63 protein-coding genes and 1 tRNA gene (2 of these 64 cut by a window edge) are annotated in these 55996 nt (G+C 61.3%); 26 read left to right on the top strand and 38 right to left on the bottom strand.

Translation table 11 applies throughout. The annotated features are described in order from the left end of the window. A protein-coding gene (locus CXQ94_RS02470) for an aminoacyl-tRNA deacylase (RefSeq protein ID WP_104086630.1) crosses the window boundary here: on the top strand, window positions 1-196 show its 3' portion. Its footprint begins 284 nt before the window's first position; 196 of the gene's 480 nt are visible here — the last part of the coding sequence; the start codon falls outside the window, past its left edge; its stop codon occupies window positions 194-196. A 259-nt stretch (window positions 197-455) separates the two neighbouring features. Here the strand turns inward: CXQ94_RS02470 and rplL are convergent, their stop codons facing one another. The 9 genes from rplL to CXQ94_RS02425 form a co-directional block, all read right to left on the bottom strand. Next, the gene (gene rplL, locus CXQ94_RS02465) at window positions 456-830 is read right to left on the bottom strand and encodes a 50S ribosomal protein L7/L12 (RefSeq protein WP_104086629.1); all 375 of its coding nucleotides are present in this window, start codon (window positions 828-830) and stop codon (window positions 456-458) included. Between the two features lie 99 nt (window positions 831-929). Continuing rightward, window positions 930-1517, bottom strand: a complete 588-nt coding sequence (rplJ, locus tag CXQ94_RS02460; RefSeq protein ID WP_104086628.1) for a 50S ribosomal protein L10 — start codon at window positions 1515-1517, stop codon at window positions 930-932. Between the two features lie 308 nt (window positions 1518-1825). Next, complete coding sequence (locus CXQ94_RS02455; protein ID WP_104086627.1) at window positions 1826-2923, bottom strand: GNAT family N-acetyltransferase; 1098 nt, start codon at window positions 2921-2923, stop codon at window positions 1826-1828. Window positions 2924-2948: 25 nt separating this feature from the next. After that, entirely contained in the window at window positions 2949-3491 is a 543-nt protein-coding gene (locus CXQ94_RS02450; RefSeq protein ID WP_104086626.1) for an N-acetyltransferase, read from the bottom strand. Window positions 3492-3595: 104 nt separating this feature from the next. Next, window positions 3596-4303: a 50S ribosomal protein L1 gene (rplA, locus tag CXQ94_RS02445; protein ID WP_104086625.1), complete on the bottom strand. Its 708-nt coding sequence runs from the start codon at window positions 4301-4303 to the stop codon at window positions 3596-3598. Between the two features lie 148 nt (window positions 4304-4451). Then, on the bottom strand, window positions 4452-4883 hold the full coding sequence (rplK, locus tag CXQ94_RS02440) for a 50S ribosomal protein L11 (protein ID WP_062286616.1): 432 nt from the start codon (window positions 4881-4883) through the stop codon (window positions 4452-4454). 131 nt (window positions 4884-5014) lie between these two features. Next, on the bottom strand, window positions 5015-5836 hold the full coding sequence (gene nusG / locus CXQ94_RS02435; protein ID WP_104086624.1) for a transcription termination/antitermination protein NusG: 822 nt from the start codon (window positions 5834-5836) through the stop codon (window positions 5015-5017). Window positions 5837-5922: 86 nt separating this feature from the next. After that, window positions 5923-6216 (bottom strand): preprotein translocase subunit SecE, encoded by a 294-nt coding sequence (gene secE / locus CXQ94_RS02430; RefSeq protein ID WP_104086623.1) that lies wholly within the window; start codon window positions 6214-6216, stop codon window positions 5923-5925. Between the two features lie 124 nt (window positions 6217-6340). After that, a tRNA-Trp gene (locus CXQ94_RS02425) sits at window positions 6341-6413 on the bottom strand. A 249-nt stretch (window positions 6414-6662) separates the two neighbouring features. Here CXQ94_RS02425 and CXQ94_RS02420 point away from each other — a divergent pair. Beyond that, a complete protein-coding gene (locus CXQ94_RS02420; RefSeq protein WP_104086622.1) occupies window positions 6663-7895 on the top strand; it encodes a pyridoxal phosphate-dependent aminotransferase in 1233 nt (410 codons plus the stop codon). A 136-nt stretch (window positions 7896-8031) separates the two neighbouring features. On the opposite strand, the gene CXQ94_RS02415 is transcribed toward CXQ94_RS02420, so the two are convergent. Together CXQ94_RS02415 and CXQ94_RS02410 are read right to left on the bottom strand one after the other, a co-directional pair. Next, on the bottom strand, window positions 8032-8688 hold the full coding sequence (locus CXQ94_RS02415) for a response regulator transcription factor (RefSeq protein ID WP_104086621.1): 657 nt from the start codon (window positions 8686-8688) through the stop codon (window positions 8032-8034). Further along, window positions 8685-9959 (bottom strand): ATP-binding protein, encoded by a 1275-nt coding sequence (locus tag CXQ94_RS02410; RefSeq protein ID WP_104086620.1) that lies wholly within the window; start codon window positions 9957-9959, stop codon window positions 8685-8687. The genes CXQ94_RS02415 and CXQ94_RS02410 overlap by 4 nt, the downstream gene beginning before the upstream one ends. Window positions 9960-10073: 114 nt before the next feature. Between CXQ94_RS02410 and CXQ94_RS02405 the strand changes: the two genes are divergently transcribed. From CXQ94_RS02405 to CXQ94_RS02390, 4 genes are all read left to right on the top strand, one after another. After that, window positions 10074-11366, top strand: a complete 1293-nt coding sequence (locus CXQ94_RS02405) for a PspC domain-containing protein (protein WP_104086619.1) — start codon at window positions 10074-10076, stop codon at window positions 11364-11366. A 53-nt stretch (window positions 11367-11419) separates the two neighbouring features. Next, window positions 11420-11671, top strand: a complete 252-nt coding sequence (locus CXQ94_RS02400; RefSeq protein WP_258066562.1) for a hypothetical protein — start codon at window positions 11420-11422, stop codon at window positions 11669-11671. Window positions 11672-11812: 141 nt separating this feature from the next. Next, entirely contained in the window at window positions 11813-12838 is a 1026-nt protein-coding gene (locus CXQ94_RS02395) for a 6-phosphofructokinase (RefSeq protein ID WP_104086618.1), read from the top strand. A 74-nt stretch (window positions 12839-12912) separates the two neighbouring features. Beyond that, window positions 12913-13653: a GNAT family N-acetyltransferase gene (locus tag CXQ94_RS02390; protein WP_104086617.1), complete on the top strand. Its 741-nt coding sequence runs from the start codon at window positions 12913-12915 to the stop codon at window positions 13651-13653. Here CXQ94_RS02390 and CXQ94_RS02385 read toward each other — a convergent pair. The 5 genes from CXQ94_RS02385 to CXQ94_RS02365 form a co-directional block, all read right to left on the bottom strand. After that, complete coding sequence (locus CXQ94_RS02385) at window positions 13601-15097, bottom strand: DHA2 family efflux MFS transporter permease subunit (RefSeq protein WP_104086616.1); 1497 nt, start codon at window positions 15095-15097, stop codon at window positions 13601-13603. The two genes, CXQ94_RS02390 and CXQ94_RS02385, sit on opposite strands and share 53 nt — an antisense overlap. A 45-nt stretch (window positions 15098-15142) precedes the next feature. Continuing rightward, window positions 15143-15706 carry a PadR family transcriptional regulator gene (locus tag CXQ94_RS02380; RefSeq protein ID WP_104086615.1) on the bottom strand — a complete coding sequence of 188 codons (564 nt, stop codon included), beginning with the start codon at window positions 15704-15706 and terminating at the stop codon, window positions 15143-15145. A 90-nt stretch (window positions 15707-15796) separates the two neighbouring features. After that, window positions 15797-16894: a folate-binding protein YgfZ gene (locus tag CXQ94_RS02375; protein WP_104086614.1), complete on the bottom strand. Its 1098-nt coding sequence runs from the start codon at window positions 16892-16894 to the stop codon at window positions 15797-15799. 73 nt (window positions 16895-16967) lie between these two features. Then, window positions 16968-17567 (bottom strand): FABP family protein, encoded by a 600-nt coding sequence (locus tag CXQ94_RS02370; protein WP_104086613.1) that lies wholly within the window; start codon window positions 17565-17567, stop codon window positions 16968-16970. 150 nt (window positions 17568-17717) lie between these two features. Next, window positions 17718-18452 (bottom strand): permease, encoded by a 735-nt coding sequence (locus CXQ94_RS02365; RefSeq protein ID WP_104086612.1) that lies wholly within the window; start codon window positions 18450-18452, stop codon window positions 17718-17720. 159 nt (window positions 18453-18611) lie between these two features. On the opposite strand from CXQ94_RS02365, the gene CXQ94_RS02360 reads away from it, so the two are divergent. The 13 genes from CXQ94_RS02360 to asd all read left to right on the top strand — a co-directional run bounded on the left by CXQ94_RS02360 (window position 18612) and on the right by asd (window position 31235). Beyond that, entirely contained in the window at window positions 18612-19310 is a 699-nt protein-coding gene (locus CXQ94_RS02360; RefSeq protein ID WP_104086611.1) for a response regulator transcription factor, read from the top strand. A gap of 257 nt (window positions 19311-19567) precedes the next feature. Further along, window positions 19568-20542: a mycothiol synthase gene (gene mshD, locus CXQ94_RS02355; protein ID WP_104086610.1), complete on the top strand. Its 975-nt coding sequence runs from the start codon at window positions 19568-19570 to the stop codon at window positions 20540-20542. 89 nt (window positions 20543-20631) lie between these two features. Next, a complete protein-coding gene (locus CXQ94_RS02350) occupies window positions 20632-22875 on the top strand; it encodes an RNA degradosome polyphosphate kinase (protein WP_104086609.1) in 2244 nt (747 codons plus the stop codon). Continuing rightward, window positions 22875-23843 (top strand): NUDIX hydrolase, encoded by a 969-nt coding sequence (locus CXQ94_RS02345; protein WP_104086608.1) that lies wholly within the window; start codon window positions 22875-22877, stop codon window positions 23841-23843. Before CXQ94_RS02350 ends, CXQ94_RS02345 begins: the two co-directional genes overlap by 1 nt. Before the next feature lie 123 nt (window positions 23844-23966). Further along, window positions 23967-24983, top strand: a complete 1017-nt coding sequence (locus CXQ94_RS02340) for an isopenicillin N synthase family oxygenase (protein ID WP_104086607.1) — start codon at window positions 23967-23969, stop codon at window positions 24981-24983. A gap of 154 nt (window positions 24984-25137) precedes the next feature. After that, window positions 25138-25956, top strand: coding sequence for a thymidylate synthase (locus CXQ94_RS02335; RefSeq protein ID WP_104086606.1), 819 nt, complete (start codon window positions 25138-25140; stop codon window positions 25954-25956). Further along, window positions 25953-26540, top strand: coding sequence for a dihydrofolate reductase (locus tag CXQ94_RS02330; RefSeq protein WP_104086605.1), 588 nt, complete (start codon window positions 25953-25955; stop codon window positions 26538-26540). Before CXQ94_RS02335 ends, CXQ94_RS02330 begins: the two co-directional genes overlap by 4 nt. Window positions 26541-26626: 86 nt before the next feature. Beyond that, complete coding sequence (locus tag CXQ94_RS02325) at window positions 26627-27724, top strand: WXG100 family type VII secretion target (protein WP_104086604.1); 1098 nt, start codon at window positions 26627-26629, stop codon at window positions 27722-27724. A 47-nt stretch (window positions 27725-27771) separates the two neighbouring features. After that, window positions 27772-28395 carry a hypothetical protein gene (locus CXQ94_RS02320; RefSeq protein WP_104086603.1) on the top strand — a complete coding sequence of 208 codons (624 nt, stop codon included), beginning with the start codon at window positions 27772-27774 and terminating at the stop codon, window positions 28393-28395. 11 nt (window positions 28396-28406) lie between these two features. Next, window positions 28407-28784 carry a hypothetical protein gene (locus CXQ94_RS02315; protein ID WP_104086602.1) on the top strand — a complete coding sequence of 126 codons (378 nt, stop codon included), beginning with the start codon at window positions 28407-28409 and terminating at the stop codon, window positions 28782-28784. A gap of 225 nt (window positions 28785-29009) precedes the next feature. Continuing rightward, complete coding sequence (locus tag CXQ94_RS02310; protein ID WP_104086601.1) at window positions 29010-29273, top strand: hypothetical protein; 264 nt, start codon at window positions 29010-29012, stop codon at window positions 29271-29273. A 21-nt stretch (window positions 29274-29294) separates the two neighbouring features. Further along, window positions 29295-29672, top strand: coding sequence for a hypothetical protein (locus CXQ94_RS02305; RefSeq protein WP_104086600.1), 378 nt, complete (start codon window positions 29295-29297; stop codon window positions 29670-29672). Between the two features lie 426 nt (window positions 29673-30098). Further along, entirely contained in the window at window positions 30099-31235 is a 1137-nt protein-coding gene (asd, locus tag CXQ94_RS02295; protein WP_104086598.1) for an aspartate-semialdehyde dehydrogenase, read from the top strand. Window positions 31236-31284: 49 nt separating this feature from the next. Here asd and CXQ94_RS02290 read toward each other — a convergent pair whose 3' ends face one another. From CXQ94_RS02290 to CXQ94_RS02260, 7 genes are all read right to left on the bottom strand, one after another. Beyond that, window positions 31285-32418 (bottom strand): winged helix DNA-binding domain-containing protein, encoded by a 1134-nt coding sequence (locus tag CXQ94_RS02290; protein WP_104086597.1) that lies wholly within the window; start codon window positions 32416-32418, stop codon window positions 31285-31287. A 103-nt stretch (window positions 32419-32521) separates the two neighbouring features. After that, the gene (locus CXQ94_RS02285; RefSeq protein ID WP_104086596.1) at window positions 32522-33649 is read right to left on the bottom strand and encodes an acyl-CoA desaturase; all 1128 of its coding nucleotides are present in this window, start codon (window positions 33647-33649) and stop codon (window positions 32522-32524) included. A 150-nt stretch (window positions 33650-33799) separates the two neighbouring features. After that, window positions 33800-34891: a UDP-N-acetylmuramate dehydrogenase gene (locus CXQ94_RS02280; RefSeq protein WP_104086595.1), complete on the bottom strand. Its 1092-nt coding sequence runs from the start codon at window positions 34889-34891 to the stop codon at window positions 33800-33802. Next, entirely contained in the window at window positions 34888-36168 is a 1281-nt protein-coding gene (locus CXQ94_RS02275; RefSeq protein WP_104086594.1) for a sugar MFS transporter, read from the bottom strand. The genes CXQ94_RS02280 and CXQ94_RS02275 overlap by 4 nt, the downstream gene beginning before the upstream one ends. Next, entirely contained in the window at window positions 36165-36590 is a 426-nt protein-coding gene (locus CXQ94_RS02270) for a MaoC family dehydratase (protein WP_104086593.1), read from the bottom strand. Before CXQ94_RS02270 ends, CXQ94_RS02275 begins: the two co-directional genes overlap by 4 nt. Further along, complete coding sequence (locus tag CXQ94_RS02265) at window positions 36590-37039, bottom strand: MaoC family dehydratase N-terminal domain-containing protein (RefSeq protein WP_104086592.1); 450 nt, start codon at window positions 37037-37039, stop codon at window positions 36590-36592. The genes CXQ94_RS02270 and CXQ94_RS02265 overlap by 1 nt, the downstream gene beginning before the upstream one ends. A 38-nt stretch (window positions 37040-37077) precedes the next feature. Next, complete coding sequence (locus CXQ94_RS02260) at window positions 37078-37644, bottom strand: TetR/AcrR family transcriptional regulator (protein ID WP_104086591.1); 567 nt, start codon at window positions 37642-37644, stop codon at window positions 37078-37080. Window positions 37645-37722: 78 nt separating this feature from the next. Here CXQ94_RS02260 and CXQ94_RS02255 point away from each other — a divergent pair, with 78 nt between their 5' ends. Continuing rightward, window positions 37723-39279, top strand: coding sequence for an MFS transporter (locus tag CXQ94_RS02255; protein ID WP_181034043.1), 1557 nt, complete (start codon window positions 37723-37725; stop codon window positions 39277-39279). A 133-nt stretch (window positions 39280-39412) separates the two neighbouring features. Here the strand turns inward: CXQ94_RS02255 and CXQ94_RS02250 are convergent, their stop codons facing one another. The 6 genes from CXQ94_RS02250 to CXQ94_RS02225 form a co-directional block, all read right to left on the bottom strand. Further along, the gene (locus CXQ94_RS02250) at window positions 39413-39655 is read right to left on the bottom strand and encodes a DUF3188 domain-containing protein (RefSeq protein ID WP_104086589.1); all 243 of its coding nucleotides are present in this window, start codon (window positions 39653-39655) and stop codon (window positions 39413-39415) included. Between the two features lie 144 nt (window positions 39656-39799). After that, window positions 39800-40720, bottom strand: coding sequence for a DUF2797 domain-containing protein (locus CXQ94_RS02245; RefSeq protein ID WP_104086588.1), 921 nt, complete (start codon window positions 40718-40720; stop codon window positions 39800-39802). A 4-nt stretch (window positions 40721-40724) separates the two neighbouring features. Next, entirely contained in the window at window positions 40725-41597 is an 873-nt protein-coding gene (locus CXQ94_RS02240; RefSeq protein ID WP_104086587.1) for a CoA ester lyase, read from the bottom strand. A gap of 121 nt (window positions 41598-41718) precedes the next feature. Continuing rightward, window positions 41719-42600: a hypothetical protein gene (locus CXQ94_RS02235; protein WP_104086586.1), complete on the bottom strand. Its 882-nt coding sequence runs from the start codon at window positions 42598-42600 to the stop codon at window positions 41719-41721. 79 nt (window positions 42601-42679) lie between these two features. Then, complete coding sequence (locus CXQ94_RS02230; RefSeq protein WP_104086585.1) at window positions 42680-44254, bottom strand: Na+/H+ antiporter; 1575 nt, start codon at window positions 44252-44254, stop codon at window positions 42680-42682. Between the two features lie 10 nt (window positions 44255-44264). Beyond that, a complete protein-coding gene (locus CXQ94_RS02225; protein ID WP_104086584.1) occupies window positions 44265-44912 on the bottom strand; it encodes an SDR family oxidoreductase in 648 nt (215 codons plus the stop codon). Between the two features lie 302 nt (window positions 44913-45214). On the opposite strand from CXQ94_RS02225, the gene CXQ94_RS02220 reads away from it, so the two are divergent. From CXQ94_RS02220 to CXQ94_RS02195, 6 genes are all read left to right on the top strand, one after another. Continuing rightward, entirely contained in the window at window positions 45215-46411 is a 1197-nt protein-coding gene (locus CXQ94_RS02220; protein WP_104086583.1) for a site-specific integrase, read from the top strand. A 468-nt stretch (window positions 46412-46879) separates the two neighbouring features. Beyond that, window positions 46880-47170 (top strand): hypothetical protein, encoded by a 291-nt coding sequence (locus tag CXQ94_RS02215; RefSeq protein ID WP_104086582.1) that lies wholly within the window; start codon window positions 46880-46882, stop codon window positions 47168-47170. A 322-nt stretch (window positions 47171-47492) separates the two neighbouring features. Then, entirely contained in the window at window positions 47493-47783 is a 291-nt protein-coding gene (locus CXQ94_RS02210) for a hypothetical protein (RefSeq protein WP_104086581.1), read from the top strand. A gap of 64 nt (window positions 47784-47847) precedes the next feature. Then, window positions 47848-48066, top strand: a complete 219-nt coding sequence (locus tag CXQ94_RS22420; RefSeq protein WP_104086580.1) for a hypothetical protein — start codon at window positions 47848-47850, stop codon at window positions 48064-48066. A gap of 119 nt (window positions 48067-48185) precedes the next feature. Then, on the top strand, window positions 48186-48452 hold the full coding sequence (locus CXQ94_RS02200; protein WP_104086579.1) for a hypothetical protein: 267 nt from the start codon (window positions 48186-48188) through the stop codon (window positions 48450-48452). 101 nt (window positions 48453-48553) lie between these two features. After that, the gene (locus CXQ94_RS02195) at window positions 48554-48739 is read left to right on the top strand and encodes a CsbD family protein (protein WP_104086578.1); all 186 of its coding nucleotides are present in this window, start codon (window positions 48554-48556) and stop codon (window positions 48737-48739) included. A 56-nt stretch (window positions 48740-48795) separates the two neighbouring features. Here CXQ94_RS02195 and CXQ94_RS02190 read toward each other — a convergent pair whose 3' ends face one another. The 9 genes in view from CXQ94_RS02190 to CXQ94_RS02150 are tightly spaced (at most 18 nt apart) and all read right to left on the bottom strand, a layout consistent with a single transcriptional unit that may run on beyond the window. Next, entirely contained in the window at window positions 48796-49143 is a 348-nt protein-coding gene (locus CXQ94_RS02190) for a hypothetical protein (RefSeq protein WP_104086577.1), read from the bottom strand. Next, the gene (locus CXQ94_RS02185) at window positions 49140-49913 is read right to left on the bottom strand and encodes a M23 family metallopeptidase (RefSeq protein WP_104086576.1); all 774 of its coding nucleotides are present in this window, start codon (window positions 49911-49913) and stop codon (window positions 49140-49142) included. Before CXQ94_RS02185 ends, CXQ94_RS02190 begins: the two co-directional genes overlap by 4 nt. 18 nt (window positions 49914-49931) lie before the next feature. Beyond that, window positions 49932-50360 carry a hypothetical protein gene (locus tag CXQ94_RS02180; protein ID WP_104086575.1) on the bottom strand — a complete coding sequence of 143 codons (429 nt, stop codon included), beginning with the start codon at window positions 50358-50360 and terminating at the stop codon, window positions 49932-49934. Next, on the bottom strand, window positions 50353-50538 hold the full coding sequence (locus CXQ94_RS02175) for a hypothetical protein (protein WP_104086574.1): 186 nt from the start codon (window positions 50536-50538) through the stop codon (window positions 50353-50355). Before CXQ94_RS02175 ends, CXQ94_RS02180 begins: the two co-directional genes overlap by 8 nt. Before the next feature lie 9 nt (window positions 50539-50547). Continuing rightward, window positions 50548-52101: a hypothetical protein gene (locus CXQ94_RS02170; protein WP_104086573.1), complete on the bottom strand. Its 1554-nt coding sequence runs from the start codon at window positions 52099-52101 to the stop codon at window positions 50548-50550. Next, on the bottom strand, window positions 52094-53209 hold the full coding sequence (locus CXQ94_RS02165) for a hypothetical protein (protein WP_181034042.1): 1116 nt from the start codon (window positions 53207-53209) through the stop codon (window positions 52094-52096). Before CXQ94_RS02165 ends, CXQ94_RS02170 begins: the two co-directional genes overlap by 8 nt. Further along, on the bottom strand, window positions 53209-54138 hold the full coding sequence (locus CXQ94_RS02160; protein ID WP_104086571.1) for a hypothetical protein: 930 nt from the start codon (window positions 54136-54138) through the stop codon (window positions 53209-53211). The genes CXQ94_RS02165 and CXQ94_RS02160 overlap by 1 nt, the downstream gene beginning before the upstream one ends. Before the next feature lie 10 nt (window positions 54139-54148). Next, a complete protein-coding gene (locus CXQ94_RS02155) occupies window positions 54149-55003 on the bottom strand; it encodes a hypothetical protein (protein ID WP_104086570.1) in 855 nt (284 codons plus the stop codon). After that, window positions 55003-55996 carry the 3' portion of a tape measure protein gene (locus CXQ94_RS02150; RefSeq protein WP_104086569.1) on the bottom strand. Its footprint extends 2327 nt past the window's final position, so 994 of the gene's 3321 nt are visible here — the last part of the coding sequence; its start codon lies beyond the right edge, outside the window; it ends in the stop codon at window positions 55003-55005. Before CXQ94_RS02150 ends, CXQ94_RS02155 begins: the two co-directional genes overlap by 1 nt.

Below are 55996 nucleotides of genomic sequence, written 5' to 3'. Positions count from 1 at the left end.
TGCCACGGGATACGAGCGCGGAACCATTACCCCCTTGGGCAGCACCACGGCCTGGCCGGTGTTTATAGACGCAACGATCGTTGGGCGCCGGGTTGCCATGGGTGCCGGCGAACACGGCTACAGCATGTTCGTCGAGGCAGATGCCCTCATTGCTGCCTTCGACGCGACGGTCGCAGACATCTCCGTCCCCGAGTAGCAACGCGGTATCACCTTTGGCGCTCCCTGGTGCAACGCCGTATCACCTTTGGCTCTCCCTGGGGCAACGCCGTATCACCTAGCGATCGTGGGTGATACAGCGTTCAAGTTTTTCCCGCCAAAGGTGATACCGCGTCCGCCAGAACTGCACCAAAGGTGATACCGCGTCCGTCAGAAATGCGCCAAAAGTGATACCGCGTCGGGACGCAAAGAAGCCCCGCACCAAACGGTGCGGGGCTTCTTTGTGAAAGGCGAGGTGATTACTTGAGGGTAACCGTGGCGCCGGCAGCTTCGAGAGCTTCCTTGGCCTTCTCAGCAGCTTCCTTGGTGGCGCCTTCGAGGACAGCCTTGGGAGCGGAGTCAACGACGTCCTTAGCTTCCTTGAGGCCGAGGGACGTGATGGCGCGCACCTCCTTGATGACTGCAATCTTCTTGTCGCCAGCGGACTCGAGGATGACGTCGAATTCGGTCTGCTCTTCGGCTTCTTCAGCAGCGCCGCCAGCAGGACCGGCAACTGCAACAGCAGCAGCGGTAACTTCGAAGGTCTCTTCGAAGAGCTTGACGAACTCAGAGAGCTCGATGATGGTCAGTTCCTTGAAAGCTGCAATGAGCTCGTCGTTGGTGAGCTTAGCCATGGGTGGCGCTCCTTCTGTGTACTTGGCCCGGGGGCCGAATCTAAAACCTAAGTCCTCATGGATTTAGGGAAAACTACAGGGGACAAGCCCCCATGAGGACTAGGCCTCGGTGGTCTCAGCTTCTGCGGCCGGAGCCTCTTCAGCAACCGGTGCTTCGTCAGCTACAGGAGCTTCTTCAGCGGCCGGAGCCTCTTCAGCGGGAGCGCCTTCGGCAAGCTTGAGGCGCAATGCCTCGAGCGTGCGTGCAGCGGCTGCCATCGGAGCCTTGAGGATGCCGGCAACCTTGGCCAGCTGCAGCTCGCGGGATTCCAGGGCGGCCAGTGCGGCAACCTCAGAAGCGTCGAGAGCCTTGCCTTCGAAGATACCGGTCTTGATGATCAGTGCCTTGTTGGCCTTTGCAAAATCCGTCAGGCTCTTTGCTGCTGCAACAGCGTCACCCTTGATGAATGCAATGGCGGTGGGGCCGGAGAGCTGACCTTCGAAAGCGTCAACACCAGCTTCCTTGGCCGCAATGGCAGTCAGAGTGTTCTTTACAACCGAGAACTTGGTGTCCTGGCCGAGAGAAACGCGCAGCTCCTTGAGCTGGGCAACGGTGAGCCCACGGTATTCGGTTAGGACTGCTGCGGTGGAATCGTTGAAATCTTGCTTGATTTCTGCAACCGCAGCCACCTTTGTTGGCGTTGCCATAACCCTCCTTCCGGGAATTAATGCCGGTCTTTCAAGCCCTGGCCAAATCTCCCCGCAAGGGAATGATCCGGACAAACAAAACGCCCCGCACAGATGTACGGGGCGTTAGTGGCAGCGGATCCATGGGTTTATCACCCGGTTCAACACTGCCTAAGCTTTGTGCACCTGCGCTGGCCGTCCATATATGGACTTTCGGATGAAAAATCGCCCGGTTCCAAGGAAAAGGCACATGATGCACCATTCGCAATGGGGTTGATTTCCATCGACCGACGGTCTTTGGTTCCTTAAGATTACAGGACTGGGAGCAGCTACTCCAAATCGAAGTCCTTGCGCCATTGCCCGGTAACCCCCGCAGCGACAAAGCCGAGCCTGGCATTCACTTCCAACATGTAAGTGTCGTCGGCAGCGTTCCAGGTATAGACGGTGCGGGCGGCAGGGAATTCTTTAGCTAACAGGGCAAGGTTCGCGGCCTTGATCTTCAGCCCTAGACCGTTGCCCCTGTGTTCGGGTTCAACCACGGTGTCGTCCTGAAAAACGACGTCGTCCCGCTCCCCCAGGACCGAGATGGACGTGAATCCAACCAGGCTCCCCGTTGCCAGGTACTCGACGGCGCTCACTAATGAATGACGGCCGGATTCCACCGACATGGACTCCGCTTCACGCAGCCGCGCCACATCCCACACGACATCGTCACCATCGGTGGCATCAGCTTTGTTGCGTTGCTGCTCGTGCCCCTGCTCCAACCGGACAATGCCAGCTGCCCACCGCTCTGGGCTCCTGTCAATCCATTGGTGCACAGCGTAGGCGTCCTGGTGCTCCTGGCTGCCCAGCGCGGAGAGGTCCTCCACCACCCCAGGAGCCAAGGGCAAGGCGCAGGAACTGAACTTTTCAGCCTGTTCCAGTGCATATCCAGCATTGAAGGCAAACATGGTCTCCCTGCTGTTCATGGGCAACTCGCCAACACCACTGGCAGCCTTGAGAACCTCGACGCCGGCGGCCCCCAATCCGGTAGCGGCGTGGTTTGTTTCCACCACCACGACTCGTCGGTTTTCGCCTCGGACAAAGGTCTCGGCGGCTTCCAAAAGTTTGCGCCCAATCCCGTAGCCCTGGGCCTTGGGGAGGACATCGAGTGTCACATGGGCCAGATCTGTCGCCTCATCCAGGGGCATGGCGATACCGGCCCGGCCAACTATCTCACCTTCGAGACGGGCCACGAGCATCACATACCACTCATAGGGATCGTGGCAGACGGCCAAAAGTTCGGCGCCGGTGTAGGCGAGGTCGGCATTGCCCCAAGTATTGATCCGCACTTGCCGGGACACCTCAACGGCCAGGAGGAAGTCAGGACCGTCTTGGTCGTCCAGTGACTCGGGCACTCGCAGTTGTTCGATCCGGATCTCAGTCATTTTTTGTTGCTCCTGAAGACTTACTTTAGAGGGGCCGGAGCATGACGTAGTCGTGCTCGACTCGGCTCCCCAGTTGAAAACTTTTCTGTCCTGCCACGGCAAAGCCGTGCTTTTCATAGAACTTCTTGGCACGCAGGTTCTCCGCGTTGACACCCAACCAGACCTGCGGGCTTCCCTGCTCAGCGGCCCAGAGCAGGCTCGCAGCCATCAAGGCCGCACTGATCCCGGTTCCGTGGCAGTCGGGATGGGCATAGCATTTGCTCAATTCCATGGCCGGACCATTCAGTGCCGCTAAAACATCCGCGTCCGACGGCGGCGCGTCAACCAGCATGGTGTAGGCCAGCAAGCGCGGCACAGCCGGGGCCAAGGCATCCTGGGCGACGAATAGTTTCCGTTGCGGGTCCGACAGGTAGGCGGCAAAGGACGCCTCGCTAAGATGGGCGGCAATAAACGCGGCAATGTCTTCGGCTTGGCTGCTGGGCGGGCAGGCCAAGGGAAAAGTTACCGCCGCAAGTTCGGCGAGTGCCGAGGCGTCAGCGCCGGAGGCCTGGCGAATGGTGACGTCCATGGAGCATCTCCCTGCAGTGGTGTGGTTTTGGTATTCAACACTATAAAAAAAGAGGGTCGGTGTAGCGATTCGCTACACCGACCCTCTCATAGTAAAACTAAGCCTTAGACCTCGGTCAAGACCTTTGTGGCCGCAGGATCCACGGAGATGCCGGGGCCGAACGTCGTGGTGACGGTGGCCTTCTGCAGGTAGCGGCCCTTGGAAGCGGACGGCTTCAAACGAAGCACCTCTTCCAGTGCTGCTGCGTAGTTCTCAGCCAGCTTGACGGCGTCGAAGGACACCTTGCCGATGATGAAGTGAAGGTTGGAGTGCTTGTCGACACGGAAGTCGATCTTTCCACCCTTGATGTCGTTAACAGCCTTGGCAACATCGTTCGTTACCGTACCGGTCTTCGGGTTCGGCATGAGGTTACGAGGACCAAGAACCTTACCCAAACGGCCAACCTTACCCATGAGGTCAGGGGTGGCAACGGCTGCGTCGAAGTCGGTCCAGCCGCCCTGGATCTTTTCGATCAGTTCGTCTGTTCCAACCCAGTCGGCACCTGCTGCGATTGCAGCTTCGGCACGCTCACCGGTTGCGAAAACCAGAACGCGGGCAGTCTTACCGGTACCGTGCGGCAGGTTGACGGTGCCACGGATCATCTGATCGGCCTTGCGAGGGTCTACACCCAAGCGGAAGGCAACCTCGACGGTCGCGTCGAACTTGGAGGGGTTGGTCTCCTTGGCGAGCTTGATGGCCTCGAACGGTGCGTAAACCTTCTCCGCATCGATCTTGGCTACGGCTGCCTCATATGCTTTGCTGCGCTTTGCCATGCTGCTGTTTCTCCTTGTGCAGTTGTGGTCGTTAGGACCGCGCGGGCCCTGCCACTACGTACGTCGCCCGCCCACCAAAGGTGAGTGGCCGGCGTCGCTCTTTATGTTTATTGGTGCCCAAATGGGCGTAAAGCGAAAGTCGAAAGACTTAAGCTTCGACGGTGACACCCATGGAACGGGCGGTACCGGCGATGATCTTCTCTGCGCCTTCAATGCTGGTGGCGTTGAGGTCAACCATCTTCTGGGTTGCAATCTCGGTAACCTGAGCCTTGGTCAGCTGAGCAACCTTGACAGTGTGAGGCGTACCTGAACCCTTAGCGATGCCTGCAGCCTTCTTGATGAGCTCTGCAGCCGGCGGGGTCTTGGTGATGAAGGTGAAGGAACGGTCTTCGTAAACCGTGATTTCAACCGGGATAACGTTTCCGCGCTGGGATTCCGTTGCAGCGTTGTACGCCTTGCAGAATTCCATGATGTTGACGCCGTGCTGACCAAGCGCCGGACCGATGGGCGGTGCCGGGTTAGCGGCGCCTGCCTGGATCTGCAGCTTGATAAGGCCGGTGACCTTTTTCTTGGGAGCCAATGTAGGGTCCTTCTCTCAATATCTTTCCTAGGACGACGGAGCGCGTCCAAGGTGTGTGGCCGAATGGCGTCCGGCCGAACGCTGCCCGGCAACAAAGCTTGAGTTGCCGTTCAGCGAAATCAGTGGTTCAACTAGATCTTGGTGACCTGGTTGAAGGCGAGCGTAACCGGGGTTTCACGCTCGAAGATGGAAACCAGCACAACGAGCTGCTGAGTTTCGGGCTTGATCTCGGAGATCGTGGCGGACAAGGTCTCGAACGGACCATCCTTGACGATGACGGCTTCGCCGACTTCAAAGTCAATGTCGGCATCTGCGGGATCGTGACGCAGCGGAATGCCGCTCTCTTCCGCCTGCTGCTCCTGGAAGATCGGGGCAAGCATGGAGAAAACTTCATCCAGACGCAACGGGACCGGGTTGTGGGCGTTGCCCACGAAGCCCGTAACGCCGGGGGTGTGGCGAACGACGCCCCAGGAAGCATCCGTCAGGTCCATGCGGACCAGAACGTAGCCGGGGATGCGAACGCGGTTCACAACCTTGCGCTGGGCATTCTTGATCTCCACGACTTCTTCCATGGGGACCTGAATTTCGAAGATGTAATCTTCCATGTTCAGCGACAGGCTGCGGGATTCCAGGTTGACCTTGACGCGGTTTTCGTAACCGGCGTAGGAGTGGATGACATACCAGTCACCCTCCTGGCGGCGCAGCTTGGCCTTGAACTCCTCGGTCGGATCGACCTCGGGCTCGGCGTCGGCTGCAACGTCAGCTTCAGTTACCTGTGCGTCAGTGTCCTCATCGAGGGAATCTTCCGCGTCGACGTCGTCCGTGGCAGATGTGGCGGAATCGTCACTATCTACGGCCTCGGGTGCATCAAGGTCGGCACTGATGGCAGTATCAGCGACCACAGTGTCCAGGTCCTGCTCACTGTAAGTTGCCTCGGGCTCCTGCTCAGACACGAATTTCCTGCTTTCCTTGTGCGTTTCTTAAATGGCTCAAACCGACCCTTGCCGTATTCACAGCGGGGCCGGCCAAAGTTGAGCGTTTACTGCTCGCCGCCGACGTTGCCGCCGAAGACCCAAAGTACGGCCTTGCCGAACCCGAGATCCAAAACGGTGACAATCGCCATGACGATTACCACGAATACCAGCACAACGGCGGTCATGTTGATCAACTCTTTGCGAGTGGGGGTGACAACCTTTTTCATCTCACCAATGACTTGGCGGAGGAAGATCGCAATGCGTGCGAAGAAACCAGGTCCGCTGGACTTGCTTGTCTTCTTTGCAGAGCGGCGCTTGGAGTTGCTTGCCGAAGTATCGGTCACCAGTGCCTCACTCAATCATTAGTTGGGATGACACCGCACCCGTGTGGAACGAGTACATGTCGCGTGCATTTTATTCGCGAGACGGAGATGGGTTTGGTCCACCTAAAAACCAGTGAACCAAACCCGCTACGCCTATGCGCAGGGCAGACAGGACTCGAACCTGCAACCTGCGGTTTTGGAGACCGCTGCGCTACCAATTGCGCCACTACCCTTTGAAGCAAACACTCCTGGAACCTGATTTTGAAGTTCCGGCGGCGTTCTTTGCCATGAATAACTTACCGTCTTGAATGGCTGTTTTCCAAACCAGCGTCAAGGCGTGCACCATCATGGAAGTTTCGCACCAGTTATCTATTCTACGCACCCTTAACGCGGTACGTCGAACCGGGTACGCAATGCGCCTAAAGTAGGGAGTGACAAAAGTTTGTAATTTTTAAGCTCACCGTTGAAAAGAAAGTACCTAGATGTCTGCCGAACTGACAGCTGAGAACTCCACAGGGCGCCGTATCTCCGCCCGCATCGCCGCCATTGCCGAATCAGCCACGCTGGCCGTTGACGCCAAAGCCAAAGCACTTAAAGCTGCTGGCCGTCCCGTCATCGGGTTCGGTGCCGGCGAGCCCGATTTCCCCACCCCTGACTATATTGTTCAGGCAGCCATCGACGCCGCCCGCCAGCCTAAGTTCCACCGGTACTCCCCCGCTGCCGGCTTGCCAGAGCTGAAAGCTGCCATTGCGGCCAAGACCCTGCGTGACTCCGGCTATTCGGTGGACGCCTCCCAGGTGCTTGTCACCAACGGAGGCAAGCAGGCAGTGTACGAATCCTTCGCGACCTTGCTTGATCCCGAGGACGAGGTACTGGTTCCGAGCCCGTACTGGACCACCTACCCGGAAGCCATCCGCTTGGCAGGCGGCGTTCCCGTCGACGTTTTCGCCGGACCCGAGCAGGGTTACCTTGTCACGGTGGAGCAGCTGGAAGCGGCCCTGACTCCTCGCACCAAGATCTTGCTGTTCGTTTCCCCGTCCAACCCGACCGGCGCCGTCTACTCGCCGGAACAGACCCGTGAGATCGGACTGTGGGCGGCATCCAAGGGCCTGTGGGTTATCACCGATGAAATCTACGAACACCTCACCTACGACGCCGTGCCGTTCACCTCGATCGCCACCGCCGTCCCGGAACTCGGCGACAAGGTGGTCATCCTCAACGGTGTCGCCAAAACCTACGCCATGACCGGTTGGCGCGTGGGCTGGATGATCGCGGCGCCCGATGTCATCAAGGCCGCGACCAACATGCAGTCCCACGCCACCTCCAACGTTGCCAACGTCTCCCAGATGGCTGCCCTGGCCGCCGTCGCCGGCCCGTTGACCGCGGTAGATGAGATGAAGGTGGCCTTCGACCGTCGTCGTAAGGCCATGGTTGCCGGCCTGAACGCGATCGACGGCGTCGAATGCCCCACACCGCACGGCGCGTTCTACGCTTACGCCGATGTCCGCGGACTGTTGGGCAAGGAGATCGCAGGAGTGCGCCCCACGACGTCGGCGCAGCTGGCCGCGCTGATCCTGGACAAGGTGGAAGTTGCCGTCGTTCCGGGTGAGGCCTTTGGTCCAAGCGGCTACATCCGTCTCTCCTACGCACTAGGCGACGAGGACCTGGCCACAGGCATCGCCCGCCTCCAGGAGTTCCTAGGCACAGCCAAGTAACCACACGGGGTGGCCGGACTCGGCATTCCCTCGGCGACTATCCGAACTTCGGCCGCGGGCGGCCTTCGTTCTCCTTTACGTCGCCTACGGAAACACCGGGTCCGGCCACCGGCGGTCGAGCTTGGCCGCCGGTGCTTCAGAGCAGGCGGCGGTCTGCGGCCCAGCGGGTCAGCTCGTGACGGGAGGAAAGCTGGAGTTTGCGCAACACTGCGGAGACGTGTGATTCAACCGTCTTGATGGAGATGAACAGGGCCTTGGCCACTTCCTTGTAGGAGTAGCCCCGGGCGATCAGGCGCATAACCTCCAGTTCGCGGGCCGAGAGCCGGTCCAGCTCGTCCTCGACCGCCACCTCGGCGGTACCGAAAGCGTCAAGGACAAATCCGGCCAGGCGGGGCGAGAACACGGCGTCGCCGCCAGCCACACGCCGGACGGCATCTGAAATTTCAGCCCCGGAAATCGATTTGGTGACATAGCCGCGGGCACCGGCCCGAATAACGGCCACCACGTCCTCGGCGGCATCGGAAACGCTCAGTGCCAGGAATTTGGTCCCTGGCATCGACGCCGCACACCCCGCAATGACTTCCCGGCCGCCCTGCCCCCTGCCACCGGGAAGGTGGACGTCAAGCAGCACCACATCTGGGCTGTTGCGTGTTACCTCGGCAATCGCCTCTTCCACGGTGGCGGCCTCGGCCAGAACAAGAATGTCGGCGTCAAGATCGGCCTTCAGGCCGGATCGGAAGATGGCGTGGTCATCCACCACCACCACACGGATGGGTTGCGGTGCATCTGTCATCGCGCGTCCTCATGGTTGCTTGTTTCGCTGGGCAGGTGCAGGCGCACTTCTGTCCCACTGGCTGAGCTAATGATCTCAGCCGTTCCGCCATTGCGGGACATTCTCCCGAGCAAGGATTCCCTGACCCCTAGCCGGTCCGCCGGGATGGCAGCGACTTCAAAGCCGGCGCCGCGGTCCTTGACGAACACATCGACGCCCTTTGGCCCGGCTTCAACATAGACCGAGACCGCTGTCCCACCGTGCCTGACGCCGTTGAGCACGGCCTCGCGTGTGGCCTGGACAAGGGCCTGGCTGTGGTCGTTCAGCTCGGCATCACCCACAGTTACCACCTCCACGCTCTGCCCGTAAAGGTCTTCAATCTCGGCACAGACGGCCTTCACCCGAGCAACCAATTGGCCGCTGTTCTGGCCGGCATCTTGGTAAATCCATTCCCGCAGTTCGCGTTCCTGTGCCCGGGCAAGGCGCGTCACATCGGAGGCGGAATTGGCACTCTTTTGGATCAGGGCCAGGGTTTGCAGCACTGAATCGTGCAGGTGGGCGGCGATCTCGGCCCGTTCCGTTTCCCGGATGCGCCCTGCCCGCTCGGCCTGAAACTCCCGCCAGAACTTCAGCACCCACGGGGCAAGAACCAGGGCCACGCCGGCAAGAACCGCCAGGGAGGCCACCACTGAGGCCCACACAAGGGTCCACGAACCGGATCCGGTAACTATGACGAGCACCCCGGCGATGACAAGCACGACCCCACCTCCCAGGCGCAGCAGGGCCATGGGAGTGTCCATCTTGGCGGCACTGAGCAATCCCACACGGCGGGTGTTGTCCAGCTGCATCCACGCCAACACGGCACCCACGGCGATGACCACCAGCGGAATCAATGTCCCCAGTTGCAGGTTTAGCCCCAGTTGCTGCCCCAACAAAACGACGGCGGCTATCACCAGGGCGCCACCAATCAGCACTTCCTTGAAGCCGATAGAGAGTTTTTGGCGTCCGTCTGCGGCCCCTGGCTCTGTTGGTTCCCCGGCGGCTGGGCGGAAGAGCTTTATGCGTGGGTTGCCGTCGGCGTCGAGCAGGGTATTTCCTTCACCAGCCTGCTCACCAGCCATGGGCACCAGAAGCCACAACCAGGCGTAGAACACCAGGCCTGCACCGAAGAAGAAGCTGGCGCCGATCATGATGGCGCGCACCAACCCCACCTTGATGCCAAGGTGTTCGGCCAATCCGCCGCAGACCCCAGCAATAACTCGTTTCTGGGAACGGTACATCTTTGCGCTCATGGTTCCATCCAAACACGGCCCAACGCACCCGTACCGCTTCTTCGGGGTAGTTCAGGGTTCTTTCAGGGTCACCCCGGATGTTCACGCGACCCTGCCCAGGGCCACCATTGAACTATGAACATCACCCATGACACCCCAGAGCAGCCGGCAGGCCCCACGCCTCCCCCGGAAAACCACTCCCCGCGGCCCGAATCCGCAAGGTTCTACCAGTGGCTCCGCGGCCTAGGAGTGCAACGTGGCCCGAATCGTTGGCTGGGCGGGGTGTGCAGCGGACTCGCCAACAAGTGGGGAATCGATCCTGTGATCGTGCGCGGGCTTGCCGTGGTCCTCACCCTCTTTTTCGGTGTGGGCTTGCTGGCCTACGGCGTCGCCTGGGCGCTACTTCCCGAACCTGACGGCCGCATCCACGTCGAAGAGGTCAGCCATGGCCGTTGGTCAACGGGGATGACCGGAGCCGCCATCGTCAGCTTCTTGGGGCTGCTTGGCCCCGGTCAGGGCGCCATCTGGGGCGGGCACGACGGCTGGTTCCCGTGGCCGCTTTTCTGGATAGCCGCCGTCGGATCCATCATCTACTGGGCCGTCACGCGCAACAAGAGTAAGTCACCGCGTCCGGTGGCCGCGCCCGGGAATCCCCCGTACGCGCCTGATTCCAATCCCGGCGTTCCCTACTTCGCGGCGTCGGCAACGACGAAACTGCCCTATGTGCCGCAGCAGCCCTATATGCCTGTGCCACCTCCGTACCGCAAGCCTGCAGTTGTGAAGGTCAAACCCCGTTTGGGTGCTGCGGCCAGCCTGCTTTCGCTGGGCCTGGCAGTGGTGGTTGGTGCCACGGTGCTGATGCTGAACGCGGCCACCATCATTGACCTCAACGGCTACCAGGTGGCCACCGCCGCCGCAGCCGCGGGCATCACTGCCGGAGTGGCAATCATCGTCGCCGGAATCATGGGCCGCGCAGCAGGCGGCGTGGGCGCCTTCGCCATAGTGGCACTGGTGCTGGCTGGCCTACTGAGCCTGCCCCCGCACAGTGGAGAATTCACCGCCTTGAACGATGTGACCTGGGCCCCGACCACTCTTGGTGCCGCAGAATCTGGGCGAACCCTTGTGCTCGGCAATGCCACGGTTGACCTGACCCAATTGGCCACCTCAACCCCTCTGACCGCCGATGTGCTGATCCCCATTGATACGGCAGCCTCCAGCGTGGTCATCAAGGTGCCCACCAGCGTCCCCGTCAGGATTCGTAGTGACCTGGCCGCCGCCTCGATGACGATTGACGGGCAAAAGAACGGCGGGTCAATTGCCGACAGCTCCACTACCGACATCAACCCCGACGCCAAGGGCTATGGGCTGGTCATCACCTTGCAGGGAGCAGCCAGCAACATCAGCGTTATCCCGGTTGCAGGCAAGTGATGACGACGCAGCCAGACCCCTCAACATCAGACACGAGAACCCCGGAGTACACCATGAGCAACCCCACCGAGCCGCTGGCATTCCTCGATGACCAAAAGCACCCCGCCCCTGCCAGTCACCCGGTTCGGGTTGGCACCATAGTGTGGGGCGCCGTCGTCGTAGCCCTTGGCATCCTCGTCATCCTCACCAGGCAGGCCGGACTATCTCTTGACGCCGGGCAGACCGCAATCTGGCTCCTGCTGGGGGCGGGCGCGGCCATGGTGGCTGGCGGCGCCGTGAACCTCTTCAGGAAAAAGCAACCGTAGCCGCTCGGGGGATGAGAAACTGTCCATAAATCGAGCAAAAGTTGCCTCCATCACATGAACGCATAGAATGTTCAAGGAGAGGAGCTCAATGGTGCGCTCGAGTACACATTGACCCCATCCCTCGAAGGACCTGAATTTCACATGAAGATCGGTATTCTCACCAGCGGCGGCGACTGCCCCGGCCTGAATGCGGTTATCCGCGGCATTGTTTTGAAGGGCATCAAAGTGCACGGCCACGAGTTCGTCGGTTTCCGTGACGGCTGGCGCGGCGTGGTTGAGGGCGACATCATGGACCTCCCCCGCCAAAGTGTGCGCGGTATTTCCAAACAGGGTGGCACCATTTTGGGCACTTCCCGCACCAACCCGTTTGAGGGTAACGGCGGGCCCGAAGTCATCAAGGCACACATGGAACGCCTCGGAATTGACGCCATGATCGCCATTGGCGGCGAAGGCACCCTTGCAGCGGCCCGCCGCCTTACCGACGCCGGGCTGAAGATCGTGGGAGTCCCCAAGACCGTCGACAACGACCTTGACGCCACCGATTACACATTCGGTTTCGATACGGCCGTGCAGATTGCCACCGAGGCAATCGACCGTCTGCGCACCACCGGCGAATCACATCACCGCTGCATGATCGCCGAAGTCATGGGCCGTCACGTTGGCTGGATCGCCCTGCACGCCGGCATGGCGACGGGCGCCCACGCGGTGCTGATCCCCGAGCAGTCAACCAGCATTGAGCAGATCGTCGAATGGGTCAACGAGGCCCACGACCGTGGCCGCGCCCCCCTGATCGTTGTGGCTGAAGGATTCGTCCCCAGCCATCAGGACGCCGCCCATTCCGAACGCGGCCTTGACACCTTTGGCCGTCCCCGCCTGGGTGGCATTTCCGAGCAGCTGGCCCCGGAGATCGAGGCCCGCACCGGCATTGAAACCCGTGCCACCATCCTCGGACACATTCAGCGTGGCGGCGTCCCGTCCAGCTTTGACCGCGTCCTGGCCACCCGCCTGGGCATGGCAGCCGTCGACTCCGTGGTGGAGGAACGCTGGGGCACCATGGTTTCCCTCAAGGGCACCGAGATCGAGCACGTACCGTTCGAGGCCGCCCTGGGCAACCTCAAGACCGTTCCGCAGCACCGCTACGACGAGGCCGCCATCCTCTTCGGCTGACACCCCACCCGCCCCTCCCTGTGCCGACGCGTCCGCGTCTGGCCAAGGAGGGGTTGGGGAGTAGCGTTTAGCCCATGACCTTTGATTTGAGTTCGGCCCCGATTGTCCGCCTCGCATGGGAACGCGGGCTAAATCTGCCCGCGGACTCGCTAGTGATGGGCGCGGACCGCACCCGCATCACCCACCCAGTGGAGGCTGCCGAGCTCACCTTCATCCGGTTGTGGGATCAGGCCATCCTCACCGGTCCGGCCGCCGTCCTTGACGCCGTGGCCGCGTGCAGCGACGATGAATTGAGCGACCACGCCTTAATGCTGCGCCTCACCCGCGACTTCGGCGGGCGCGGGCACGGTACCCAAACCTTGTACTACGCCGACGACCTGCCGGTGCGCCAGCCAGCGGGCACCATCACGGTCTCCCATGGCAATCCGGAGGCCGTTGCACTGGAGTCTTTGTGCCCGCCAGACGATGTGAACGACGTCGGACTTGGCTCGCTACCGCACAAATTCACGCTCATGGGCACCCCTGCTTCACCGGAAGAAGATGCTCACGACGCCGGACCGGTCGCCACCAGCGCTTACGCCGAGTACCAGGGGTTGCTGGCACGGATGGGCACCCTGGTTGCTCCGGCCTACAGACGCCAGGGACTTGGCTTGTTGGCAACGAGCATTGCCGCCCATGAGGCGTTGGCTGCCGGGCTGATTGTGCAGTGGCAGGCGGATGTAAACAACGCATCCGCCCACGCACTGGCACTGTCCACGGGTTTTATTTTGGCTGGTCTACAGACGTCGGTTTCACTTCAAAGTCAGCATAGATAGCGTCCACGGCGCGCGGCTTGCTGAAGAAGATCACTGCCGCGGCACCGATCAGCACAACGGCCGCCGGCAAAATGATCGATTGCGACATGGCAGTGGAGAATCCGGCCCGCAAGAACTCTGGCAGCTGCCCCGATGCTCCGGAGGCTCCCTGGCTGGCACCGGCTGGCATTTCTGCGGCCAAACGCGAGGTGATCAGCACGGCGATGGCTGCGCTGCCCAGAACCGAGCCGATCTGCCGGGTGGTGTTGTAAATGCCGGCGCCTGCACCGGCCTCGCGCGGACCCAGGTTGCGGGTGGCCGACGTCGACAAGGGCGCCCAAATGCCGGAGCTGGCGATGCCCAGCAGGCCGCTGGGGAGCAGGAACAGCCAGATGGGTGTATCCGGGCTCATCAAGGCCGAGGTCCACAGCAGGGAAACCGACATCAGGATGAAGCCGACAAACGCCACATAGCGGGGATTGACCACGTCAACCAGCTTGCCCACGAAGGGTGCCAGGATGCCGGAGAACAGGGCCATGGGGATCATCATCAGGGCCGACTGGGTGGGGGTCATGCCCCTGACCAGCTGGTAATAGAAGAAGAGCGGCAGGCTCATGGCGGTGATGCTGAAGCCCATGCCCGAGATAGCGATGTTGGCCAGGGAGAAGTTGCGTACCTTGAACAAATTCAGGGGAACCAGCGGCTCGCCCTTGTTGATGGCCTGCCAACCAATGAAGAGGCCAAGGAAGACGATACCGGCAATGATCAGGCCCCAGACGGAGATGGGCCCGGTGATGGTGCCCCAGTCGTACTTGGCTCCCTCCTGGATGCCGAAGACGAGCATGAACAATCCGATGGAGCTCAGCGCGACTCCCAGCAGGTCGAACTTGTGGTCGTGCGTCTTGAGGCTGGGAACCAGGCGCCAGGCCATGACGAATGCCACGATGCCCACGGGCACGTTGACAAAGAAGATCCATTCCCAGCCGAGACCGTCAACCAGGACACCGCCAAGGATGGGTCCCACCAACATGGCAACACCGGCTGTGGCACCCCACAGGCCCATGGCCGGTCCGCGCTTGTCCGGTGCGAAGATGCGCGTGATAACAGCCATGGTTTGCGGCGTCATCATCGCCGCACCGAGGCCCTGCACCACACGGGCGATGATCAGAGTGCTGATGTCACCAGAAAGTCCGCACCACAACGACGCCAGGGTGAAGATGCTCAAGCCGATGAGGTAGAGGTTTTTGGGGCCGTACTTATCCCCTAGCCGGCCGGTGACAAGCAACGGCACAGCATAGGCAAGCAGGTAGGCGCTGGTGACCCAGATGACCGAGTTGATGTCGGTATGCAGGCCCTCCATGATTTTCGGATTGGCCACCGAGACGATGGTTGAATCGACAAGAATCATGAAGAAGCCCAGCACGAGGGCCCATAACGCGGGCCACGGTTTTGCCACGGTTTCCATGGGTGGTTCCTTAATCTAGAAAAATGTAGGTTGCAAAAAGTTTGTTCACCAGGAAAGTGTGCCGTCGGCGATGTCCGAGCACAGGGTCCTCAGCCATTGAATTTCGGCGGTTAGTAGCGTCCGCTGGTAGGAGATGTCGATCAGATAGCGCGCCTGAACGCCTTTGGCCTCGGCTTTTGCGGCGCCGTCGCCCAGTTCGGCCAGGTCCGCCGTCAAGGAATGGACCCGTTGTTCCAAAAGCTCAACGACGACGCCGGCAGGCAGGTTGTGTGCCTCGCCCAAGGCCTGGGGGAAACTGGGGTATTCATTCACCGGGGTGGACAACAAGTCCTTGATGCGCTCCGCCAAGACGGTTAGCCCCAAGGGAAGAACCGCGTAGGTGGTCCGCTCGGGCCTGTTTCCATCCCGCTCGGTGCCCACCGGTTCCACCAGTCCGGCAGCGGCTAGCCTGCCGACCGTGTGATAGAGCGTGCCCGGCCGAACTTTTACCACCCGATCCTCATGACGTTGCATGAGCACCTGGTACATCTCGTAGGGGTGCATGGGGCGCTCAATGAGCAGCCCCAGTGCGCATATGCCCAGCGGCGTCAATTGCGTATTTTTGGCCACGTCTGCACCTCTCCCGATTATTAGTCCACGAGAATTATTCCACGTGGACTAATGGGGAACAAGAGTCAGCGTCTGTGACGCGCATCGTATTTAGCGTGGCGCCCGGAGGAAGCCGGTGGCCCGTCCCACCACTTGTCCGGCGTCGGTGGCCACGATCAGCTCCTGGGCGGCAATGTACTTCTCCCCGGCGTCGTCCACTGTCAGGTTCTGGTCCGGATCCACCGTGCGCTTGATCATGGCCAAGGCGATGGGGCCCATCTCGAAGTGCTGAGCAACACTGGTCACCACGCCCACCTTGCGGTCGCCGGCAAACACTTCGCTGCCGGGGGCCGGGATGGTGTGCTGGGAACCGTCCAGCTGCAAGAAGACGAGCCTCCGGGGAGGGTGGCCCAGATTATGCACGCGGGCCACAGTTTCCTGGCCCTTGTAGCAACCCTTGGACAGGTGCACCGCGGTGCGCAGCAGATCCAGCTCATGGGGAATTGATTTATCGTCCGTCTCCGCCCCCCGCCGGGGCCGCCAGGCAGCAATGCGCAGCGCCTCGGCAGCCCACGCACCAGCCAGCGGGCGGGTGCCCACGGTGCTCACCAGCTCGGCCGCCGGGATCAAGTATTCGTGCCACGGCCGTTCCAGACCGGGGTGTTCTGCCTCATCAATGGCAGCGTAGCTGTAACCTCCGGCGCCAATGTGAGGCCACGGGTCAGTCCACTTCAGCAGCGATTCCCACTCCGGGACCTCAACCACTGAGCCCACCACCGCCCAGTCCGCGGATACATCGGCGACATCCACGCGCAGCATGAACTTCATGGAGGTCAGCCAGGCAGCTAGAGGTGCCGCTTCCTCGGTCTCCACGATCAACCAGACAGTTTCCCCGTCATCCACCACCCGGGCATCGTATTCGATGCGGCCCTGGATGCTCAGCAGCAACAATTCTGTGCTTGTTTTCGGGGGCAAGGAGGTGAGGCTTTGCGAGGAGAGCGTGTTTAGCCAGCTCAAACGGTCGGTGCCACTGACGGTCACAACACCGCGGTGGGAAAGATCCACGACGGCCGTGCCCGGCTTGCCGTTGTACCCGGCCAGCAGCCGCTGTTCCTTGTTCGGGTCCCCATAGTGGGCGGCGACGCCGGCATCCAGGCCGCCAGCCTGCACGGCTCCGTGGCGGTTTAGCAAAGGACTTAAATAGCTCATAACGGGTGCAACGCCTTCTTTGGATGGGCTATTCCGTGCAAGTGCTGGGCCCGTCGAGACCGCCGCAGCCTGGCTAGGAGATTTTGCGCAGGGCTGCGGAGGCGTGGGCTTCTAGCGATTTTCCGTCCGCGGCTGCGTCCCAACGCCAGTAGAGTTCGCCGTTGACCAGACCAAAGATGCGGGTGGCGGCCTTGTAGTCCTTGGCCCCGGCACCGCGCATGACGGCGTCGGTGGAGAGTTGAATCTGCGGACCCTTGATGCTGCCGTAGTACAGCTCGGCAATGCCGCCGGGATGCAAGATGGTGGCCATGATATCGAAGCCGCCATCGGCGTTACGCAAGGCCTCGACGTCGTCGGCTGTCCTCAACGCAGGCACAATGTCGGCGGGGACCATGCCCGGTCCACCATCGGCGTCGTTCATGGTCCTGTCAAGCTGCCAGAAACCGGTTTCCACCGACAGGGGTCGCAGAACGGTGCCCTGCTCATCGGTGAGCCAGGACTCCGCCGTGTATTGCAGGTAGGGCAGGCCGTTGGTGGCGAAAGTAGCCGTTTGGGTGAAGTATTCGGCATCCGCTTCACCGGCACCCAACCGGCCGTTCCCACTCCACGTGCCAAGCAGCCAGGACAGGGGAACCAGCTCGGGCGTCAGGTCCGTGGGGATCTCAATTGCCATGGCAGGTTACTGCTGGCCCTTGAACAACCGCCACACCACCAGACCAGCAAACCAGGCCATGGTGACACCGGCGATGGCAAGCAGGCAAATAAAGAAGATTTCTAAGGCAAGTACGCTCATAATGCCATCCTACAGTGATCTTTGAGGCGCCTACGCTAAGAGCAGTTTTTCCACGAAATACACCAGCGCGCCTAGGGACATGATCGGCGCCAGTGCCGACGCGCAGGCACCAAAGAAACTGCGCGAAGGCCCGGCCAGGGTTCGCAATCGGTGGAAGCTGGCGATCACTGCGGCAACGACCGCGCCCAGGATTGCTGCGGGAAAGATGCGAACATCGGAGAACAACAATGCAGCCAACGGACCGCCCAACGCGCCCAGGACGATGGCCAGCGGCGCCGCCACCCTATCCGGCCATGGCAGGACCCCCACCAGGAGTGCGAGCGCTGCACTGATGGCAACGATCAGTGTCAGGCCCGGCTCGCCCAGAAACCTGAAGGAGGCAACCCAGCCGCTGGCAAATCCGGCCATGGCCACGCCGGCACCAGCCCCGAGTGTTGATTCAAGGCGGCGCGCCTGCCCCGTGCCCCGGATCAGCTGCACCACCATGATGGCACCAAAGCCCACGGCAATAATGATGGGCGTCCAGACCATGAAGTTCGCATCCCTGGTCAACCCAACCGTCAGTGCCGCACCGGCACCAGTCAACGCCGTGACAGTGCCAAGGGTTTTCTTCGCCGGAATGCCCAGGTAGTGAGGCCAGCCCAGGCCAAAGGCGATTGACAGCGCGATGCCAACCCCGACGCTAAAGCCGAGGCCAAGAAAGTGCCCGGAGACAATAGCGGCGAGTGCAAGGATTGAGATGAGGGCCGTAATTGATGACTTCACACACCAATCCTGCCTTACTCCTCGCGGTACACTGTGGAACAACCCTTGGCTCGGGTGCGTTTCCTCGCAAGCTTGCGCGCGGAAATGCGGCCCGTTCCTTATCCGGTTGACCAGTGGTTCGTCGCTCAAAGATGCGCATCCCGCACTTTGGAGGAAATCTTGTCCCAGATCTTGATGCTGACCAACAACCACGGCAGTTCCGTGGAGATCCTGCCTGCCCTTGAACTACTCAGCCACTCGGTCCATATCCTGCCGGCCGTGCCCACCGCACTCCTTGACGCGAAACCCTGCGATGTCATTATGGTGGACGCCCGCAAGGACCTGGCCAGCTCACGCTCCCTCACCCAGCTACTGCGTGCAACGGGTATCAGCGTCCCGCTCCTGCTGGTTCTGACTGAAGGCGGCATGGCCGCCGTATCCGCATCGTGGGCCGCCGACGACGTGGTTCTGGACTCCGCTGGCCCGGCCGAGGTTGAGGCCCGGATCCGCCTGGCATTGACTCGGACTTCCGACGCCGAGGAGAGCGTAAACCAGGAAATCCATGCCGCCGGCGTGGTCATCGACGAGGACAGCTACACGGTGCGTGTTCACGGCAAGGCGCTGAATCTGACGTACAAGGAATTTGAGCTCCTGAAGTATCTGGCCCAGCACCCCGGCCGCGTTTTTACCCGGGCTCAACTTCTCAACGAGGTATGGGGATACGACTACTACGGTGGAACCCGCACCGTTGACGTACACGTACGGCGCCTGCGGGCGAAGCTGGGTTCCGACCATGAGAACTTGATCAGCACTGTGCGCAACGTGGGCTACCGCCTCACCATTGCCAACATGCCCGACGGCGAAATGGCCGACGCCTAGCCTGTCTGGGAAAACAAAAGGCCCACTTCCATGCTGGAAGCGGGCCTTTTATGTTTGGTGGAGGACATACGGGTCGAACGTATCGAGGACACCCCACTGGTGCATCCCCCCAGAAAACTACTGCCCTCAAACTGTAGGGCAGCATCGGCGCTGAACGCAAACCGCGTCATGTCCTGGCAGGCGGCGGATGGACCCCGGAGGCAGTTTTGCCAGTGCGCGTCTCGCGTTCGGGTGCACACCCCTACTAGGCTGTGATCATGAGCCCCGCAAAGACTGGCAGCTGGCCCGTCACGGTAATCCCGGGTACCCCCGAACCCGATGCCCTCCGCGACATTTTCTCCGTGGTTGACGCCGCCGAAGACACTGACGGAAATCCGCCTTTCTCCGAGCAAACCTTGGTTGAGCTGAAGTCCAAAAACGCCGGCACCCACAGTCTCCTGGTCTTGACGACGCATGCACCTGCAGAGAACTCTGTCACTGAAGGCGAAGACCTGGCGGGAGTGGCCGTCGTCGTGCTCAATGGCAGCGAAGGCGTGCTGGAGATCGCAGTGCACCCGGCCTACCGCAATGAGGGTGTTGGCGCCATGCTGGTGGACAAATTGAAACAGGTGCGTGGGCTGCACGGCCTGAAGGCGTGGTCGCACGGGGGCCACGAGGCGGCCGCGGACCTTGCCGCGAGCTACGGGTTCCGGGCCATCCGTGAGCTGTGGCGGATGCGTCTTGTCCGGACAGGGCCGTCGGATACGCCAGCTAGCAACTTTTCAGTGCCCGACGGCGTACGGTTGCGTACCTTTGTGCCGCACCAGGACGAGGCCGCGTGGCTGGCCGCCAATGCCGCAGCCTTCTCCCACCACCCCGAACAGGGTGCCATGACCCTGGCCGATTTGCAGGCACGCATGGCCGAGCCCTGGTTTGACCCCAACGGCTTCTTCCTGGCCGTCGATGACAACGATCAGATCCTTGGCTTCCACTGGACCAAGGTCCACCCGGCCCGCGCCGGGCAGGAAGCCATCGGTGAGGTCTACGTGGTGGGTGTTACTCCGGGGGCGCAGGGGATGGGGCTGGGGAAGACCCTTACCCGCCAGGGCATCGAGTACCTTCAAAGCGCGGGACTGCAGGCGATCATGTTGTACGTGGATGCCGATAACGACGCCGCCGTGGCGCTATACCGCAAGTTGGGGTTCACCAAGTGGGACTCCGATGTCATGTATGGACCCATGTCTGCGTCCTAGCACTCCATCCCGCAGGCGGTTCATACGCCACGTTGCGGGCACGGCTTGTAATGTTGATCCAAGGCAGCACCGACTATGAGGATTTATCGATGAAACGCGAATACACGGGACCGGTACAGACCGCGGCGTCGTTTGGCCGGGAACGCTTTGGCTCAGGCGAGGTCCCAGCGGCCCGTGCCACGCAGGACCGGATCGACATCCCCGAATTTGAGCCGAACCTCATCCCCGAAGGCGACATCAGCCCCGATAGGTTCCTTGACCGCGAGCTGAGCTGGCTGGCGTTCAACGCCAGGGTTTTGGAGCTGGCCGAAGACCCTAACCTTTTCCTGCTTGAACGCGTGAACTTCCTATCCATCTTCGCCTCCAACCTGGACGAATTCTTCATGGTTCGCGTGGCCGGCCTCAAGCGCCGCATTGCCACCGGCCTTGCCGTGCCCTCCCCCGCCGGGCTGAGTCCCATCGAGGTGCTGGAACAGATCAGCAACGCCGCCCATGAGCTGCAGGCCCGGCACGCCCACGTCTTTGCCAGCCAGATCCGCCCGGCCTTGGCCTACGAACACATCCATCTGGTGCATTGGCAGGAGTTGGATGAAACGGCCAAGATTGCCCTCAGCAACATGTTTGCCGAGAAAATCTTCCCCATCCTCACCCCGCTGGCCGTTGACCCCGCCCACCCCTTCCCCTACATTTCCGGGCTGTCCTTGAACCTGGCCGTTGTGGTGCGCAACCCGGTCAGCGACAAGGAGCTCTTTGCTCGCGTCAAAGTTCCGGATCTGCTGCCGCGCCTTGTTTCCGTGGACGGACCGCGCGCTGGAACGGTTCCGGGCAGGGTGGCCCGCTTCATTCCCCTCGAAGAGGTCATTGCCGAGCACCTGGACCAGCTGTTCCCTGGCATGGAGGTCCTGGAGCAGCACACGTTCCGCGTGACCCGTAATGAAGACCTCGAGGTTGAAGAGGACGACGCCGAGAATCTCCTGCAAGCGTTGGAGAAGGAACTGCTGCGCCGCAAGTTCGGCCCGCCGGTCCGCCTTGAGGTGACAACGGATATCAACCCGAACATTTTGGCCTTGCTGATTCGTGAACTGGACATTGAGGACACGGAAGTTTATTCACTTCCGGCACCCCTTGACCTGCGGGGCCTGTCAATCATTGGCGGCATCGACCGCAGCGATTTGCGCTATCCCAAGCATGTTGCCCACACCTCTCGCGACCTGAACGAGTCCGAGACGTCCAAGGCCGCCAACGTGTTTGCGGCCATGCGCCGCCGGGACATCCTGCTCCACCACCCTTACGATTCCTTCTCCACCTCGGTGCAGGCGTTCTTGGAGCAGGCAGCCGCCGACCCCAAAGTCAGGGCCATCAAGCAGACGCTGTACCGCACCTCCGGGGACTCCCCCATTGTGGACGCGCTGGTGGACGCCGCCGAGGCAGGCAAACAGGTGCTGGCGTTGGTGGAGATCAAGGCCCGCTTCGATGAGCAGGCCAACATCTCATGGGCCCGCAAGCTGGAACAGGCCGGGGTTCACGTGGTGTACGGCATTGTGGGGCTAAAGACGCACTGCAAGCTTTCCCTGGTGGTGCGGCAGGAGCAGGACGGGCTGCGCCGCTACTGCCACATCGGCACCGGCAACTACCACCCGCGGACGGCCCGCTACTACGAGGACCTTGGCCTGTTGACGGCCGACAACCAGGTGGGCGAGGACCTGTCCAAGCTGTTCAACCAGCTCTCCGGCTACGCCCCGAAATCAACCTTTGACAGGTTGCTGGTGGCACCGCGTTCGGTACGCTCGGGATTGATTGAACGCATCGACGCGGAGATTGCGAACAAGAAGGCCGGACGCCCAGCCCAGGTACGTTTCAAGGTCAATTCGATGGTGGACGAAGCCATCATCGATTCCCTCTACCGCGCCTCCCAGGCCGGTGTTGACGTGGGCGTCATTGTCCGGGGCATCTGCTCCCTGCGCCCGGGCGTTCCGGGGCTCAGCGAAAACATCACTGTGCGCTCGGTACTGGGTCGCTTCCTTGAGCATTCACGCGTGTTCACCTTCGCCAACGCTGGCGACCCCGTGGTCTACATTGGCTCCGCCGACATGATGCACCGCAACCTTGACCGCCGGGTGGAGGCCCTGGTTCAGCTCTCCAACAAGGAAGACATTGCCGAGGTCAACACACTCCTTGACCGTTATCTTGACCCCGGCACCTCCAGCTGGCACCTCGACGTCGACGGCGTATGGACCCGCCGCCACCTGGACCCCGACGGAAACCCGCTGGATGACGTCCAGTCCTGGTTGCTGGCCAACCGTTCGCGTCAGCGTTCAACCCTCCGCCGGTAATGCGCAGCACCGAACATTTAGACGAAGTAGCGCCCGACGACGGCACCGAAGTGTCCGTGTACGCCGCCGGAGCCCTGTGCTGGCGTGTGAAGAAGCGGAAGCTGGAACTGCTGCTCATTCACCGGCAACGCTATGATGACTGGTCCTGGCCCAAGGGCAAGCTGGACAAAGGTGAAACACTTTCCGAGTGCGCCGTGCGCGAAGTGTATGAGGAAGTAGGCCTGCCCATTACCCTGGGCATTCCGCTGCCCACCATTCGCTATGCGGTCAAGCCCGGCCTGAAGGAAGTCCATTACTGGGCTGCCGCAGTGGACGACATGCCGCCCATGCCAGATGGCAAGGAGGTGGACACGGCGGTCTGGTGCAGCCCGAACAAGGCGCGCGGGCTGCTCTCCAACCCCTCAGATATTGCACCGTTGGACGCTCTGATTGCCGCTCATGAGGCCAACGCGCTGGCGACCTGGCCCCTGCTGATAGTGCGGCATGCCAAGGCGAAGCCACGCTCGGCATGGACCCGGGCCGAGGGCGATCGCCCGCTGGCAGCAACGGGCAAGCGGCAGGCCTTGTATCTTCAACGCCTGCTCATGTCCTGGCACCCGGGCAAGATTCTCACTAGCGGCTGGATGCGGTGCATTGCCACCATCTCCCCCTACGCCCAAGCCACCAAGGCCAAGGTCAAGGTGGTGCCCTGTCTAACCGAGGCCGATCACAAGCGAAACCCGGCCAAGGCTGGTGCCGTGGTTGAACGGTTGCTGGCCAAGTCAAGTGCCGTGGCGGTATGCACGCACCGTCCGGTGCTGCCCACCATTCTGGCGGCCTTGGCAACCCATATGGACCCGGCACTGGCCGCCACCTTGCCCATAGCAGACCCGCACCTGGCCCCGGGCGAGGTCCTGGTGGCCCACGTCTCCGTGGCCGAGCCTGGCCGGATTCTGGCCATAGAGCAGCACAAGCCTTACGAGGACTAATGGCCTGAGGGGTCCCACGTTGTAGCAATTCGACATGTTCTTCCCCATCTGGGGCCTCGCGTACGTAACATTGAAGCGAATAAGGGATTTCGCTTGCCAACGTCGCCGTAAAGGATATATAGCATGTCGCCGCTCGATTCGCTGCCAGTATTGGACTTCTCCCGGCTCAGTGCCGGCCCGGAGGAAGCCGCCGCGTTCCGCAATGAACTGCGGGATGCCATGCATGATGTGGGCTTCCTCTACCTGACCGGTCATGGCGTACCCCAGGAGCTCACGGACGCCATGCTTTCCGTGTCCCGCCGGTTCTTTGAACTGCCCGAGGAAGTAAAGCTCGCCGTGGAGAACATTCACAGCCCCCAATTCCGTGGCTACACCCGCATGGGCGGCGAGCTCACCGATGGGGGCGTGGATTGGCGCGAGCAGATTGACATCGGCGTGGAGCGCGACACCGTAACGCCCGGCCCAGGGGTGCCGGACTACTGGCGTTTGGAGGGCCCCAACCTGTGGCCCGAGGGACTGCCGGAGATGCGCGCCGTGGTCTCCGAATGGACCGAACAGCTCAGTGCCATTTCGCTGGAACTACTGCGGGCCCTAGCGCTCTCCCTGGGTGCGCCCGAGGACACCTTTGACGCCGCATTTGCAGCCCAGGCATTCCCCGTGCTCAAGATTGTTCGCTACCCGGGCGAATCCAACCCGGAACCTAAGCAGGGTGTGGGATCGCACCGCGACGGCGGCGTGCTGACACTCCTGCTCGTGGAGCCCGGCAAGGGTGGCCTCCAGGTGGACTATCAGGGCGAGTGGATCGACGCGCCTCAGGTGCCAGGAACCTTCGTGGTGAACATTGGTGAAATGCTCGAGTTGGCGACGAACGGCTACCTCAAGGCGACCCTGCACCGGGTCATCTCTCCTTTGCGCGGCACCGACAGGATCTCTCTGCCGTTCTTTTTCAACCCGGCCCTGGACGCAACCATGCCCCAGCTCGCTGTCGGCGAGGAATTCCAGGCCAAAGCGCGCGGCGTGTCCGCCGACCCCGGCAACAGCCCTATCCTTCAGACGTATGGGGACAACGCCCTTCGCTACCGCCTCCGCGCCCACCCCAATGTTGTTGCCGCCCAGCATCCAGACCTGCTAGCGGACTAGTCCCGGGGCCTAGCGCAGGTGCGCAATGGGCTATCAGGTGATGGCCGCCGTCGACCATCTTCTGGCAGCCGGCCAACGTTCCGGACTGGACGGAAAGAGGTTGATCCCGCTTCGTCAAGGGCGGCTGAACCAGCGAGACAAGTAGACTAGGTTCGTGACTATTTTGACCCCTTATGAGGACATGCTCCGTGACGTGCTGGCCAATGGCGCCGCCAAGTCGGACCGTACTGGCACGGGAACACGCAGCGTTTTTGGCCGCCAGCTGCGCTTTGACCTCGCCGAAAGTTTCCCGCTAATCACCACCAAGCGGGTGCATTTCAAGTCCGTGGCGATGGAACTTCTGTGGTTCCTGCGCGGGGATTCGAATGTGCGTTGGCTTCAGGAAAATGGCGTCAAGATCTGGAATGAGTGGGCGGACGACGACGGCGAGCTGGGCCCTGTCTATGGTGTCCAGTGGCGCTCATGGCCCACCCCGGACGGCGAACACATCGACCAGATCTCCCAGGTCATGGAATCGCTGCGGAGCAATCCTGACTCCCGCCGCCATATTGTTTCCGCCTGGAATGTGGGCGAGCTGAAGAACATGGCGCTGCCACCCTGCCACGCTTTCTTCCAGTTTTATGTTGAGCCGACCAATGACGGACGCGGCAAGCTCAGCTGCCAGCTATACCAGCGCTCGGCCGACACCTTTCTGGGCGTGCCGTTCAACATTGCCTCCTACGCGCTGCTGACCATGATGGTGGCACACCAGCTGGACATGGAGCCGGGCGAATTCATCTGGACCGGCGGCGACGTGCACATCTACGATGACCATGTGGCGCAGGTGACCGAGCAGCTTTCCCGTGAGCCGTACCCGTACCCGCAGCTGCGTTTCGCGCGCAAGCCGGAGTCCATTTTTGATTACACTTTTGAAGACTTCGAGCTGGTCAACTACCAGCACCACCCCACGATTAAGGCACCGATAGCTGTATGAGCGACTCCCCCGCCCTGCCCACCTTTTACCGCTTCAACGAGCCCATCGTGGGCATGATCTGGGCCCAAACCAATCAGGGCATCATCGGCGCCGACGGCGGCATGCCTTGGCACCTGCCCGAGGACTTGGCGCACTTCAAGCGTGTCACCGACGGGCACCCGGTGGTCATGGGCCGCAAGACGTGGGACTCGTTCCCGGAGAAGTTCCGCCCGCTGCCGAACCGGACCAACATTGTGGTGACCCGCCAAGAAGGCTGGGCCGCCTCACCCGAAGCTAGTGGCGCCGTCGTGCTTGACTCCTTGGAGCAGGCACTCGTGGAGGCGCAATTCTCCCCGGGTGGCGACGAAGTGTGGGTTCTTGGCGGCCGGCAGGTATTCGATCAGCTGATGGATGATTGCAACGTCGCCATCATTACCGTTATTAACACGAATGTGCCAGGTGACACGGAGGCCCCCGGACTTGGGCAGGAGTGGTCGTTCCGCGGAGCCTCACCTAAGGAAGGCTGGCACACGGCGAAAAACGGCACGGAGTACCGTTTCACGCTGTGGGCCAAGGGCGAATCCGAGTTCGAAGCCCCGGAGTAGGCCCCCGCATCCGGGACTCGGAGCACGGACATGGGTAGGACACCCCATGGCCGTGCGCGCGGCCCACCTCTAGACTCAATCTAGAAATGCGGCCGCTTGCCAGCCCACCACGCACCCCGGAGATCACCTTGACTGAAATGTTTGGCGCTGATGTAGAAGAGCTTCGCGCACTCGCCCGGGATTTCTCGGGCAAGTCCCAGGCACTGATGCAAGTGAAGATGACGCTCGACGGCGCCGTAAACCAGCTCCCCCGCTATTGGCAGGGTCCTGATGCGCAGCGCTTCGCCGCCCAATGGCGAGGTGCCCAAAGCAGCGTCCTCTCCCGCACGGCGGCCATGCTGGACACCACAGCCTCAGAACTGAACAAGAACGCCCTGCAGCAGGAACAGGCAAGCGCCGTTTCAGGCATGGAGGGGCCAGGGACCGGGGGGACACCCAGCGGTGCTGGCAACGATGGCGATAAGCCGTTCTGGGAATACGATCCGAACAAGACCTGGTATGACAACTACGTCGTACGGCCTTGGGGCATCTACAAATTTGCACCAGATACTCTAAAAACGGTTCGGGACATTACCTTTACCGGCGACCTCCTGCTGCACTCCAAAGATTTAAAGGCCGCTTGGGGGACGCCGGGTGCCATTGCAAGCTTCATGGACGCCCGCTGGTTCAACATGGGGCCGGTCACCAAGTTCCTGAACAACGGTGGGGAACTACTGGAGAGCGGGAAATTCGCAGAGTCACTCGCCAACAGCCCAGGCCTGGCAAGTGGACTCAAAGGACTAGGAAAAGGCCTCGGCTGGGCAGGCGTGGGAATTGACGGATTTTCTGCCATAAACAAAACAATTCATGGCCAGTTTCTCGGCACGGGCTACGCAGACGGCGACATTGGTGGCAACATCAAAGCAGCAACTGATTCCGGCGCCGCAGATCTCGTGCGGGCTGGGATCGGCATTGCGGCAATGGTCCCAGGACCGCAGCAGCCCTTTGCCATTGTCGCAGCCGGCGCTATCGCCATCTACGACAATTGGGACAAGATTGAGGCCGGGGCACAGTGGCTGGGCGAGAACGGCCCAAAGGCTATCGAAGCAGTAGGCGACTTCGCGAATGATGCTGCCAAGAATACCGTTGAGGCGATCAGCAATGTCGTCAAGGACCCAGGCAAGCTGCTGCCATGGAATTGGTGACTGATCGAATGAGAATATCCGTTGGAACAATTTAAGGGAGACCTAGCATGACCGAAGATGAGTCCATGGGCGGATTTGGCATCGCCGAAATCCAATACATGCTGTCCCGCTTCCAGAATAAATCGGCGGGAGTCTCTGCCGCGACTCTTCAAGCGCAGTATCCTGCCGAGAACAAGGACATGCTGCTTGCCGGTGCTTCTTCCCTTCTAGCCCGAGGTCTACTAGTTGCCGAGGACGGCGAGACCATGTCGCCTAAGGGGCTGGCCGCGGCGGCACTCTATGCACTGGGCAACTCAACCCGGTGGGTATCCATCGCTTTCACATCCGCAGGGCAGGGTGCAGGTGTTGTCTATTTCCTCAACAGTGAAGTCAATCTCATGATGCAGGGCCGCGGATTGGGTGGCTGGTACGCCTCGGCACAACAGGCCGATGCAGATCTGGCAGCGAGCTGGCTGGAAATGGCCCAACTCTTTGCCCACGACAACGAGAGTGCAGCCATCATCTTCACGTCCACGGATGAAGACGGCAATCTGAGCAATGTCGCGCTGCGCACAGGTTCGGCTGGATGGGAAGCGGCGACGGGAACTGGCACCGAGCAGACCATCCAGGTTCCCCGAGTTTTCAGCGACAGTGAAGCACGTTCACTGCTGACTGAAAAGTTGTTGGGATAGCGAGGAAGACTTTGTCGAACACACCGCAGGACAACCATCGCGAACCGTACGAGCCCCACCACAACAACCTCATCCGCGACCGCAAGAAGATGAGGAGCCAGTATGGCCCCTATTCCTACACCCGTGGCTTGTATGTCAACGGATCCGAGACACCCCTTAAACCCAAGAACATCCGCATTCAAAGCTCCATCCCCATCGTCCTTGCCGTTGCTTTCGCCGGTGCTGGCATTTACATGGTTGTAAACGGTCTTGATTCGGCTGGGATCATTGGCATGTTCTGCGGATCCGCCATGTGCTTGTTCCTTAGCTGGGTCGGCTTCCGAACAGCCCGGCTTCGCGAGAAATGGGAACGCGAGAATCCCGACTTAGCCAAGAACATCAAGTACTGATTTACACTCGACAGGGATGGAAAATAAACAATCAAGTCCAAAACGGAGCGCGACCAGCGCTGGCACCAGAAGCAGCGCGGAAAAACCGAGAAACACGAACAACGGGAACAGCGCGACGCCGAGGCCATAGCGTGGCATGAGGCGGCAGTTGCCAGCGGCCAAAAACGCTACCTCCGCAGGGCTTTCAATGGCGAACTCGTCAGCTATCTCCCGGAGGAATATGGTGTGGCGCGGAACGGACTCGGACCCAGGATTCGAACGGTTTGGGGTCACGCCATCTTGGTTGCAGGCGAAGTAGCGTCCCTTGCCTTCTTGCTCTGGGCCCTGGGTGTGGGCGTTCGAGCTGGGCACACAGATGTCCCGGCCGGCTTGTGGTTTGTCTTTGGTTTCTTCATTTTGGCGATCGCCTATGCCACCTGGAATCTAGTTAAAGAAACGAAGGCCACGAAACTCAGGCACCAGCGGGGACTGCCCACACCCGCCGAGTAGTTGGACCAGAAAGAAGCCCCTTTGTCACACGGAGACCCAGCGACACCCTCTGAACCCTATGAGCCGCACCGCAACAACCTCATCCGGGACCGCAAGCGAATGCGGAGCCAATACGGCCCCTATTCCTACACGCGCGGCATCTACTTCAACGGATCCGAGACGCCGCTCAAACCAAAAAACATCCGGATTCAAAGTTCCATCCCCATCCTCTTTGCGGTCGGCACTGCGGGCGCCGGCATCTGGTTCTGGGCGAACGGAGGCTATCTGTCCGGTGTTCTCCTGCTTTTTGGCTTTGCCGCTGTATGCCTCTTGCTCAGCTGGGTAGGGTTCAGAACAGCCCGGCTCCGCGAGAAATGGGAACGCGAGAACCCTGAGTTGGCCAAGAACATCAAGTACTGACGGCGAGTAGCACTACTCAAGACCGCCTTATGCTGGCAATTCAAATACTGCAGCCCACTATGGCGGAATCACGCTCAGCACCGTTTGGGGCTATGGGCTCCTGGTGGGTGGTGAAATTGCCGGCCTTGGCCTGTTCTTTTATGCGCTCACTCTTGGCACACGTGGAAGCAAAGCGGAAGTCCCTGCCGGCGTTTGGTTCATGTTTGGATTCATGTTCCTAACCCTGGGCGTGTCCGTCTACTGGCTGGTAAAGGTGGCAAAAGCTGCCCTCTTGCGCCGTTGTCGCGGCCTGCCCGACCCTTCTGGTTTGCCGCACGAAGGCTAAACAGACCTCCTGCCACGAGTCTGCCCCGTCGTTACGGCATCGATCGTTCACCCAGTGAAACGAACTTCTTGGATTTGCCCGCCCCCTCTAAACTAAAGGGCATGACCAATAACAGTGTTCCTTCCGTCGGCCTGGTTGGCTGGCGCGGCATGGTCGGTTCCGTCCTGGTGCAACGCATGCAGGACGAAGGCGACTTCGGCGATATCAACCCCGTCTTCTTCTCCACCTCTAACGCCGGCGGCAACGCCCCTGCGATTTCAGGCTCCGGTGATGCCGGCAAGCTCGAGGACGCCTTTGATATTGACACTTTGGCCAAGCTGCCCATTATTGTTACCGCCCAGGGCGGAGATTACACCAAGCGCGTCCACACCGAGCTGCGCAGCCGCGGCTGGGACGGCCTCTGGATGGACGCCGCCTCCACGCTGCGCATGAACAACGACTCCATCATTGTCCTGGACCCCATCAATCGCGACGTCATCGACGCCGGCCTGGCCAGCGGCACCAAGGACTTCATTGGCGGCAACTGCACCGTCTCCTGCATGCTCATGGGCCTGGGCGGACTGTTCAAGAACGGCCTCGTCGAGTGGGGCACCTCCATGACCTACCAGGCAGCCTCTGGCGGCGGTGCCCGCCACATGCGTGAACTCCTGAACCAATTCGGCACGCTCAACTCTGAGGTTTCCAGCGAACTGGATAACCCGGCGTCGGCCATCTTGGAGATTGACCGCAAGGTCCTGGCCCACCAACGCGAGGGCATCGACGCTTCGCAGTTCGGCGTCCCACTGGCCGGTTCCCTGATCCCTTGGATCGACGCCGATTTGGGCAATGGGCAGTCCAAGGAGGAGTGGAAGGCCGGTGTTGAAACCAACAAGATCCTGGGCACCACTGCCGAGAACAAGGTCATCATGGATGGCCTGTGCGTGCGCATTGGCGCCATGCGCTCCCACTCCCAGGCACTCACGCTCAAGCTCCGCGAGGACCTGTCCGTGGCCGAGATCGAGTCGCTTCTGGCCAACGACAACCAGTGGGCCAAGGTGGTGCCGAACACCAAGGAAGCGTCCATGGCGGACCTGACCCCCGTGGCCGCCTCCGGCACCCTAGACGTGCCCGTGGGCCGCATCCGCAAGATGGAAATGGGCCCCGAATACATCAGCGCGTTCACCGTTGGCGACCAGCTCCTCTGGGGCGCAGCCGAGCCGTTGCGCCGCATGCTCAAGATCGCGGTCGGCACGCTCTAGCAATGTTTCAAAGGTTCCGGCCCACCCATCGGGGAGGCCGGAACCTTTGTCATTTTCCAAGGAAATTCGCGTAGGCCTTCGCCGACTTCTCCAGCGCCTTGCTTTGGGCAGGGCTGAGCTCGCCAAAGAAGTCCGGTAGCACGACGCCGGCCACTTCTCTTTGCTTTTCGGCCGCGCCTTGGGCCTTGCGCCAAGTTCCGGCCACCTGGCCGCCGGTGACAACGGTGGCCTTGAACATGCCGTTGCCTCCCGGCACTGTCAGCGGGGCATGGTGCGGCGCCAGTGCCGCACGCCGATCCGTGTAGCCGAGCAGGTACTCGTCAAAACCCGGAATCAGGAGCACCGAGCGGGCGCCTGGAACTTTGGTGCTGAGCAATTGAGCGGTTTCCGGGGCCATCCAATACGTGATTCCGGCGCAATCCACAGTGTCCAGCTGGTCCTTGACCTGGTTAAGGCCAAGGGTGATGTCTTTGAGCGTCAGCTTGGTCCACCACTGAAAGTCCTTGATGGTTGCGGGGCCGTGGCTGCGGAAGTAGCGCAGTGCCAATTCGGCAAGTGCTTCTTCCCTCGCCAGGAACCTCGGATTCTTGATCCACTGGTCCGTGCGGACAAAGTACTGGCTGTTGCCGCTCCCCGATGAACTATTGATGGGACCTTGCACCAGGGTTCCCTCCACGCAGAGCAGCCACAACAGGTGCATGCCGCGCTGGGCCTTGGTCGCTTGCCGAGCTGCCTCGAAGGCTGTAAAGAGCTCGTCCCTGCTGGCCCGCGCAGCACCGCCCACCGTTGGCTCCAACAGCAAGAGTGCCGCCTCGCGCACCCGCCCAAGGTCCGCCGTCGTGATTTCAAGTTGTCGATGGCGGGAGGTCACCGATGACACCATGCGTCCAGAGGTGAGTGAGAGAATCCAGCCCAGATCCTCGGCTGCGGTGACGTGCAGAGTGCCGCGCAGGGGCCAGGACCGGACAAGGTCGCCGTTGTTGAACGCTGCCTCCACATCGGCCCGCAAGGTTCCCGGGGATCTCAGGCCGATGGACCACAAGGCCCCAGGGAAGTCCTGACCTTGTAGCGCTGTCAGCCAACGCACAACGTCCACCGGCCCCGGTGTGGGACTGGTGGACGTTGGCAAAATCAACTGCGCTGCCAGACGGAGCCTGGCGAGGGTGGCGGGTGTGACGCTCATGGATCAAATCTAAACCACCAGGTGGTGATACCGCGTTGCTTGGAATCGAACCAAAGGTGATACCGCGTCGGTCAAAAGCGCACCAAAAGTGATACGGCGTCGGTTAGCGGGCGGAGCGGAGCTGGGCCGTGACGGGGCACTCGAAGGGGTCACGCTGACCCAGGCCCACGCGGTTCAGGTATCGCATGACGATCATGTAGGACTTTGCCAACGTGGTCTCGGTGTACATGATGTTGCGTTCGGCGCAGTAGGCGCGCACCATCGGCTGAACTCGCTTGAGGTTACGCGAGGACATGGTGGGGAACAGGTGGTGCTCGATCTGGTAGTTCAGCCCGCCCATGCCGGCGTCGACAATCCAGCCGCCGGAGATGTTGCGGCTCATGAGGGTCTGGCGGCGCATGAAGTCGATCTTGACGTCCTTGGGCACCAGCGGCATGCCCTTGTGGTTCGGGGCGAAGGAGCCGCCCATGTACAGGCCGAGCGCCAGTTCCTGGACTACCAGGAAGGCGATGCCGAATACCGGGCCCAGGAACAGCAGCACGGCGATGGGGAAGAGAATAAGGCGGATGAACAGCAGGGTCATTTCCACCTTGCGGTGCGGCATGGCGTGCTTGCGATCAAGGACCCGGCGCACCGAGTTGATGTGAAGGTCAAGCACGGAGAGCGTCAGCAGCGGGAAGAAGAACCAGCCCTGGCGGGCGGCAAACCATTTAGCAAAGCCGGTGCGCTGCGAAGCGGATTCCGGGTCGAAGACGAGCGCCCCGGCCGCAATGTCCAGGTCAACGCCGATCTTGTTGGGGTTGGCGTGGTGCTTGCCGTGCTTGTTCATCCACCAGCCGTGGCTCAGCCCGACGAACAGGTTGCCGGAGATGACGGCCGTCCATGCGTTCTTTTTCGCCGAGGCGAAGATCTGCCGGTGGGCGGCGTCATGGGAGAGGAAACCGGTGAGCGTGCACATGATGGCAAAGAGCACGGCGGTGGCCATCTGCCACCAGCTTTGCCCGAGCATCACGAACATGACGCCGACGGCGGCAAAGCCGAGCCCCAGGCGGATCATCCGGAACACGTACCAGCTGATCTCCCGCTCCATGAGCCCAGCGGCGCGAACCTCGTCGGTCAGCTGGATGAAGTCCGTGACATGGCGATCCCGCGCGGGGCGCTTTCGTACCACCCGAAGGGCGGCCTCCGCCTCGTCAAGTACGTCCGTGCTGTCAATTGTTGCCGACGACATCGCGCTCCTCTTGGTGGGGGCTCACTTCGCCAACACCGCTTTAATAGAAAGGTTTGAATCTTTCATTAACGCTACGGACTGCGACGACGGCGCACATCACACCCGGGAGCCGTCTTGGCCCCCTACTCGGGTAGGGGGGCCTGACCTTAGCTACAGCGAACAGCCCACCAGGACCGGTTCAGGGTGCAGGCTGATACCGAATTTGCCTTCGACGCCGTCGCGCACCTTGCGGGCGATCTCCAGTACGTCCGTGGCAGAGGCTGACCCCCGGTTGGTGATGGCCAGGGTGTGCTTGGTGGAGAGGGCGGCTCGGCCGTTGGTGCCGCCGTCGTCCACGCCGTCAGATGAAATCAGGCCATAACCCTTGGCGAATCCTGCCTGTTCGATGAGCCAGGCTGCGCTCAATTTCACCAGGTTCGGGTCGGTGCCGCCGGCGGGAAAGCGCGGGGCATCGGCGGGCAAGGTGTCCGCCACGTCCTGGGGGACGATCGGGTTGGTGAAGAAGGATCCGGTGGAATAAGTGTCCCTATCCTCGGGGTCAAGGACCATACCCTTGGAGGCGCGCAGTGCCAGCACCGCACGGCGAACTTCCAGCGAGTTGGCGCGCTCTCCTACGTTTACCTCGAGGCGGCGGGCCAGTTCCGCATACTTAATGGGTGCGCTCATCCGGCCGAGCAGCAACTGGAATTCCACGGTGAGGACCACGTAGCGCGGGGATCCGTTGACCGTGCTGGCCTTGATCATAGAATCCCGGTAGCCAAACTTCAGTTCGGAGTTGGTGAAGGTGCGGACGGCAGCCGTTTCCCTGTCCCATACGCGGACTGCGGCGATGGTTTGGGAGACGTCGGCCCCATAGGCGCCCACGTTTTGCACGGGAGTGGCGCCCGTGGCACCGGGGATGCCGGAGAGCGCTTCCAGGCCGCTCCAGGCGTGCAGCACCGATTGGTGGACAAAGTCGTCCCAGTCATGGCCGGCCTGCACCGCCACCGAGGCTCCTCCGCAGGTGTCCTCGGAATTTGCTGTGTAGCCGTGGCTGGCGATTTGCAGAACAGTGCCATCGAATCCGTCGTCGCCGACGACCAAGTTGGAACCGCCGCCAACAATCAAAAGTGGCTCACCGGCGTCGTCCGCTACACGAACGGCGGCAATGATTTCCGCCTCCGTGGTGGCCTGAACGAAGTTTCGTGCAGGGCCGCCAACGCCAAGAGTGGTCAGGGAACTGAGCAGTTTTTCACTAGTCACACATCAACACTAGCCGCTGCCGGCTTCGCCGCGGCGTCCAGGTACTTTGGGCGCCGGACCACGGGTGTGAGGAAGAACGCCACCACCAGCAACACCAGCACGGCAAGCAGGGCATGGAGGACACCCACGTGTTCTGCCAGCAGGCCCAGCAAAGGCGGGCCGCCAAGGAACGCGCCGTAGCCCACGGTGGAAACCACCGAAACCCGGGCAGCCGCATGTTCGGGATCATCCGAGGCCGCAGACATTGCCACGGGGAACCCCAGGGCCGAACCGAGGCCCCACAGCACCAGTGCGGCCAAAGCAATTTCCTGGTTTGGGGCGAAGACGAACAGGCCTAGGCCAAGCACCGCCGTGGCGGCACTGATCCGCAACACAATGACCCGCCCGTACTTGTCCAGGACGACGGTTCCGGCGAAGCGTCCAATGGTCATGGCGGAGACAAAGATGCCGTAACCGATGGCGCCCATCTCCTGCTCTGCCCCGTAACCGTCCACCATGGCCAGGGCTACCCAGTCACCGGCGGCACCTTCGGCAAGGCCCAGCCCAAGCACCAGCACACCTAGCATCAAGGTGCGCGGGTCCCGCCACGCGGCGGCGATCTTGGCCTTGCCGTCCAGCTTGGCCTTGGACTTATCGCTTGCGCTACTGTCGGAGCCCTTTTGCGTGGTGGCTGGGGTTCCCGTGTCGACGAGGTAGGCATCGGCGGAACGCTGGTCGGCCTGGTAGTAGCCCGCCCCGATCCAGACGGCCGCGAAGACTAGCACCGCCACAGCCGAGAGATGAATGGCCACTGGCAGGTTGATGGAGGCTGCCAGGGCGCCGAGCCCTGCACCCACCACCGTGCCGATGCTGAAGGAACCATGCAGACGGGGCATGATGTGCCGGCCCAGGGCCCGCTCCACTGCCGCACCTTCAATGTTGGAGGCCGCGTTCCAGCTGCCCGTACCCAGGCCCACGATGACCAGGCCTGCGCCCACCACGATGGGGCTTGCAAAAACCGTTGCACCCAGGGCCAAGGTGATGATGCCCGTGGATTGGATCAGGCTGCCCAACCTGGTGGTGAGTTTGGACCCGAGCCGTAACACCACGAGCCCGGACGCACCGACGGAGATGAATGAGCCCAGGGACATGCACAGCAACATCAGTCCCACAGTGCCGGGCGTCAGTCCAAGGTCATCCTTGATGGCTGGAAGGCGCGAAACCCAGCTGGCAAACACCAGGCCGGAACCGGCGTAGGCGGTGACTACACCGTTACGCCAGGCTTTGACACTGCTCACGCCACGCGAACAGTGGCTTGTGCCTTGACCAGGACCTTCTGACCATCAAGGGTTACCGTCAGGTCAACCCGTGCCGTGGACGCTTCCGTATCCAAGGCACCAATGACGCCCACTATCGCGACGACGGCGCCCGGTTCTCCGGCCAAATCGGTCACGGGGACCGGTTTGGTGAAGCGGGTGCCGTAGGAGAGGACCGCGGACGGGTCGTTGATCCAGTCGGTGACGAGTTGCACGGCAGCGCCCATGGTGAACATGCCGTGGGCGATGACCCCGGGCAGTTCAACCTCGCGGGCGAAGCGATCGTTCCAGTGGATCGGATTGAAGTCACCGGAGGCTCCGGCGTACTTGATGAGGTCCACTCGGTTGATTTCTAGGGTGCGGGTGCCAATTTCCTGGCCAACTGCTAGGTCTGAAAAGTTCATTACTGTCCCTCTCCGCGGACCAGGATGGCGGATACGGTGGTGGCGACTGCGTCACCGGCAACGGTGGAAATTTCTGCGCGAGTAGTGATCATGGCGCCGCCACCCATACCGCGGACGGTGTCAACGTGGAGCTCGGCCACAAGTTCATCGCCTGCCACAATGGGGCGGTGATGGGTGAACTTCTGCTCGGCGTGGACAACCCGGGAAAAATCGATGCCCGAGTCCTGATCGTTGATCAATTGGGCATCGGCACGTTGCGCCACGATGATGGCGTACGTGGGCGGGGCCAGGAGGTCGGCATGGCCCAACGCCTGCGCTGCGGCGACGTCAAAATGGGCGGGGTGGGTCGCTTTGACAGCCGTGGCGAATTCACGGATTGATTCGCGGCCGACGCTGTACACGTCGCCTTGGGGGTAGCTGCGTCCCTGCAGCGCGGGATTGATACTCATGGGTTAAAGACTATCCTCCGCAACCGCGCCAGCACACTCTATGACCGAGGCCCGGACCTCATCTGCGCCACAACGTTTAGCAGTGCCGCAACGTCCACACTTTCTCCGTCTACCGTGGTGGGTTCGGAGCCGGAGGCTATGCCAAAAAGTGCTGCATGGTAGTACAAACCGTCACCGAGAAGCATGATCGCCCGGGAAACCGCGGGGTCCCCAACATCGGAGAGAATGAGCTTGTACCAGGTCGCATGGACCTCTGCGAAGGCCTTCCGCACCGTCCCGTCTTCACCTTGGGCCAGGCGCATGGCGGCAACAATGGACCGGTCAAAGGTGGTGCCGCTAAAGACGCTGGTTCGCACGTAGTAGCTTGCACAACCCAGCGGGTCCTTGGCCATCGCGGCAAAGTCCAGTTCGGCCAGTTCACGCAGCTTTAGCACCAGCCCCTCCGTCAGGGCTTCCTTGCTTTTGAAGTGGTACAACAAACCACCCTTGGATACCCCGGCTGCGGCCGCAACGGCCTCCAAGGTGGCGGCGCGTGGGCCGTCATTGATCAGCAGTTCCTCATAGGCCGTCAGGACTCGATCCCGCGCCGAGGGTTGATTCGTCATGGCTCCACTTTACAAGAAGTGATGAACTACACCGTCCAGACGGTTTACTGTACCGGCTGGACGGTATAGAATTTCTCTATGGCTAACGCATTCACTACCCCTATGTCCGGATCATCACCGGCTCCCGCACGTGCTGGCATCCGAGCTTGGATCGCGCTTGCGGTCCTCATGCTGCCAGTTCTGCTGGTATCGGTGGACAACACGGTGCTGAGTTTCGCCATCCCCTCCATCTCGCTGGCTCTGATCCCTTCCGCCTCTGAGCTGCTGTGGATCATCGACGTATACCCGCTGGTCCTGGCGGCATTGCTGGTACCCATGGGCAGCCTGGCTGACCGGTTCGGCCGCCGTCGGCTGCTGCTGATAGGTAGCACCGGTTTTGCGCTCGTTTCCATCCTGGCGGCCTTTGCGCCGACAGCCGGTGCACTTATTGGCTACCGTGCCCTCCTGGGCCTCTTCGGCGCGATGCTGATGCCATCAACGCTCTCGCTGATCCGTAACCTTTTCCTTCATCAGGACCAGCGACGCAAGGCCATTGCCATTTGGGCGGCCTGCTTCTCCGGAGGTGCCGCTCTTGGCCCCATTGTGGGCGGGTTCCTGCTGGAGCACTTCTGGTGGGGTTCGGTGTTCCTGCTTGCCGTACCTGTCTTGATCCCGCTCTTGATTCTGGCCCCGATCTTCGTTCCTGAGTCCAAGGACCCTGCCCCGGGCCGAATCGACCCGCTGAGCATCGGTTTGTCTCTTGGCGCCATGGTTCCCACCATGTTCGGCATTAAGGAGATCGCCCAGACCGGGCTGACGTTCGCCAACGTGGCGCTGATCGTGCTGGGTTTGGCATTGGGTACAGTGTTCGTTCGTCGCCAGCTCAGCCGCAAGGACCCGATGCTGGACGTGCGTTTGTTCAAGAATCCGGTCTTTAGCGGTGGTGTTTTGGCCAACTTGTTGGCCATCTTCTCACTGGTGGGGTTCCTGTACTTCATCACCCAACACTTGCAACTCGTTGTGGGACTCTCCCCCACAACGGCTGCCTTCGTTTTGGTGCCGGGCCTCGTAGTTTCGATCGTCTCCGGATTGCTGGCCGCTTCACTGGCCAACCGCATCAAGCCCTCGTGGATGGTCGCCGGAGGACTGTTGCTGAATGCCCTGGGGTTCTTGATCGTGTTCCTGAACTCCGACGGTTCGGTGGCGGGGATTATCGCAGCGTTCGTCGTCTTGGGAGCAGGTGTTGGCATTGCTGAGACCATTTCCAATGACCTCATCCTCTCCGCCGCGCCTCCCGCCAAAGCCGGGGCCGCCTCGGCCATCTCGGAGACCGCCTACGAGGTGGGATCCGTTCTGGGAACTGCCATCCTGGGCAGCATCCTGGCCGCCTCGTACCGCCTGAACGTGGTTGTGCCGGGAGGAGTTTCTGCCGCGGACCAGCACACGGCCTCGCAGACACTCGGCGGCGCCATCGATGTGGCCAAGACACTGCCCGCCGAACAAGGTACGGCCTTGCTCGAATCTGCCAAGCACGCCTTCGATTCCGGCTCGGGCACGGTTGCCATGGTGGGATTGGTGCTTATGCTCGGTGCTGCCATCATGTGCTTGCGGTCGTTGCGGACCGCTGTCAACAACCCGGAGCCCGTGGACCACTAATCGGGCAGCAGGTCCGTTCCAAAAGAGCCGGCGTTCGCGCTTTCGGCCGGTTGTCTAACACCGGCCGAAAGCGCGAACGCCGGCTCTTGTTCATGTCGCGAGTCCGGACTGTGCCGGCGATGCGCGGAAACAGTTAGGCGGAGCGCTTTTCGGCTTCCTTGAGCGCTTTGCGGACAGCACGGCCGCGGAGCATCATGGAGGTCATGTGGGTAATCAGCCCCACCCCGATAAACGGCAAGCCAACAAAGGTCAGCGTTGGCGTAGTGGTCATGGCCCCCACAATGATGATGATGATGCCAATGGCAGTCAGGCCCATGCCACCGAAAACGGTGTATTTGTAGGCGGCCGGCGCGGTTTCCCAGAAGTCATTAAGCACAGTGCCTAGTCTACCGGGCGCGGGCCCCGGTGGGCCCACGGCCGCGAGGGACCCTCTGCGAGCTTGCGAGCAGTGGGAGCGGCTGGGGAGCAGCGAGTTCTGGGAGGCCGGTAGACGCTACCGGGCGCGAGCCCGGGAACGAGCTCAGAAAAGCGATTCCTGCAGGGCCGGGACAACGGTGATGTAGTCGCCGAAGCTGATCTTGCGGCCCTTGAGCGCGGCAAGATCGGCGAGGAAGGCGGTGTCGGCGTTGTCCACGGCCACCAGCGAGTAGCCTCCGGCCATGGATTCCAGGCGCATTCCGTGTCCACCCGAGTCCAGGGGCTGCGGGTAGGCGATGCGTTGCCCGGCACCAGCCACGGCGTTGGCGAAGGGGCTGCGTTCCCAGGGTTCGGAAACTGTTACGAACCCGTCAATGCCCAGGGTGTCCAGGAATTCCCGGACGACGGCGGCGCTCGCCTGGTTGCCTGCCTGAAGTTGCGCTTCGGTCCGGGGTGCCAGAAGCGAGGCAAATTTGGCGCTGCCACGGACAAACTGAGTGAGCCCCAGTTCCTTGGACACGGCGTCCTCCAGCACGCGCACCACAGAACCGTTGCTCGCCCGGGCCACGTACTGCGCCTGCATGGCCCCTTGCTCTGCCAGTCGACTCCACTTGCTGCGCTGCGAGGCGGTGCCCACCTTGGTGGTGCCGTCGGCAAATGTGGCAATGTACAGCCAGTGCGGCTGGGCCAGGTACGCCTTCAACCCGGTCGGGGCAATCCCGCTGCGATGGAAATCGTGCATGAACCGGAAGTCGTCGCGGGCAAAACACTGCCCGCACTGGTAACCGCGCTCCGCGGCCGCCTTTGCGGGGCAGGGAAAGTGCTCGGACTCATCCGGGCCCTGGACGGTGGAGTATCCCAGGCAGTACCGTCCCGGAATTCCGGCACCGGAGGAGACACTGAACCGCAGCCAGAGGCCGGGCGTCAGCGGCAGCCGGGCTGCGCCGTCGTCGGTGATCAGCGAAAGGAACGGCCCCTGCGGTGTCCAGGAAACCCCACGTACCAGTGCCGCGGCATCACCCATCGGCTTAGACGGCAGGCTGCACACCGTAGGCGAGTGCCAGCTTCATGATCTTCTCGGCCCGGCCCAGGCGGGGCAGGTCGGAGCCGTCGCGGATCACGCCACCGCGGGCGTTGAAGTCGTTCATGAAGTCGGTGGCCCAGGCGACGTCGGTGGGTGTGGGGCTGATGACCTCGTTGATGATGTTGGTCTGGTCGATGGCCAGGCACAGCTTGCCGGTCATGCCCATGGAGACGGTGATGGCAGACTGCTCGCGCAGGATCGGGTGGTTGGTACCCACTGTGGGGCCATCGATGGGGCCGGGCAGGTTGCCGACGCGGCTAGCCACCACGAGCTTGGCACGCGGGTAGGCCATGGCCTCGCGGTCGGCGGCCATACCGGTGTCGCGGCGGAAGTCACCCGAGCCGAAGGCCAGGCGGAACGCGCCCTCGGCCTTGGCGATGTTGTTGGCTTCTTCGATGCCGACAGCGGATTCGACCAGGGCCAGGACACGGGTCTTGCCGTCCAGGCGGTGGTAGGTCTCCTTGACCTGTTCGGCGTTTTCGGTCTTGGCCAGCATGACGCCCAGCAGGCCGGGGGTGTTGCGCAGGCTGGCGACGTCGTCGGCCCAAAAATCGGAGTGGACGTCGTTGATGCGCACCCAGGCCTGGCCACCGTTGTGCAGCCAGTTGATCACGTCGCCGCGGGCTGCGGCCTTGTTCTTCGGGTCAACGGCGTCTTCGATATCAAGCACGACGGCGTCGGCACGGGACGCGGCTGCCTCGTCAAAGATTTCCGGACGCGTAGCCGGCACCAACAACCAGGAGCGGGCGATCTCGGCCGGGATATTGCGTGAACGGGCGGGCTTGGAGGTGGCCTCAGTGCCAACGGAGCTAGACATATATCTACCGTATACGCCGCAGCCGCCAGATTCGATGTGCCCTTCCACAAAGCCCAGCCAGCGTAGCTGGTGGAATGCACCAGCTACGCCTGTGCAGGCCGTCCGTGGGCCCGCCCAGCACCTACCCCTGCGGCCGGTTGGGGACGTCGGCATCCCACGTTAGGTCGGCACCTTCTTGGAGAGCTAGTGCCTCGAGCGCCGGATCCTGCGTCAGCGCCGCAATGAGCTCCCGGCTGCCGGCGATCACGGTGGAGTCGAAATCGATTTCCGAGACCAGAACCCAGCTGTGGTCTGCCGGCCACAGAATGTTCGGTGATTGCGGCCATGCCGGCGAGTGGTGCCACGGGGCACGATTGGCCCACCCGGGATCTGTGTAGATACGCGGCGCAGTGTCAAAGAGGTAGTAGCTGCGGTTCGGCAGTTCCAGTTTTTCCCCGTTGACTACATCAGCGGGAAGCAGACCCGATCCCGGGCCGATCTCAAGAACGGCGGCATCTTCTATGCGCTGCCCGTCCGCGGAAAAGCTGAGCTCCGCGTAGCCGGCGGAACTGCTCAGACCGCCATATCCTTCCCAGATTGCAGTGACTCCGTGATCTGGGGTGCTGGTGTGCGCGCAAAGGTGGACGGCGGCCGCGGCCAGAACTTCCGGGTCAAGATTGCCAAGATCCGGTCCAGAGTACCGCCACCCATCGGCGCCCACGGGGCCCAGCATGGGTACTTCCGGGTCCGGGAGGCGGTGGTATTGGGCCAGTGCGTGCATCTGGCGCCCGAAGGCATGTGCGACGCCGGACCAGCCCACCTTCTGGTTTTCGATGGCTCCTTGGGCGGGTAGCTCATGTCCGTGCCATGTCTTGGTGTCCTCGGGACGGTCCCGCCACACTGGATGAAAGATCCGGGCGTACGCGGGAAAGCCCCGGGGTACCACAGCGTGCATGTCGCGCCATTGAACATCGATGAGCGGTTTGAGCCAGTCGCCTGCAGCCGCACTGCCTAAGGAATCCATGCCGACACTGTAGCCGTTCCGGAGCGGTTAATGCAGGACGACGGCACGTTGAATGGCCACGGTGCGCATTGTTGAGCCCTCAGTTCTCCGGCATGATCATGGTGCGCAGATCAAGTTGACGCAGGACCCTGTCCACCACCTCGGGGTCTGCTTCTGGCTCGTTGCGGGCGCTGAGCACCTCGGTCCGGGCGGCGTCCAGGGCAATGGTCTGCACCGCGATCGCCAATTCCCGACCACGACGGCGGCGCTCGTCGGTGTCCTCATTCTTCAGGCTGCCATCGAGAAGTTCGGCGTGCAGGCGCTTCATCTTGTCCTTGACCAGGGTCAACTTTTCCGGCGGCAGATTCTTGATGACCTCGTTGTCCCGCAGCGCAGCAATGGCCGCGTCCTGAGCTCGCAGGGCCAGGACCTTGGCCGCCTCACGTTCCTCAACGCCGTCGTCGGTCGCCTTGAGCACCCGCATGAGCCACGGCAGCGTCAGGCCGGGCAGCACCAGCGTTGTCAGCAACACGGCGCAGGCGATGACGATGATCTCGTGCCGTCCCGGGAAGTCTTCCCCCGAAGGCAGCACCGTGGGAAGCGCTAGGGCAAGCGCCAATGTGGCCAGCCCGCGCATGCCACACCAGGTGAGGATGATGACGTCCTTCAGGCTGGTGGGTGGGAGGTCGCCGTCGTGCTTCTTCGAGAGCAGCGCCAGCAGGCCAAACCAGAGGAACCTGACCACAATGACCAGGATGCTGATACTGATCGCTGCCGGAAGCATGCCCCAGATGGCCGATCCTTCGGCCTTGATGACTTCACGGACTTCCAGTCCCACCAGGCCGAAGGCGAGACCTGTGACAAGCAGCTCCACCACGTCCCAGAAGGCGGCGCGGGTGATGCGCTCGGTGGCGTCCTCGGCGCGTGCGTGGCGTTTGATCTCCAGGGCCGTCACCACCACGGCGATTACACCGGAGGCGTGGACTTCCTCGGCCAGGATGTAGGCGGCGAAGGGCACCACGAGAGTCACGGCGCTGCGGGCCACAGAGGAGGTGATCAGTTTGGTGATCAGCCCCGTCACCCAGCCCATCAGCATGCCCACGGCGACGGCGATCACCGCGCCGAGCACGAATTTGCCCACCACTCCGACACCAAAGTGTTCGCCGTCCATGGCGCTGGCAACGGCGGCCTGGAAGATCACGATGGCGGCGGCGTCGTTGAACAGACCCTCACTTTGCAGGACGGTGATGAGCCGGCGCGGCATGTGGACCCTGCCGGCGACCGATTCCACGGCCACCGGGTCCGGCGGGGCGGCCATGGCGCCCAGGGCCAGTGCTGCGGGGATGCCAATGCCGGGGATCAGCAGCCAGGCCGCCCCTGCCACCATGGCCGTGGTGACCACCACTAGGGCAATGGCGAGCATGATGATGGTGCGCCAGCGAACCCGAAACACCGCCCAGGAACTCTTTTGCGCCGTGGCAAAGAGCAAGGGAGGCAAGAAAATGGGCAGAATCAGTTCGGGATCGATCCGCAGGTCCGGGAACCCCGGAATGAACGTCAATGCCCCCGCCATGATGAGCATGAGCACCGGATAGGGCAGCTTGAGCCTGTCCCCCAAACCGACGGCAACCACGGTGGCGAAAAGGAGTCCAATAATCAATACGAGCTGTTCCACGCTCTTTACCCTACGGGGTCAGAGCCTGCTCGATGGGCACGTCACCGTCGGTGAACTCGATGGTGCGCCCAATGGTGTCGGGCCTAGCCAGGACTGCGGCGGCCACGTAAGCCACATTGCCGCGTGAGGTGTTTCTGTGCGCCCTGTCCGGCGTTGTGGTGATGGTGCCCGACGGTGGGTCCAAGGTCAGAGCCCCAGGACCGAGGATGGTCCATTCCAGTGCGCTGCTGCGCAGGTGGTTATCCGCTGCCGCCTTCGCCTCCGCGTAGGCGAAGAAGCTGTCCTCCGGGGGAACCCCATGGTGGAGGCTGGCCCCCAGGTAGGACACCATGACGTAGCGGGGCACTCCTGCCGACACCGCCGCGTCCATGGAGCGGATGGCGGCGTCCCTGTCCACGGCGTAGGTGCGCTCGGGACTGCCACCCCCGGCGCCTGCGGAGAAGACGATGGCGTCGTGGCCGGCGAAGAGATCGGCCAGCTCGGCCTCGGAGGCGGTCACGACGTCGTGGACCACAGGTGTTGCTCCTGCCGCGGCAACGTCGTCAATCTGCGCGGCATTGCGAATCACGCTTGTCACTTCCGCGCCTGCCTCACGCAGCAAGGGTGCCAAGAGCAGCGCGATCTTGCCGTGCCCGCCAATAATGAGAATCCGTGGCATGCTGTGCCTCTTCTGTTCGGGGGTGGTGGGGCCCACGTTATCCCACCTCCCGCCCCGGCAACACCCTTGCGGCAGGCCGGAGGCACAGAAAAGCCCCCGGAATCTTGTGGATTCCGGGGGCTTTGTCTGTAGCGGCACCGAGACTCGATCTCGGGACCTCACGATTATGAGTCGTGCGGATAGTAGACTAGTACTAGAGAAAAACCCCGGAATCACGGGGAATTTCACCAGTGTCAGACCCCTATCCTAGGCTATCTTACGGTTACTAAGGGGGCACCAATGGGGGCACCAGGTAGGAAGTCATGAAGACAAAGGCAAGGGGCAAGGGTGAAGGTTCCATCACCGAAGACAGTAGGGGGTACTGGCGCGTCCGGCTGGAGCTTCCGCCGGACAGCAACGGCAATCGCAGGCGCAAAGACTTTCGACGCAAAAGCAAGGCCGCAGCACTCAAGGAAATGCGAAAGCTCCAAGCGGAGCTAGAAAAAACTGGGAACCTCGAAACCAGCAGTGTCAAACTTTCGGACTGGTCGGAGCACTGGCTGGCCGAGCGGGCGAAGAAGCTGGCTCCGAATACCGTCAGCGGGTATCGCGTCGCGTTCCGCGACTACATCAACCCGGCGTTGGGGAAGAAGCGCCTGGACAAACTCACGCCACTGGATGTGAGCAGGCTGCACAACTCGGTGATGGGTACACCCAAAGACAAGGCCATGCGGCAGTTGTCGGACCCGCCGGATGGCACCGAATACTTGTCAAGCACCTATGCGCTGCTAATCCACAATGCCCTATCCGGCGCGCTCAAGATGGCTAAGAGGCAAGGCAAGGTGAGTCGAAACGTGTGCGAGCTCGTTGACCGGCCAACGAAGCGGGCGACGAACGAGAAGGCGCTTACGGTTGACGAGGCCGTCACGCTGCTGTTGCACCTTGCCACTCACCCGAATGGGGCCATGTGGGCGAGCTACTTGCTGACGGGCGCGAGGCGAGGCGAGATCATTGGCCTGGAAGTTGACCGGGTTGGCGACATCCTGGATCTCTCATGGCAGATCCAGAGAGTGAAGGACATTGAATCAGCGCCGGCCGATTACGAGTACAGGCACATCGAGGGCAACCTTTACTTCACTCGGCCGAAGTCGAATGCCGGATGGCGCACTCCGCCTCTGGTGGAGCCGCTGGCAACGATCCTACGCCGGTACATTGGAGACCGCACCGAGGGGCTGGTTTTTCAGCGGGCCGGGCGACCGTGGGACCCTGCTGATGCGTCCAAGGAATGGAAGATTGTACTCAAAGAAGCTGGTCTGCCGGATGACGTGACGCTGCATGGCGCACGGCATACAGTAGTAGATCTTCTATATGAGGCCGAAGTCCCAGAGGCGGTCATCATGGAGATCGTAGGGCACTCATCTAGAGCGGTTACCCGCTCGTATCGTTCTCGCGGCAATCAGAAGATCGTTCGGGACGCCTTGGAAAGGATGAGCGGCCTGCTCTACGTCGAAGCCGTCTAGCCGCCACTCCCCTGAGCCCCGTCCACACCCAAGTGGGCGGGGCTTTTTGCTGCGTGGCCATATGTGGACTTCCGCAAGGTAGCCATCGAGGGTTTCCCTGTCGATGGCTACCTGTACTGTGCTGGCGGATGTGGCTCCTACACGAGAGCGGCCCGTTCATTGACGCCCCGGGGCCAGACAGTCAACACGCGTTAATTATGGAACGCGCAAAACCGCTTGGCAATACGTACGTGGGTACGTTCTTGACACGGAAACGGGACCGTCATCGCTGATGCCATCCTGAGTATCGACCGGGCATGCCGTGACTACGCCCTTAGTGGCGAAGTCACGAGCCGCATGGCTCCGGACTTTCGGCAGGCTCGTGAAGGGGTTGAACGTATTCTCGACGACCGATTGGTCCAGGTCTAGAATTAATGACACCCATCCCACCTCTGGTCTCACCTATGTGCCTGGAAAGAGTGACCTCTAATGGTCAAGAAAGCCGCGTCCCCAACGGATGAACAGATCCTAGCCATCGTGCAGGAAACGAAGGCGGACGGGATTTGGTGCGTCGTGTGCAGTAGCGACAAATACATTTTGATCGAACGGGCCCGATGGCGCCATCGCATTGCCGAAGGGTCCTGGGATGTCGACTACACCTGCACAAAGTGCGACAGCTTCTACGGGCACGTTGTCATGGAGTCTGTCGTTACTGCCGCTCTCATGGCGTCCATGGCGGCCGCTACTAACGACGCCCACTCGCCAGACACTCCACGGTGAACCAACGACTCCTTGCAGGGGTGGAATGCGTTGGTTTCATGCAGGGAGTTTCCGGACACCCACAATACCCGCTGCGATGGTTTGCCTAGAAACTCCCTGCATGCAGTTAGCCATGGTCGTTCGAAGCGCTGAAGCGATCACTACCGGGATCGCTTGCTTCGGCTCCACGGGCCAACGATCAAGATTCTACGACCCGTGACGGCCTAGATCAATGGGTAAGAATGAAAGTCGGCAACCACGAGCCAACCCACCATCTGCGGTCACAGAGGGCGTGGCTTCGTGCTGCCATTGAATGTCAGCCCCTCCACCTACAGTCCTTGCCATGGAGAGTATCGAGGTAACCACGGCGGCAGGCGCCCCCGCATCGTTCATCCGTGGCGGCAGGACGTGGCATGTGGCACCTGAGCCTGTGCGCTGGTACGAGCGCACCGACTGGTGGACCACGGCAACGCGCATGCCTAAGGGTGAGATGACCCTGATGGATATGGAGGTGTGGCGGGTGCAAGCCAGGATCGGACACAACCCACGCACGCCATTGGTGACTTTCGAACTGGTGCTTGGACTGGATCGCGTGTCATGGTCGGAGAGGTCCATGGATGCTGTTGCGGCGTAGGGGCTTGTGGAAGCTCCTCGGAAGGCGTAGACCGTAGGTATGGGCTCCGTTTATCCTCAGGTAAATGGGGCCCAACAATGTCCTGGCGCTGCGGCAGCAAATGAGTGTCAGAGCCTCGGTCTACGCTTTTCCCATGATCATCAAAGCCATCCTGGAAACCATCGAGACAGGCGCCGTCGAGGAAACGACTGTCGATTGCGCGGACTACACGGCGGGTTTCGCACAGCTACAGCGGACGGTTCCTAAGGGGATGCGGCTCGTGTCGGTGCGGCCGGAGCGTTAACGGCGCTGGCCCAAAATCTCTGCCCCGGAACTCTAGACTGCGCCGATTTCGCGTGTCTAAAATGATGCCACCAATTCCATTGCAGGTTCCATGCATCTGTTGTGAGAGGGTGACCTTGAATGTCTGAGCACGATTCTTCAAAGGTAAATGACCATGCCCCAGCCATCGCGCAGGGATCGATCGCCAATTTGATCTGGTGCGGGGTATGTGACAGCGACGAGTACGTGATCATTGAGCGGGCCCGTTGGTATCGCCTTGAGGGCGAGGGGTCTTGGGATATTGACTACACGTGCATGAACTGCGACAGCTTCTACGGTCATGTTGTGAAAGAGGCCGAAGTGACCAGGGCACTCATGGCGGCCATGGCTGTCGTCGCAGGCAACTAAGGGATCATACGCAGGCCAAGCGCCAACCGTTCAGGAAACGTTCAGATTTCTTTCCTAGGGTTGAAAGCGTACTAGTTGGATTCGAATTGAAGGAGGACCTTATGGGTCTCGGAGATAAGATCAGCAACAAAGCTCAGGAAGTAGCCGGTAAGGCGAAGGAAACCCTGGGAGATGCAACCAACAACGAAAAGCTTCAAGCCGAGGGCGTCGGAGATCAGGCCGCGGCGAAAGCAAAGCAGGCCGGCGAGCACGTCAAGGACGCCGCGAAGGATGTCTTCGGCAAATAGCGTTAAACACCAGAAGCGCCCCCACCTATGAAGGTGGGGGCGCTTCTTAGTGGGTGCTACTTGCCGTCGTCGCCGTAGATGGATTGGCGGTCCCGGCTCACAGCTTCGCGGTAGTCGCTAGTGAGCGGCGGGTCGGGCTCTGGCAAGGGTGGCTCCGGTAAGGGGTTGGGTGCTTTGCGGAGCCGCTGCAAGTAGCTGGCCAGAGCCACAAGGATGGACTTGATGATGAGCACCCCGACCGCGGCCCAGAACAGGGGTGAGGTCACGTCACCGCCGTCCAGCAGAAGGACTAGCCCCGCACCGATGGCAATGAGCGCGTCGGTTCCGAAGCCCTGCCATAAGGTTCGGAGGGCTCTCTGCCACGCGTCCGCGTGGTCCACCGATGCCACACGCCGGCCGGTCACTTGCCCACCTGCTGGTCCGTGACGGTCTTGATGGCGCGGACGTCCGGGCCGAGGTTTGCCATGATGTCCATGAAGCGGGCCTCCGTCTTGCCGTCGAAGGACTTGAACACGGTCCCGAGCTTGGGCACCTGCTTCATGTCGCTGCAGAGGTTCACGAAGTGGTCAATGGCGCGACCCTTTGTACCGTCCTTGAGTGTGATTGGGTGGGACCAAACCGCCTGGGCAATTTCTTCCGGTGATGCCATGTCATCCTCCTCGGATGGTGTTATTGGTGTGATGTTGGTGGCTTGGCCGGTGATCCCGTTCCAGTACCCGGCGCAGTACCGGGCCGGGTCTACGCGACCAAAGGTGCCATTGTTGACGGTCCAGCGGTCTGGAAGTGTTTCGAAGTGCAGGTGTGGGCCGAACGTGTTGACTTTGTCGCGGGTGTTGCCTGACAGCCCGATCACCTCGCCCTGCGTAACCCGGTCGCCGGAGATCAGGTCGGTGCGGTTGAGGTGGGCGTAGATGCTGATGACCGGGCCGTGGTCAATTACGACGACGATGCCAGCGAAGGATGGTTCCAACAGCCAAGGGTTGTCCCAGTACGCGCCGTCAAGCCAGCCAGCATGCAACACTGCCCCGGCAGCTATGGCCCGGATCGGTGTGTTCATGACGGTAAAAAAGTCAGTTCCGGTGTGCCCTCCGGCAGGATTGAAGCCGCCCGGGTCGGCCCCGAAGGCCTGACTTATGCCGGTACCTTCCGGGACCGGCCAAATGTAGTTGACCATGATGCCTCCTTAAATGAGTCAGCCACCCGTTGGGGTGGCTTGGTGCGGATTATCGCCAATGTATTTTCGGTGCATGTCGGTGAGCATCGGCATGAGCGGCTCGGTCTCCCTAATGTGGTCGGAGAGCGTGGTGCGTTCCGTGTCGAGGCCGTTTTCGATTCGTGCCACGGCGTCTTTGATGGACCCGCCATGGTTCGGTGTGGTCTCGTGGTGGATCGTAGCCACATGCTCTTTCAGGGTCACGTTCGTCTCCTCAAGCGAGGCCATGCGGTCTACGATCCCCGTACCCGGCCCATCGCCCACCAAGGCGTTCACAAGGGTGACTAGCTTGCTGACGAACGGCCACGATTTCAGGGCTGACCTCCCGAAAAGCCAGAGAATAAACAGGATGAATCCGACAGTCAGGAGACGGTCCGTAGCTATCAGGTTTGTGATCCATTCAGGCATTGGGCGGCTCCGGTGTTGACTCGACGGCAGGTACGTCAGGGGCTGGTGTCGCGGGTGGTGTGGCGATGAGTAGGGCGGTGATTTGTTGGACGATGGCATATGCGATCTCGTCAGGGATTTCACCGTTGAGGTCTACGCGGCGGCCAGGGAGTTGAATGCCAACATTTGCTTGGGCCATGGTGGCCTCCTATTTCCATTTGTCGATGACTACGCGGTGGGCGAAAGTTCTTACCGCGCCAGAGTTTTGCCTGATTTCAAAGCGGACTGCCCCACCAGATGGCAGGTAGATGGTCCGTTGTGCGCTGGCCCTCCACTCACCGGAAGGGTAGGGCGATTGGATGTACGAGACCCCCGTGGCAACGTTGACTAGTCCAGCCATCGGGAATGTGCCCATGGATGCGCCTGCGTCGCCCATGAAAAAGATTGTGTAGACCCCCGGGGTGAGGTTTACCTGGGATGCGGCGCCGATGGTGGCGAAGTCGTTGCCGGTGGTTTGTCCAACATCCGGGGTGAGGGTGACTCCGATTGGCGCCATTGCGTCGCTGCTTGGGAGAGGGCCGGTGGCGGTGAATTCTGCATGACGAACCCCGGTAGACACTTTGCTGTCGAGGGCGTCCTGCAGCCCGGTCACTTGGGCGATGGTGTGCGTGTGGACGGTAGCAGCTTTGCCCGCCAGTGCGGTTGCTGTCGGCGTACTGACCGGCTTGTTTGCGTCGCTGGTGTTGTCCACGTTGCCGAGTCCAACATCAGCCTTGCCAAGCACCACATCGCCGGTCTTCGTGTTGACCGACTTCACCGCGCCACCGACCGGAGCCCCGTTGACGGTGAACGCCCCGGCGATGTCCACGCCATCGGTCGCTGTTAGTTGCAGCTTGCCCGCAACCTTCGAGTCAATGGCTACAGCCTTGGCGCCGATCTTCGCGCCGAAGTCCAGTAGCCCGCCCTTGTCCAGGCAGACCCAGCTACTCGATGGATCCACAACCCGAGAGTTGAAGGACAGTACCGCGCCGGACTTGCTGACCCCGTTGGAATTCGAGCCGTCTGAAAGAGACAAGGTGATGTCATGGTCGGTTTCACGGCTCTGGTAGGTAGCTATCACCGCATCAGGGTTGGTGCTGACCCCGACGTTGCGCTTGAGCCCTATGAGCCCATCTTCGCCGTCAGAGTTTATGGTGGCGTCGTAGCGGACCGTTCTCAGCGCGGCGGACCATGGGGACATGGCGGACGATGACTGCTCTTTGATTGCAGTTGGCTGACCTTCGCTCTGTCGCCGCCCGCTTCGGCTGATTAGCCCGTCACCCTGGATAGTCCCCGTAAGGCGGGCAGTTTCCAAGATGCTTTTTGGTGTAGCGCCTTCCATGTAGATGCCCGGCTGTAGAAAGTCCGCACCAGTGTAGGTGTGGTGCGCGATCCGGTTGCCGAACTTCATCCGCGACGCGACCGGCGTTCCAAGGAACGGGTCAAGGCCTTGACCGACGATGACCATTTCGCCGTTGCCGGTCATCTCCTGTCCGCCGCCGTCTTCAATGCGCCAGATGCCGCCATCCTTGACGACACCGGACCCGCCGTTCATTACGGTGATGTCGCCGCCGTCAATATCCAGGCGGCCGCCTGCGCCAACAGTTGTGCTGCTGGTGTTTCGGGCCGATGTCGCTTGTTCCCTGCGTCGTTCTTCTTCTTCCCTTGCCCGTGCGGCTTGTCGTAGATCGAAAGAGCGGGGCGTCAGTGAATTGCTACCCATCGGGTACTCCGATCTTTGCCAGTACAGGCTTGTAAATGCCCGTCTCCGTGGTTAGCGACCAACCAACGACCGGCCAGACGACGTCACGCTTGAGCTGTGGAGTGTTGATAATTGCGCGGGCAGTGTTGCCCAAAGTGATTTCCCCCAGGCGGGTGAAGTCCTCGCGGCCTGTCGGGTTGCGGGCTGTCAGTTCAAGGACGTCTTGCCCGCCAAAAAGGTACGTAGCAAGGGCTTGGGCATGGGCATCAATGGTGGTCTGAACGGTCACGCCGGAGAAGGACTTGCGTTCTTCGGTGCGCGGCCAGCCAGCAGCTTCCCGTACCGTGTCGATGATCGGATCCGACATGACTTTGGACTCGCCTTCACCATCACCAATGGCCCGCACATGTGTTGCTGCGTCACCCTCATCCCAAGACTCTTGCGAATCAAAGTCAATGACGTTCTGCCCGGTCTCGAAAGTATGGGCCGGATTCTGGCTGCGGTTACCTAGATGCGGGTAGCCGGTGCGGGCGATCTTTCGTACCCACGTGTGCGCGTCATCGCCCCAGACCACATCAATGGTCCAGTCGAAACCATCCAGTACCGCGGCCAACTGATTCACCCGGTCATACACCCGGAAGTTCTCATCGTCGTTGTATGGACGATCCCGCAGCACACCAGTGTCAGGGCAGTCATAGTCAAGACCAATACCGCCTTCGGTCGTGGATTCCATAAGGGCCTGAAAAATGCGAGCCTGGTCCTTGCCCTGAAAGTTCAGTGTCGGCACATAGCGGCGAATAAAGTACGCCTCCACTGTCCGGAAAGGGAACTTGATCAGCGAGGCGTCCTTGCCAGTTCCCTGACGCCCGCGCCGCTGAGGGGCACCGGACCACACAATGTTGTCCCGATCATCCACCACCAGAACCAGGGACCGGCCGGGCAGGATTGCTTGCTCCCACGTGTCCGAAACCAGCCGTCCGCGCACATTAAAAAGAGGAAGGGCCAAAGACCCTTCCCCGTACATTTTCAGATACCTTGTCAGATCCGACGTGATCACCATGGGCAGCTCATCCAGCACCCGGCCAGAGACTAGCTCGCAAATAATGAAGCGATACGTTGGCCTGTCCACTAGAACCCCAAGCACTGGTACTGGATGTACAAGGTGGAGCCGGCAGGGACGCCGTTGGCCACGAACCTGATGCCTGCCCGGGATGTGCCGTCAGCAACCATGTTGAAATAGATTGGCTGCCCAGTGTCGTGCATACGCATCAGTGACGTGGAGACTAGCCGGTTAGGGAATGCTTCCGGGAAGGTGATGTAGCCAACCGATGAACCATCTAGGGTTACCTTCACTTCAAGGGACTTGAGAATCGGGACATTGCTGCCCTGCCCGATCTGGATGTTCAACCGTGGAACAATCGCCCACGTGTTCCCATCGCAGGCGAACATCTCACCGGAAAGATCGAGACGAATGCACTGGGCGCCAACCCACTTCGGAAGGCCGTTCATCTCCGTAGCGTCACGCACCATGATCGGCGCGCCGGACGCAGCAGTGACCGGTGGACGGGCTGTGATGACCGGGGATCCGCCACCCACCTTGGGGACATCCAAAGAACCCAGAGTGATCGCCAAGACAGGCTCGGCAGGATAGCCTCCACCACTAGCAGCCAACGCATTCGGGGCCCCGTCAATGATCCGCAACTGAGCCTTACGCCCAGCACCGCCGCCATTGTCCGGATCCAGAATTTCCAGCACGATCCGGTCACGGCGAGGGTTCGTTGCGTCCGCCGGCGTGAACGCACCAATGTTCGTAGCCGCTGCCACGCCACACAGGTAAGCGCCCTTCGATGAACCAATCACGGCACCGCCCGGGCCAACCATCACATTGCTACCAGCGAGCGTCACCACCAAATCGCGAGGATTCAGCACGCCTGTCCGCGACGTTCCAGCGGTCGCACCGCCCGCCAGCATGAAACCCTGATTGCGGCGCAACTCCTCGGAGTCATAGGGGTTCTGATTGATCCACGTAGGGTCAAGAGTCTGAACTGGTACAGCCACAGAGGCCTCCTTAGTAACTTGCGTCGGTCCAGAAGACCGTCATGTTTGCGAGTGGGTTGTACACGTCCGCGTCGAGAGATAGGACCATGCCAGCGCTGGCAGTGATCCACCGGCCACGCAGCGCATTGCGACGGCTGACAGTGGAGTTGAGCTTGATCGTGTGCGCGTCAAAATCGACGTCCAACCACTGGCCGACGTCCAGACTGATGTCCAGCGGCATACTGTTGCCGTCACGGTCACGAATCACCGGACCCACAATCGGGCCATTGATTCGCACCATCACAGGCGGCGGCGCATCACCCGTAGCGGTCACAGTCACCGAGCCATTGACCACCGTCGCGCCAATACTGAACGGGGCCGTAACGGGCAGTTGCAGGCCGCCCGACGTGGAAGGCAGAAATGCTGTTGCCGAGAACTGATACGGGGTAGAGCCGTCGCCGCCAAGCTTGCGCGGATCCGGGGCGATTAGCTGGATGTCGAACGTGAAGTATGTGGAACTAAGCTCCTTAATGAACGGCTTCCCGGCAACCCTGACCAACAAGTGGCTAACTTCCCCGAGGTCAGACATCGATAGTCGCTCAAAAGACTTGTATGGCAACTTCGACGCAAGCAGCGTGGCAGCCGCCAGGGCTACGTCCCGCGAGTCTCCTGAGATCCAACCTAGAAGGCGGATGGGGCGGGGCTCGCGATATGCCTGACCAGCCCATCCGCCGTCGCCAAAGGCGTTTTGAATAACTTCTCCTGTGGACCCTGATGGGGAAAGTAGGTCATCCAAGTTCTCGACGCGCCACGTAACACCCGACTCATCCACGCCCAACAGGTCAAGCCCATTCAGCGCCGCGCCCCGCCCTTCAACTACCTGCACTAGACTCCCTCCATTTCGCGCACAAATCCCATGAATGACCCTCGCGAAGTATCTGGTGCATTGAAATTGATGGACCGAGCCGCATGAACTGCCTCCGTCAACCTGTCTAGCGCCGCTGAGTCAATTCCAGAGGAACCGCTGGGCATGCGAATCGGCGCAGCAAATGACATGTTCAGCCCACCTTGAGGGAACGTCCCAGCATTGATGGCAGCAAGCTCGCGGTCGTACTTCTCGGATGAGCGACCGTTGATGATCCACTCACCCTTGTCTACCCATGAGGTAGGAATGCCGTCACGTCCGACGCCAAGAATCCCGTCAACCACATCAGTTCCGGGCCCGGACAGTGGCAACCGGCGTCCAGTAGAGGACTTCGGCAAGCGAGCGCCCGCCGCGTTCCCCGTCAGGCCACCAGCGCCGCCCTTGCCAGTGGAAATGCGCTCGTCAACTGTGATCGATGTGTACCGCGGGCGCGCAAGGTTGTTCAGCCAGTTCTCAGCCGTTTCCGTCTGAGCTTGGGCGATGATCTCAGCAAGGCGCTTCTTGCTTGCCACACCGTCAATCTTGTCTCCGGTCTCAACTGCGCCGGTTTCGGTGACCTTGATCTGACCGTTCGGGAGGTGCTCAACCTTGTAGCCGAGCAGTTCCAAGCCCTTGACGATGGCTGGTGACGCTGGCTCGTCAATAGTCACTGTCTTATCCGGGGTTGCCTGGATCGCCTTGTGAAGATCGTTGAGCTGCGTCATGGCGGCCTCGGATTGCAGCTTCACATCGGAAACGACCTCCTTTGGGATCAGCCCGTAGGCGTCGGCAAGCTTCCCCGCTTCGACCGTGCCAATGCCTGCTGCTTCCGCCTGGGCGATGAAATCAGACCGCAGACCGTCAACCGTCTTCCGCAGGGCTGTGCCGGATACATTGTTCTTCTGCTGGGCGTCGATGACTTGACGCGCAGAGGTTGCCGTTTCCAGCAGGGCGCTGGCGTTCTTCTTCTGCTCG

The organism is Arthrobacter sp. GMC3 (assembly GCF_002929305.1).
GTDB lineage: Bacteria > Actinomycetota > Actinomycetes > Actinomycetales > Micrococcaceae > Specibacter.
Note: the sequence above shows the minus strand (reverse complement) of the source record. Positions and strands in the feature narration are given on the sequence as shown.

Bases quoted from the DNA above. Each gene is read 5' to 3' on its own strand.
- CXQ94_RS02270 (WP_104086593.1), bottom strand. From the start codon at position 36,590: ATGAACTTTTCAGACCTAGCAGTTGGCCAGGAAATTGGCACCCGCACC.
- CXQ94_RS02215 (WP_104086582.1), top strand. From the start codon at position 46,880: ATGGTCAAGAAAGCCGCGTCCCCAACGGATGAACAGATCCTAGCCATC.
- CXQ94_RS02255 (WP_181034043.1), top strand. From the start codon at position 37,723: ATGGCTAACGCATTCACTACCCCTATGTCCGGATCATCACCGGCTCCC.
- CXQ94_RS02225 (WP_104086584.1), bottom strand. From the start codon at position 44,912: ATGCCACGGATTCTCATTATTGGCGGGCACGGCAAGATCGCGCTGCTC.
- CXQ94_RS02195 (WP_104086578.1), top strand. From the start codon at position 48,554: ATGGGTCTCGGAGATAAGATCAGCAACAAAGCTCAGGAAGTAGCCGGT.
- CXQ94_RS02375 (WP_104086614.1), bottom strand. From the start codon at position 16,894: ATGAGCTATTTAAGTCCTTTGCTAAACCGCCACGGAGCCGTGCAGGCT.
- CXQ94_RS02180 (WP_104086575.1), bottom strand. From the start codon at position 50,360: ATGCCTGAATGGATCACAAACCTGATAGCTACGGACCGTCTCCTGACT.
- CXQ94_RS02245 (WP_104086588.1), bottom strand. From the start codon at position 40,720: ATGGGTGATGCCGCGGCACTGGTACGTGGGGTTTCCTGGACACCGCAG.
- CXQ94_RS02410 (WP_104086620.1), bottom strand. From the start codon at position 9,959: ATGAGCGCAAAGATGTACCGTTCCCAGAAACGAGTTATTGCTGGGGTC.
- CXQ94_RS02210 (WP_104086581.1), top strand. From the start codon at position 47,493: ATGGAGAGTATCGAGGTAACCACGGCGGCAGGCGCCCCCGCATCGTTC.
- CXQ94_RS02395 (WP_104086618.1), top strand. From the start codon at position 11,813: ATGAAGATCGGTATTCTCACCAGCGGCGGCGACTGCCCCGGCCTGAAT.
- CXQ94_RS02235 (WP_104086586.1), bottom strand. From the start codon at position 42,600: ATGGATTCCTTAGGCAGTGCGGCTGCAGGCGACTGGCTCAAACCGCTC.
- CXQ94_RS02220 (WP_104086583.1), top strand. From the start codon at position 45,215: ATGAAGACAAAGGCAAGGGGCAAGGGTGAAGGTTCCATCACCGAAGAC.
- CXQ94_RS02405 (WP_104086619.1), top strand. From the start codon at position 10,074: ATGAACATCACCCATGACACCCCAGAGCAGCCGGCAGGCCCCACGCCT.
- CXQ94_RS02265 (WP_104086592.1), bottom strand. From the start codon at position 37,039: ATGAGTATCAATCCCGCGCTGCAGGGACGCAGCTACCCCCAAGGCGAC.
- CXQ94_RS02240 (WP_104086587.1), bottom strand. From the start codon at position 41,597: ATGTCTAGCTCCGTTGGCACTGAGGCCACCTCCAAGCCCGCCCGTTCA.
- CXQ94_RS02350 (WP_104086609.1), top strand. From the start codon at position 20,632: ATGAAACGCGAATACACGGGACCGGTACAGACCGCGGCGTCGTTTGGC.
- rplJ (WP_104086628.1), bottom strand. From the start codon at position 1,517: ATGGCAACGCCAACAAAGGTGGCTGCGGTTGCAGAAATCAAGCAAGAT.
- rplL (WP_104086629.1), bottom strand. From the start codon at position 830: ATGGCTAAGCTCACCAACGACGAGCTCATTGCAGCTTTCAAGGAACTG.
- CXQ94_RS02200 (WP_104086579.1), top strand. From the start codon at position 48,186: ATGTCTGAGCACGATTCTTCAAAGGTAAATGACCATGCCCCAGCCATC.
- CXQ94_RS02340 (WP_104086607.1), top strand. From the start codon at position 23,967: ATGTCGCCGCTCGATTCGCTGCCAGTATTGGACTTCTCCCGGCTCAGT.
- CXQ94_RS02450 (WP_104086626.1), bottom strand. From the start codon at position 3,491: ATGGACGTCACCATTCGCCAGGCCTCCGGCGCTGACGCCTCGGCACTC.
- CXQ94_RS02420 (WP_104086622.1), top strand. From the start codon at position 6,663: ATGTCTGCCGAACTGACAGCTGAGAACTCCACAGGGCGCCGTATCTCC.
- mshD (WP_104086610.1), top strand. From the start codon at position 19,568: ATGAGCCCCGCAAAGACTGGCAGCTGGCCCGTCACGGTAATCCCGGGT.
- CXQ94_RS02260 (WP_104086591.1), bottom strand. From the start codon at position 37,644: ATGACGAATCAACCCTCGGCGCGGGATCGAGTCCTGACGGCCTATGAG.
- CXQ94_RS02370 (WP_104086613.1), bottom strand. From the start codon at position 17,567: ATGGCAATTGAGATCCCCACGGACCTGACGCCCGAGCTGGTTCCCCTG.
- CXQ94_RS02400 (WP_258066562.1), top strand. From the start codon at position 11,420: ATGAGCAACCCCACCGAGCCGCTGGCATTCCTCGATGACCAAAAGCAC.
- CXQ94_RS02325 (WP_104086604.1), top strand. From the start codon at position 26,627: ATGCGGCCGCTTGCCAGCCCACCACGCACCCCGGAGATCACCTTGACT.
- asd (WP_104086598.1), top strand. From the start codon at position 30,099: ATGACCAATAACAGTGTTCCTTCCGTCGGCCTGGTTGGCTGGCGCGGC.
- CXQ94_RS02385 (WP_104086616.1), bottom strand. From the start codon at position 15,097: ATGGAAACCGTGGCAAAACCGTGGCCCGCGTTATGGGCCCTCGTGCTG.
- CXQ94_RS02175 (WP_104086574.1), bottom strand. From the start codon at position 50,538: ATGGCCCAAGCAAATGTTGGCATTCAACTCCCTGGCCGCCGCGTAGAC.
- rplA (WP_104086625.1), bottom strand. From the start codon at position 4,303: ATGGCAAAGCGCAGCAAAGCATATGAGGCAGCCGTAGCCAAGATCGAT.
- CXQ94_RS02320 (WP_104086603.1), top strand. From the start codon at position 27,772: ATGACCGAAGATGAGTCCATGGGCGGATTTGGCATCGCCGAAATCCAA.
- CXQ94_RS02345 (WP_104086608.1), top strand. From the start codon at position 22,875: ATGCGCAGCACCGAACATTTAGACGAAGTAGCGCCCGACGACGGCACC.
- CXQ94_RS02285 (WP_104086596.1), bottom strand. From the start codon at position 33,649: ATGTCGTCGGCAACAATTGACAGCACGGACGTACTTGACGAGGCGGAG.
- CXQ94_RS02455 (WP_104086627.1), bottom strand. From the start codon at position 2,923: ATGACTGAGATCCGGATCGAACAACTGCGAGTGCCCGAGTCACTGGAC.
- CXQ94_RS02330 (WP_104086605.1), top strand. From the start codon at position 25,953: ATGAGCGACTCCCCCGCCCTGCCCACCTTTTACCGCTTCAACGAGCCC.
- CXQ94_RS02390 (WP_104086617.1), top strand. From the start codon at position 12,913: ATGACCTTTGATTTGAGTTCGGCCCCGATTGTCCGCCTCGCATGGGAA.
- CXQ94_RS02170 (WP_104086573.1), bottom strand. From the start codon at position 52,101: ATGGGTAGCAATTCACTGACGCCCCGCTCTTTCGATCTACGACAAGCC.
- CXQ94_RS02185 (WP_104086576.1), bottom strand. From the start codon at position 49,913: ATGGTCAACTACATTTGGCCGGTCCCGGAAGGTACCGGCATAAGTCAG.
- CXQ94_RS22420 (WP_104086580.1), top strand. From the start codon at position 47,848: ATGGGGCCCAACAATGTCCTGGCGCTGCGGCAGCAAATGAGTGTCAGA.
- CXQ94_RS02290 (WP_104086597.1), bottom strand. From the start codon at position 32,418: ATGAGCGTCACACCCGCCACCCTCGCCAGGCTCCGTCTGGCAGCGCAG.
- CXQ94_RS02415 (WP_104086621.1), bottom strand. From the start codon at position 8,688: ATGACAGATGCACCGCAACCCATCCGTGTGGTGGTGGTGGATGACCAC.